This is a genomic window from Symbiobacterium ostreiconchae, assembly GCF_055396975.1.
In genome coordinates this window covers 3,416,715-3,474,385 of sequence record NZ_AP042454.1, presented here as the reverse complement: position 1 = coordinate 3,474,385, position 57,671 = coordinate 3,416,715, and the positions used below count along the sequence as shown (strand labels likewise).

The 57,671-nt window shown below is 66.7% G+C and carries 38 protein-coding genes and 1 pseudogene (1 of these 39 only partly in view); 18 read left to right on the top strand and 21 right to left on the bottom strand.

Translation table 11 applies throughout. The features are described 5' to 3' along the window. On the top strand, positions 1-113 hold the end of the coding sequence (locus tag ACZ5UM_RS16660) for a MaoC family dehydratase (RefSeq protein ID WP_464845563.1). 289 nt of this gene lie to the left of the window's left edge; 113 of the gene's 402 nt are visible here — the last part of the coding sequence; its start codon lies beyond the left edge, outside the window; its stop codon occupies positions 111-113. A 1,024-nt stretch (positions 114-1,137) separates the two neighbouring features. Here the strand turns inward: ACZ5UM_RS16660 and ACZ5UM_RS16655 are convergent. Next, entirely contained in the window at positions 1,138-2,283 is a 1,146-nt protein-coding gene (locus tag ACZ5UM_RS16655) for a DUF2087 domain-containing protein (RefSeq protein ID WP_464845561.1), read from the bottom strand. A gap of 236 nt (positions 2,284-2,519) precedes the next feature. Between ACZ5UM_RS16655 and ACZ5UM_RS16650 the strand changes: the two genes are divergently transcribed. Together ACZ5UM_RS16650 and ACZ5UM_RS16645 are read left to right on the top strand one after the other, a co-directional pair. Continuing rightward, a complete protein-coding gene (locus ACZ5UM_RS16650) occupies positions 2,520-4,031 on the top strand; it encodes a winged helix-turn-helix domain-containing protein (protein ID WP_464845558.1) in 1,512 nt (503 codons plus the stop codon). A 52-nt stretch (positions 4,032-4,083) separates the two neighbouring features. Next, positions 4,084-5,328, top strand: a complete 1,245-nt coding sequence (locus ACZ5UM_RS16645; protein ID WP_464845556.1) for a vWA domain-containing protein — start codon at positions 4,084-4,086, stop codon at positions 5,326-5,328. A 364-nt stretch (positions 5,329-5,692) separates the two neighbouring features. On the opposite strand, the gene ACZ5UM_RS16640 is transcribed toward ACZ5UM_RS16645, so the two are convergent. Beyond that, positions 5,693-5,905 (bottom strand): hypothetical protein, encoded by a 213-nt coding sequence (locus tag ACZ5UM_RS16640; RefSeq protein WP_464845555.1) that lies wholly within the window; start codon positions 5,903-5,905, stop codon positions 5,693-5,695. Positions 5,906-6,025: 120 nt separating this feature from the next. Here ACZ5UM_RS16640 and ACZ5UM_RS16635 point away from each other — a divergent pair, with 120 nt between their 5' ends. The 7 genes from ACZ5UM_RS16635 to ACZ5UM_RS16605 all read left to right on the top strand — a co-directional run bounded on the left by ACZ5UM_RS16635 (position 6,026) and on the right by ACZ5UM_RS16605 (position 17,940). Then, the gene (locus ACZ5UM_RS16635; RefSeq protein WP_464845554.1) at positions 6,026-6,994 is read left to right on the top strand and encodes a helix-turn-helix transcriptional regulator; all 969 of its coding nucleotides are present in this window, start codon (positions 6,026-6,028) and stop codon (positions 6,992-6,994) included. A 160-nt stretch (positions 6,995-7,154) separates the two neighbouring features. Next, a complete protein-coding gene (locus ACZ5UM_RS16630; RefSeq protein WP_464845552.1) occupies positions 7,155-8,357 on the top strand; it encodes a trypsin-like peptidase domain-containing protein in 1,203 nt (400 codons plus the stop codon). A gap of 537 nt (positions 8,358-8,894) precedes the next feature. Further along, positions 8,895-10,595, top strand: coding sequence for an ABC transporter substrate-binding protein (locus ACZ5UM_RS16625; RefSeq protein WP_464845549.1), 1,701 nt, complete (start codon positions 8,895-8,897; stop codon positions 10,593-10,595). A gap of 110 nt (positions 10,596-10,705) precedes the next feature. Further along, positions 10,706-11,710 carry an ABC transporter permease gene (locus ACZ5UM_RS16620; RefSeq protein ID WP_464848406.1) on the top strand — a complete coding sequence of 335 codons (1,005 nt, stop codon included), beginning with the start codon at positions 10,706-10,708 and terminating at the stop codon, positions 11,708-11,710. A 15-nt stretch (positions 11,711-11,725) separates the two neighbouring features. Further along, complete coding sequence (gene nikC, locus ACZ5UM_RS16615; RefSeq protein ID WP_464845547.1) at positions 11,726-12,694, top strand: nickel transporter permease; 969 nt, start codon at positions 11,726-11,728, stop codon at positions 12,692-12,694. Positions 12,695-12,930: 236 nt separating this feature from the next. Next, positions 12,931-14,106 carry a metallophosphoesterase family protein gene (locus tag ACZ5UM_RS16610; RefSeq protein ID WP_464845545.1) on the top strand — a complete coding sequence of 392 codons (1,176 nt, stop codon included), beginning with the start codon at positions 12,931-12,933 and terminating at the stop codon, positions 14,104-14,106. 15 nt (positions 14,107-14,121) lie between these two features. After that, a complete protein-coding gene (locus ACZ5UM_RS16605) occupies positions 14,122-17,940 on the top strand; it encodes an AAA family ATPase (RefSeq protein ID WP_464848405.1) in 3,819 nt (1,272 codons plus the stop codon). A gap of 14 nt (positions 17,941-17,954) precedes the next feature. Here the strand turns inward: ACZ5UM_RS16605 and ACZ5UM_RS16600 are convergent, their stop codons facing one another. After that, positions 17,955-18,185, bottom strand: coding sequence for an AAA family ATPase (locus tag ACZ5UM_RS16600; protein WP_464845542.1), 231 nt, complete (start codon positions 18,183-18,185; stop codon positions 17,955-17,957). Between the two features lie 398 nt (positions 18,186-18,583). On the opposite strand from ACZ5UM_RS16600, the gene ACZ5UM_RS16595 reads away from it, so the two are divergent. Next, positions 18,584-19,342, top strand: coding sequence for an SDR family NAD(P)-dependent oxidoreductase (locus ACZ5UM_RS16595; RefSeq protein WP_464848404.1), 759 nt, complete (start codon positions 18,584-18,586; stop codon positions 19,340-19,342). A gap of 178 nt (positions 19,343-19,520) precedes the next feature. Further along, on the top strand, positions 19,521-20,051 hold the full coding sequence (locus ACZ5UM_RS16590; protein ID WP_464845540.1) for an N-acetyltransferase family protein: 531 nt from the start codon (positions 19,521-19,523) through the stop codon (positions 20,049-20,051). 173 nt (positions 20,052-20,224) lie between these two features. On the opposite strand, the pseudogene ACZ5UM_RS16585 reads toward ACZ5UM_RS16590, so the two are convergent. The 6 genes and pseudogenes from ACZ5UM_RS16585 to ACZ5UM_RS16560 all read right to left on the bottom strand — a co-directional run bounded on the left by ACZ5UM_RS16585 (position 20,225) and on the right by ACZ5UM_RS16560 (position 26,200). Next, positions 20,225-21,595, bottom strand: a pseudogene (locus ACZ5UM_RS16585) (GntP family permease). A 63-nt stretch (positions 21,596-21,658) separates the two neighbouring features. Next, entirely contained in the window at positions 21,659-22,666 is a 1,008-nt protein-coding gene (gene pdxA, locus ACZ5UM_RS16580; protein WP_464845537.1) for a 4-hydroxythreonine-4-phosphate dehydrogenase PdxA, read from the bottom strand. 44 nt (positions 22,667-22,710) lie between these two features. Then, a complete protein-coding gene (locus ACZ5UM_RS16575; protein WP_464845533.1) occupies positions 22,711-23,964 on the bottom strand; it encodes a four-carbon acid sugar kinase family protein in 1,254 nt (417 codons plus the stop codon). Then, entirely contained in the window at positions 23,951-24,712 is a 762-nt protein-coding gene (locus ACZ5UM_RS16570) for a DeoR/GlpR family DNA-binding transcription regulator (RefSeq protein ID WP_464845530.1), read from the bottom strand. The genes ACZ5UM_RS16575 and ACZ5UM_RS16570 overlap by 14 nt, the downstream gene beginning before the upstream one ends. A 441-nt stretch (positions 24,713-25,153) precedes the next feature. After that, positions 25,154-25,723 (bottom strand): YeeE/YedE thiosulfate transporter family protein, encoded by a 570-nt coding sequence (locus tag ACZ5UM_RS16565; protein ID WP_464845528.1) that lies wholly within the window; start codon positions 25,721-25,723, stop codon positions 25,154-25,156. Then, positions 25,724-26,200 carry a YeeE/YedE thiosulfate transporter family protein gene (locus ACZ5UM_RS16560; RefSeq protein ID WP_464845526.1) on the bottom strand — a complete coding sequence of 159 codons (477 nt, stop codon included), beginning with the start codon at positions 26,198-26,200 and terminating at the stop codon, positions 25,724-25,726. A 207-nt stretch (positions 26,201-26,407) separates the two neighbouring features. Here ACZ5UM_RS16560 and ACZ5UM_RS16555 point away from each other — a divergent pair, with 207 nt between their 5' ends. Both ACZ5UM_RS16555 and ACZ5UM_RS16550 read left to right on the top strand, forming a co-directional pair. Continuing rightward, positions 26,408-27,571 carry a copper amine oxidase N-terminal domain-containing protein gene (locus ACZ5UM_RS16555; protein WP_464845524.1) on the top strand — a complete coding sequence of 388 codons (1,164 nt, stop codon included), beginning with the start codon at positions 26,408-26,410 and terminating at the stop codon, positions 27,569-27,571. 14 nt (positions 27,572-27,585) lie between these two features. Further along, on the top strand, positions 27,586-30,108 hold the full coding sequence (locus tag ACZ5UM_RS16550; protein ID WP_464845522.1) for a hypothetical protein: 2,523 nt from the start codon (positions 27,586-27,588) through the stop codon (positions 30,106-30,108). Positions 30,109-30,425: 317 nt separating this feature from the next. On the opposite strand, the gene ACZ5UM_RS16545 is transcribed toward ACZ5UM_RS16550, so the two are convergent. Then, the gene (locus tag ACZ5UM_RS16545) at positions 30,426-32,294 is read right to left on the bottom strand and encodes a tetratricopeptide repeat protein (protein WP_464845520.1); all 1,869 of its coding nucleotides are present in this window, start codon (positions 32,292-32,294) and stop codon (positions 30,426-30,428) included. Between the two features lie 780 nt (positions 32,295-33,074). On the opposite strand from ACZ5UM_RS16545, the gene ACZ5UM_RS16540 reads away from it, so the two are divergent. Continuing rightward, positions 33,075-33,692 (top strand): 50S ribosomal protein L25, encoded by a 618-nt coding sequence (locus ACZ5UM_RS16540; protein ID WP_464845517.1) that lies wholly within the window; start codon positions 33,075-33,077, stop codon positions 33,690-33,692. A 132-nt stretch (positions 33,693-33,824) separates the two neighbouring features. Here the strand turns inward: ACZ5UM_RS16540 and ACZ5UM_RS16535 are convergent, their stop codons facing one another. The 4 genes from ACZ5UM_RS16535 to ACZ5UM_RS16520 all read right to left on the bottom strand — a co-directional run bounded on the left by ACZ5UM_RS16535 (position 33,825) and on the right by ACZ5UM_RS16520 (position 39,960). Next, positions 33,825-36,287 carry a hypothetical protein gene (locus ACZ5UM_RS16535; RefSeq protein ID WP_464845515.1) on the bottom strand — a complete coding sequence of 821 codons (2,463 nt, stop codon included), beginning with the start codon at positions 36,285-36,287 and terminating at the stop codon, positions 33,825-33,827. After that, entirely contained in the window at positions 36,284-37,963 is a 1,680-nt protein-coding gene (locus tag ACZ5UM_RS16530) for a DUF2357 domain-containing protein (protein ID WP_464845512.1), read from the bottom strand. The genes ACZ5UM_RS16535 and ACZ5UM_RS16530 overlap by 4 nt, the downstream gene beginning before the upstream one ends. 759 nt (positions 37,964-38,722) lie before the next feature. After that, positions 38,723-39,496 (bottom strand): IS21-like element helper ATPase IstB, encoded by a 774-nt coding sequence (gene istB / locus ACZ5UM_RS16525; protein ID WP_011196820.1) that lies wholly within the window; start codon positions 39,494-39,496, stop codon positions 38,723-38,725. After that, positions 39,493-39,960: a hypothetical protein gene (locus ACZ5UM_RS16520; protein WP_464845510.1), complete on the bottom strand. Its 468-nt coding sequence runs from the start codon at positions 39,958-39,960 to the stop codon at positions 39,493-39,495. The genes istB and ACZ5UM_RS16520 overlap by 4 nt, the downstream gene beginning before the upstream one ends. Before the next feature lie 175 nt (positions 39,961-40,135). On the opposite strand from ACZ5UM_RS16520, the gene ACZ5UM_RS16515 reads away from it, so the two are divergent. The 3 genes from ACZ5UM_RS16515 (at position 40,136) to ACZ5UM_RS16505 (ending at position 43,056) form a co-directional block, all read left to right on the top strand. Further along, a complete protein-coding gene (locus tag ACZ5UM_RS16515) occupies positions 40,136-40,750 on the top strand; it encodes a DUF6431 domain-containing protein (protein ID WP_083765873.1) in 615 nt (204 codons plus the stop codon). An 80-nt stretch (positions 40,751-40,830) separates the two neighbouring features. Then, complete coding sequence (locus ACZ5UM_RS16510) at positions 40,831-42,219, top strand: DDE-type integrase/transposase/recombinase (protein WP_367656038.1); 1,389 nt, start codon at positions 40,831-40,833, stop codon at positions 42,217-42,219. Then, complete coding sequence (locus ACZ5UM_RS16505; RefSeq protein ID WP_464845506.1) at positions 42,220-43,056, top strand: ExeA family protein; 837 nt, start codon at positions 42,220-42,222, stop codon at positions 43,054-43,056. It begins immediately after the preceding gene. Between the two features lie 374 nt (positions 43,057-43,430). On the opposite strand, the gene istA is transcribed toward ACZ5UM_RS16505, so the two are convergent. The 7 genes from istA to brxF form a co-directional block, all read right to left on the bottom strand. Further along, a complete protein-coding gene (istA, locus tag ACZ5UM_RS16500) occupies positions 43,431-44,534 on the bottom strand; it encodes an IS21 family transposase (RefSeq protein WP_464845504.1) in 1,104 nt (367 codons plus the stop codon). A gap of 135 nt (positions 44,535-44,669) precedes the next feature. Further along, the gene (locus ACZ5UM_RS16495; RefSeq protein ID WP_464845502.1) at positions 44,670-45,389 is read right to left on the bottom strand and encodes a hypothetical protein; all 720 of its coding nucleotides are present in this window, start codon (positions 45,387-45,389) and stop codon (positions 44,670-44,672) included. Beyond that, entirely contained in the window at positions 45,386-47,425 is a 2,040-nt protein-coding gene (pglZ, locus tag ACZ5UM_RS16490) for a BREX-3 system phosphatase PglZ (protein WP_464845501.1), read from the bottom strand. The genes ACZ5UM_RS16495 and pglZ overlap by 4 nt, the downstream gene beginning before the upstream one ends. Continuing rightward, a complete protein-coding gene (locus tag ACZ5UM_RS16485; protein ID WP_464845499.1) occupies positions 47,422-50,268 on the bottom strand; it encodes a DEAD/DEAH box helicase in 2,847 nt (948 codons plus the stop codon). Before ACZ5UM_RS16485 ends, pglZ begins: the two co-directional genes overlap by 4 nt. Positions 50,269-50,270: 2 nt before the next feature. Next, positions 50,271-53,021, bottom strand: coding sequence for a DNA methyltransferase (locus ACZ5UM_RS16480; protein ID WP_464845498.1), 2,751 nt, complete (start codon positions 53,019-53,021; stop codon positions 50,271-50,273). A gap of 57 nt (positions 53,022-53,078) precedes the next feature. Further along, on the bottom strand, positions 53,079-56,774 hold the full coding sequence (locus ACZ5UM_RS16475) for a DUF6079 family protein (protein WP_464845496.1): 3,696 nt from the start codon (positions 56,772-56,774) through the stop codon (positions 53,079-53,081). Positions 56,775-56,795: 21 nt separating this feature from the next. Continuing rightward, the gene (brxF, locus tag ACZ5UM_RS16470; protein ID WP_464845494.1) at positions 56,796-57,251 is read right to left on the bottom strand and encodes a BREX-3 system P-loop-containing protein BrxF; all 456 of its coding nucleotides are present in this window, start codon (positions 57,249-57,251) and stop codon (positions 56,796-56,798) included. Positions 57,252-57,671: the final 420 nt, after the last annotated feature.

The following is a 57,671-nucleotide window of genomic DNA, read 5'->3' as shown; positions in this document are numbered from 1 at the left end:
TGGTGGAGATTATTAATGGAAAGCGGCTGCGGCTGCGCACCACCTGCGTGAACCAGCGGGGCGAGACGGTGGTGGAGGGCGAGGCCGTTGTGCTGCCGCCCAGGGAGGGTTAGGCCCTCCGGCGTGTTGCCGCCGAGGGCGGGGCAGACCCGCCCCGGCGTGGTGTGCGGTGAGATGGCGGGCAGAGCAGGCACCTGCGGGGGTGCCTGCTCTGCCCGTGTTCTGCGGGGGAGTCGCCGCAGGGGAATTCTTGGGGGCGAAGGGGGTACGCGTGATACCCCTGGGGTGCTACCCCTGGGGTAATTCCCCTGGGGGTAACCTTCCAGGCGGCTGGAGGGGATGGTTGCGCGCGAAATGTGCGCGGGTCTGGGGGAAACGGTGTACATTCTGCGCGCTCGCCGGGGCTGCCGGGTGGTGGAAGCCCGAGTGGGCCACAGCCGGTGGAGGGAAGCGCGGGGGGATAGGCCATTATCCTACCCCCGGGGGTAACCTTTCAGGCAGCAGGAGGGATGGTTGCGCGCGAAATGTGCGCGGGTCCGGGGGAGACGGGTGTAGATTCTGCGCGCTCGCCGGGGCTGCCGGGTGGTGGAAGCCCGAGTGGGCCACAGCCGGTGGAGGGAAGTGCGGGGGGATAGGCCCTTATCCTACCCCCGGGGGTAACCTTTCAGGCCGCTGGAGGGGATGGTTGCGCGCGAAATGTGCGCGGGTCTGGGGGAGACGGGTGTACATTCTGCGCGCTCGCCGGGGCTGCCGGGTGGTGGAAGCCCGAGTGGGCCACAGCCGGTGGAGGGAAGTGCGGGGGGATAGGCCGTTATCCTACCCCCGGGGGTAACCTTCCAGGCGGCAGGAGGGATGGTTGCGCGCGAAATGTGCGCGGGTCTGGGGGAAACGGGTGTACATTCTGCGCGCTCGCCGGGGCTGCCGGGTGGTGGAAGCCCGAGTGGGCCACAGCCGGTGGAGGGAAGCGCGGGGGGATAGGCCATTATCCTACCCCCGGGGGTAACCTTTCAGGCGGCTGGAGGGATGGTTGCGCGCGAAATGTGTACGGTGGCTTGGGTGTCGGGTGCACATTCTGCGCGCAACCGGCGCGACAGGGCCCCGCCACCCCGTGAAGGGGGCGGCGGGGCCGTGTCACGCCTAGTCTGCCTCTTCCTCCAGCTCCCGCGGCAGGTTGTAGCCCCGGTCGCCGAAGGGCTGCAGCTTGCGCAGCCACTTCTGCTTCAGCTTCTTGAGCGCCCCGTCCCGGTCGAAGTAGCCGGTCTCCGGTACCTCCAGGGTCTCAAGCGGCTCGAAGACGAACGCGTCAGGGCCGAACTCGTCCCAGGCCTGCTGCAGCTCCCGGCTCATGTGCGAGCCGTTCTCCAGCTGGAATCGCTGGCCGTTCAAGGTCCGAAAGTTGGGCGTGGTTCCGATCCAGATCATGCCGTTCCGGATGTTGCGAATCTGGTAGACGCCCCCCTCGGTCTTCGCCTCCCGGGCGAGGCGCTTCAGCTCTTTCCTGCGGTCCACGGGATTCCCCCTCTCCGGGTTCTCGTCGCTGCGCCAGTACTGGCTGCCGTCGGGCAGCCGGCGCAGATGGCCGAAATCGACCAGGCAGCGCCGGAGCAGCACGTAGTCTTCTGCGATCGATTCGAGCACCTCGTTGACCTCGCGCTCGCTGTACCGGCGCCCGGGCACGAACCGCTCTGCCACCGCTGCGGCGATGAGGCGCCGGTGCTTCTCCGGCGTGCGCCCGCTGAAGTGCTGCAGCGGCCCTTCCAGCCCGTGCGGGAAGTACCGGGCCAGGATCCGCTCCCGCTCAGCGGCGGGTTTTTCCACCCGGCTGCGCTGCCGTGCCGACGATGTGCCGCTTTCTCCCCCGGCGCCCTGCCGCTCCTGCAGAAGCGCCATGATCGCCAGGAACACCCGCGCCTGCCGCTCCTTCTCCTTCAGGATGAACCGGTGGTTCCGCACGGTGGAGGTGGAGCCGGCGCCGATGGCCTGGCGGATCTCCTCGTCGGTGCGCCCCTCATAGAACAGGGCCAGCAGCCGCCGCTGCAGGTCCGACAGGCCGTGCACCGACTTGTCGAGCCCGACGAGCCAGGCGAAGACGGAGCCGTGGGCCTCCTTGACGTGGTGGCCGATGTACCGGCGGGCGTCGTACAGCCGGTCGCCGACCGGGTAGATGACGCCCTTCTCTGCAGCGTGACCGCAGCAGAGGCACGTGTACGTCTCGGCGCTTTCGGTGTATCCCTGCTTGATCTCGTCCAGGGTCGCGGAGGAGAGCCGATCTGTTACGTTCACTAGACATCATCTCGATTCGTTTGATAATACGTAGGCAGTTTACTATAGCGTCTAACAACTCGTCAAGCCAGCACGGCCGGCGCGGGGGAACTCAGACCTTTCCAGCGTCGTCCCGTCCAGGTGCACAGACGGCGGGTGTTTGGCAGGAACAAGCGTTCGCTACGGCGAAGGAGTGAGGGCAGCCCGGCGGCAGGCAGACGGACGGCCGCCGGGCGTGGCCGAAGGGAGGAAGACCTGTGCGCGTTCGCGTATCCAAAGCGGCTGCCCGCCGGTTTCTGCTTTACACCCAGGGGCTGCTGGAGGTCCCCGGGGTGATTCAGCCCTGGGTGAAGGCGCTGAGGGGCCGGAGCGGCCTCCTGCGCGCCCTGGAGTGGCTCGAGGCCGTGCAGCTGGACCCCATCGCCGTGGTGGAGCGGAACCACCACCTGGTCCTGCGAAACCGCGTCGGCGGCTACCGGCCGGAGATGCTGGACGGACTGTTCGCCGCCGGGCAGGGGTTCGAGTACCTGGCGAACGCCCGGTGTGTGCTGCCCATGCGTGATCTGCCGGAATTCTGGCCGATCATGCTGGCGGCGCGAACACTGCCGGCCCGGGAGGCGCTGGCAGGCGTGATGCGCGACGTGCTGTACCGCCTGCGGGAGGCGGGCCCGCTCCGGCCCCGTGATCTGGGCAACGACGGGCCGCGGCTGATGGGCATCGGCTACAACCCGCCCGACAAGGCCTCCAAGGCCTCGGGACGGGCGATCGACCTGCTCTGGCTGGGCGGCGAGATCTTCGTCGCACGGCGGGAAGGGAACGAGAAGTGGTACGATCTGGCGGAAAACGTCCTGCCGCCGCGCGTGGCGGCGAGCCTGCCGGGGGATGTCATGGACCTGCGCTCCCCGCTGCTGCGCACCGGCGCTGGCGGAAGCGGCCCCACGGCTCCGGCCCGTGGCGCTGGTGCAAGCGGCCCCACGGCTCCGGCCCGTGGCGATGGTGCAAGCGGCCAGACGGATCCGGTCCGCGGCGCCGGTGAGTGGGGCCCGACCGCCCCGGCCCGCGCTGGCGGAAGCGGCCATACGGAGCCGGTCCGCAGCGCTGGTGGAAGCGGTCAGGCGGACCCGGCCTGCAGCCTCGGCGAGGGCGCTGACGTTTCCCGCCCCTGGTCCGCGCCGGATGTCGCCCGGGGCGAGGCCGAGTGGCAGCGATTCCTGCTGGATAAGTACATGCGGGCCTACCGGCTGGTTGACCTGGGCGACTTCCGGTTTGGCTGGCAGACCTACCCCGCGGCCAAGCGGCGGGCGCTCGCCGAGGCGAGGGTGGCGGCGGGCGAGTGGGCGGAGGTGGCCATCGAGGGCGTGCGGCGGCGCTACTACGCGCTGGCGGAGGACCTACCCCTCCTCGAGATGGCCGCGGACTGGGAGCCGCGGCGCACCGTCCGCTTCCTGGCGCCGCTGGACAATCTGCTGTGGCGCCGTGAGCGGCTGCAGGACCTGTTCGACTTCGACTACACGTGGGAGGTCTACACCCCCGCCGAGAAACGCCGGTTCGGCTACTATGCCATGCCGATTCTGTACGGGGACAGGCTGATCGGCCGCCTGGACCCCAAGCTGGACCGCCAGAACGGGGTGCTGGTGGTCAACTGCCTGCAGCTGGAACTGAACGCCGTCGACCGCCGGGGGCTGCAGAACTCCCTGGAGAAGGCGCTCCACGAGTTCGCCCGCTGGCACGGCGCGCAGGAGGTGCGGATTCTCCGGCAGGAACAGTGACACCACGCTGTCACTGCCCGGCGCGATGCTGGGGGCAGAGGAGGTCGATCGCATGACCTACAGACTCACGCTCTGCACCCGGCTGGAACGCACCTGCATCAGCCACTCGGGGGGCGAGCTCTACCTGCTCGTGACCCTGGCCGCGCCGCCGGCGCCGGCCCCCGACGGCCGCCCGCCGCTCAACCTGGCGGCCGTGGTCGACCGGTCCGGCTCCATGGCCGGGGCCGCGCTCTACTTCACCAAGCAGGCCCTCCGCTTCCTGGTGGATCAGGTGGCCGAGGCCGACCGGCTGGCCATCGTCACATACGACGACGAGGTGCGCGTGCCCCTGGCCAGCCAGCCGGTCGCGCACAAGGATGCCGTGAAGCTGCTGGTGGACGGCATTACCGCCGGCGGCACCACCAACCTCAGCGGCGGGCTGGCGGCGGGCATGCAGCAGATCCGCCCGCACGCCGGGCCCGAGCGGGTGAGCCGCGTGCTGCTGATGACCGACGGCCTGGCCAACGTCGGCGTCACCGATCCGGACGTGCTGGTGGGCTGGGCCAGGGCCTGGCGGGAGAAAGGGCTCGGCCTCAGCACGCTGGGCGTCGGTCCCCACTTCAACGAGGACCTGCTCGTGGCGCTGGCAGAAGCGGGGGGCGGCAACTTCCACTACATCGCCGACCCCGACCAGATCCCGCGGATCTTCCAGGAGGAGCTGGAGGGGCTGCTGCAGGTGGCCGCGCAGGGGCTGCAGCTCACCATCGAGGCCGAGCCCGGCGTCGCCGTGACCGGGGTGCTGGGCTACCGGCCGGAGGGGAACCCTGACCGGGCCGTGGTGATCCTGCCGGATCTCTGCGCCGCCGAGGCGAAGCACGTGCTGGTCCGTCTCGCGGTGGCCGCCCCGCCGGCGGACGGCAGGCTGGCCCGGGTGGTGCTCCACTACGTGCCGGCGACGCCGGGCGGCCAGCCGGGCACCATCGAGGCCGACGTCTCGCTGGAGATCACCGAAGACCCCGCCCGCCTCAGCGAACCGCCGGACGAGGCCGTGAGGCGCCAGGTGCGGCTCAGCCAGGCCAGCGCCGCCTGGGACGAGGCGGTGGAGCTGGCCGACGGGGGCGACCTCCAGGGCGCGGCGATCCGCCTCTTTCAGGCAGCCGAGGCGCTGGAGGCAGCGTCCGCCGGGGGAGACGGCGAGGCGCTGGAGCAGGCCGCGGCCCTGCGCGCGCAGGCCGAGGCCATCACCTCGGTCCCGTACGATACCCACACCCGCAAGCGCATGCGGGAAGAGGGCCTCCGCCGCCGCAGGGGGAGGTAAGGCCCTGGGCGCTGTAGGAGGAGGCAAGGCCCTGGATGCTGTAGGGGGCGGCAAGGCCCTGGATGCTGTAGGAGGAGGAAAGGCCCTGGGCGCTGTAGCAGGAGGCAAGGCCCCGGGCGCTGTAGGAGGAGGCAAGGCCCTGGATGCTGTAGGAGGCGGCAAGGCCCTGGACGCTGTAGGAGGCGGCAAGGCCCTGGGCGCTGTAGCAGCAGGCGAGGCCCTGGATGCTGTAGGAGGCGGCAAGGCCCTGGACGCTGCAGGGGAGGGAGGGCCCGGCGTGCCACAAGGGGAGGAAAGGCGGCGCGCGCCACAGGGGCCCGCAGCCCACGCGGGCCCCTGTGGTCGGCAGTATCGGCGGGTCAGCCTACCAGGAGCGCCGGCCCCACTTGCCCCAGGGCGACTTCCCCCAGGGCGACTTGCCCCACGGGAACTTATCGAACTTCTGGAACGGGAACTTGCCGAAGGGCGGGAAGCGCCGGCGGCGGCGACGGCGCCGCCAGGGATTGCCCCAGCTCATGCCGTCCCAGTCGTCGTCCCACCAGTCGTCGTCGCGGCCCCAGCCGTAAGGCATCGTCATGATGGATCCCTCCACCCCAGCATATGCGCCGGCGGGTGCCGGGTTACATAACGCCGCCCTGTGCGGGGCAGGCAGGAGATTCCGGCGGCGCTGGGGAAGGCTTCCGGGGAGGGATGCCCCATGGCGGCCGGATCCTCACGCGCGCTGCAGCGGCGCTTCCAGCTCCTCACCGTCCTGATGGGAGGGGGCAGGCCCCGGGCTGACGACCTGGCCCGGCGTTTCGGCGTGACGCGCCGGTCGATCTACCGCGACCTGGAGTTCCTGGAGCAGAACGGCGTGCCCGTCGTGCGGGACGGCGGGCGGTACGCGGTGCTGGAGACCTTCAAGGTGCGGCCCATCCAGTTCCAGCCGGATGAGGTCCTGGCCCTGATGGCCGCGCTGGACTTCGGCCGGCGGAAACGGCCCGTGGGCGGCGCGGCCGCCCGCAGCGCCTGGGAGAAGCTGCTGGCCGTGCTGCCGGCGCAGCAGCAGGAGCTGGCCAGCGGGCTGGGCCGGACGCTGGTGGTCGACCCCATCCAGGCGTACTCCCTGCCGCCGTCCCCGGACGTGGAGGCGGCCTGCCGCGCGGCGGTCGAGGGGCCGCACCCCCTCCGGATCCTCTACCAGGCCCTCCATGCCGAGGCGCCCGTCGAGCGGGTCGTCCGCCCGTACGGGATGGCATACCGGGGGACGGCGCTCTACCTCATCGGGTTCTGCGAGCTCCGCCAGGAGGTCCGGATCTTCCGCGCGAACCGCATCCTGGAGGCGCAGGTGCTGAGCACCACCTTCGACCGGCCCGCGGACTTCGACCTGGAGCAGTACCTCGGCGGTGTCTGGGGCATCGAGTTCGGGCCGCTCATGCGCGTGCGGATCCGGTTCGACCGGGAGGTGGCCAGGCTGGTGCGGGAGACGGTCTGGCACCCGTCGCAGCGGCTGGAGGAGGAGGCAGGCGGGTCGGTGATCCTCCGCATGGAGGCGCGGGGCATGGGCGAGCTGGCCCGCTGGCTGGCCGGTTTTGGCGGCCGCGCGGAGGTGCTGGAGCCGGCCGAGCTTCGGCAGGCGGTCCTCGAGCTGGGGCAGGGCATCGTCGCGCGATACGGCAGGATGTAGGCTGCGGGCTGTCGAGAGCGAGGTGGTTTCGGATGCGCAGGCGGTATCACCGGTGGCTGCTGCCGGTGCTGGCGCTCTCCCTGCTCCTGATCCCCCCGGGCGGAGGGGTGCGCTGGCGGCGTCGGGGCAGCGGGCGGCTGCGGCCGATGCGGGCACTTCCATGGCGGACGTGCTCATCGACCTCAACGAGTCCCTGAAGTCGGAGAATGAGACCCTCAGGACCCTCAACGCGGTGCTGAAGGCCGAAAACGAGGCGCTGAAGCAGGAGAACGAGGTGCTGCGCAGCCAGCTGGAGGCGGCCGCGCGGCGGATCCAGGAGCTGGAGGCCGCGGCAGGGCCGTCCACGGTGGAGGGGCTGTTCGCCCAGCTGCGCACGCGGGTGTTCCGCGTGGACGTGTTCGACTACGGCGGACGGCTGATCGGCACGGGCAGCGCGGTGGCGGTGACGGAGAACAGCGCCATCACCAACTATCACGTGGTGGAGAAGGCATGGTCGGCGGAGTTGGTGACCGAGTCGGGGGAGCGGATCCCGGTGGCGGGCATGACGGCCTTCAGCGAGGCGTGGGACCTGGCGGTGCTGCAGGTGCGCGGCCGGCTGCAGCCCGTGACGATCCGCACCAGCCCCGCCCGGGTCGGCGAGGACGTGGTGGCCATCGGCAGCCCGGTCGGCCTCATCAACACCGTCTCCACGGGGATCGTCAGCGCCCGGCGGACCATGGACGGGCTCGACGTGATCCAGGTGAGCGCCCCCATCTCCCAGGGCAGCAGCGGGGGCGGGCTTTTCGACCGGCAGGGCCTGCTGGTCGGGGTCACCTTCGCCTACCTGAAGGACGGACAGAACCTGAACTTCGCCATTCCCGCAGAGTACGTGCGGCAGATGCTGGCGCAGGCGGGGCCGCTCCGGGACCTGCCCGGTGTGAGCCGGTTGACCCCCGAGAACCTGGTCCCAGTGCTGTATGAGACCCACCCCGCCCTCCGGCTGGGCGAGGCGGAGATCCTGCTCGACTACCTGCTGGTTCCCGATTCGTCGGCGGGCTACGGCCAGGCCCCCGACGTGCTGTGGATGGTGATGGATGACGAGGCCTACTTCGACTTCCTGACGGCCATGCTGCTGTCGGACGACGTGGCGGCCAGCGAGGCCGCGGTGCAGGCGTTTGTGCAGGAGGTGGCCTTCCTGTTCGGCAAGGCCTACCCGGGCCTGGACGGGACCGTGTTCCTGGCGTACATCGGCGAGTACTCGTACCGGCCGTGGGGATACGACTACGTGCGCTACAATCCGAACACCGGGACATGGTTGGTGATCCGCCCGGTGCTGGTGTACTGGCGGGAGCAGGGCGTGTGGGAACCCATGTGGATCGAGTGAGCGAAGCGGAAAGCCCGGGACGGGGCCCGATCCAGCGGCGCAGGCCGCCGGATCGGGCCCGCTTCGCGCGGCAGGCCGGTTTTCACGGCAGCCCGACTCGCCTGGCCGCCCGATTCGCGTGGCGGTTCGATCGGCGTGGTGGTCCGATTCGGCCTGGCCGTTCGAGGGACATCGCGGCCCTCTCCGCATGGCCGGACCGCCCTGCATGGCCGCTGGATCCGCGTGGCGGTCCAGTTCGGTCTGCCCGTCCGATTCGGCGGGGCCGTTCGATGGACATCGCCGCTGGTTCCGGGTGGCCGCTCCATCCGCCCGGCCGCGGGGTCCGAGTGGTGGCCCGCTCTGCCCCGCCTGGCCGTTCGATCCGGCGCGGCCCCCGATCCGCATGGCGAGCTCACCCGGTTGGGTGAAGAATAACCCTTAAGACAAGATTACCTCGAGAAAGAATTATCAAAGAGGAGGTGCGAACCCCTCCGTCAAATTGCAATGACTCAACCCCGGGCGCATGACCCGGTAGACAGACAGGGAGGGATTCGGTTCATGGGGGTTCGCACCAAGCGGTTCCGGTGGGCGGTCAGCCTGCTCCTGGCGGCCCTGGTGGCGCTGTCCGCCTGCAGCGGCGGCGGCTCCACATCCGGCGGTACCGATGGCGGGACGCAAAGCGGGGACGCCGCGCCCAGCCCGCAGCAGGGCGGTACGCCGGCGCCTTCTCCCCAGCCGCCGGCCGCAGAGGAGAAGGTCCTGGTGTGGGGGCGGGGCGGCGACTCGATCTCGCTGGACCCGATTCAGGTGACCGACGGTGAGTCGCTGAAGGTGACGCACCAGATCTACGAGGGCCTCCTGGACTACGCGCCGGGCAGCACCGAGGTCGTGCCCGTGCTGGCCACCGACTGGGAGCCCAGCCCCGACGGCCTGGAGTGGACCTTCCACCTGCGCAGGGGCGTGAAGTTCCACGACGGCACCGACTTCAACGCCGAGGCCGTGAAGATCAACTTCGACCGGTGGCGCAACACCGCTGACCCGTTGCACGTCGGCGGGGAGTTCCCGTACTACAGCTACATGTTCGGCGGCTTCGACGAGGACTCGAACATCCAGGACGTGATCGTGGTCGACGAGTACACGGTCAAGTTCGTCCTGAAGAGCGTGCAGGCTTCGTTCCTGCAGGACATCGCCATGGTGCCCTTCGCGATCGCCAGCCCCAAGGCCCTCCGGGAAAACCCCGAGGGGCTGAACGACAACCCGGTGGGCACCGGCCCCTTCAAGTTCGTCTCCTGGACCAAGGGCGACCGCATCGTGCTGGAGGCCAACCCCGACTACTGGGGCGGCCGGCCGGCCATCGACCGGCTGATCTACCGCTCGATTCCCGACAACAACGCCCGCCTGGTCGCGCTGCAGGCCGGCGAGCTGGACGTGATGGACGGCGTCGAGCCGGCCTTCCTGCCCACGATTCAGGCCACGGGCCAGTTCGACATCATCGAGCGGCCGCCGATGAACATCGGCTACCTGGCCTTCAACACCCAGAAGCCGCCCTTCGACAACGTGCTCATCCGCCAGGCGATCAACCACGCCATCAACAAGGATGAGCTGAACACCGCCTTCTACGGCGGCCTGGGCATTCCGGCCGTCTCGCCGCTGCCGCCTTCGGTCTGGGGCCACAACCCCAACGTGCCCAAGTACGAGTACAACCCGGAGAAGGCCAAGGAGCTGCTGGCTCAGGCCGGCTACGGACCCGACAACCCGCTGAAGACGGAGCTCTGGGCCATGCCGGTGCCCCGGCCCTACATGCCGCAGCCCGAGCGCATCGGCGTTGCCCTCCAGAACTACCTGCGGGAAGTGGGCATCGAGGCGGAGATCGTGACCTACGAGTGGGGCACCTACCTCGAGAAGACCGGCATGGGCGAGCACACCATGGCCCTGCTGGGCTGGACGGGCGACAACGGCGACCCCGACAACTTCCTCTACGTCCTGCTGGACAAGGACAACGCCGTCACGCCTGACGCCGGCAACATCGCCTTCTACATGGACGACGAGGTCCACGACCTCCTCATCCGCGCCCGACAGACCACCGACCAGGCCGAGCGCACCCGGCTGTACGAGGAGGCCCAGGTGAAGATCATGGAGGACGCGCCGTGGGTGCCGCTCATGCACACCCGCGTGCCGATCGCCGTCCGCAAGGGCATCTCCGGCTACGTGCCCAACCCGACCGGCTCCGAGTCCCTGGGCAAGGTCACCATGCCGTAACGTGGTGGCGCTGTCGGCGAGTCCGCAGGGGGGGTGGCTCCGGCCGCCCCCCTGCGGGTGGGCCCGGGCAGCCGCAGCCCCCAATGACTGGTCCTCCGGGAGGGATTGCTATCGTCAAGTATCTGGCCAAGCGGATCGGCCTGGCCATCCCCACCGCCCTGGGTGTGCTGGTGGTGATCTTCGTGCTCATGCGGGCCATCCCCGGCGACCCGGCCCGGCTGATGCTGGGTGAGCGGGCCTCGCCGGAGCAGGTGGAGGCCCTGCGGGAGCAGATGGGGCTGAACGATCCGCTCCATGTACAGTTCGCGGTCTTCCTGGGCGACGTGCTGCGGGGCGACCTGGGCACGTCGCTGCAGAGCCGCCAGCCGGTGACGGCTGAGCTGATGGCCCGCTATCCGGCCACGGTGGAGCTGGCCATCTTCGCCATGCTGCTGGCCTCGACCCTGGGCATCCTGGCCGGGGTGGTCTCCGCCGTCTGGCGGAACTCGATCCTGGACTACGGCGTGATGGCCGCAGCCCTGGTGGGGGTCTCGATGCCGATCTTCTGGCTCGGCCTCATCCTCATGATGTTCTTCTCGGTGCGGCTGCACTGGCTGCCGGCCGGCGGCCGGCTCGACGCCCGGATGATCTGGGACGGCGCCACGCAGTTCGTCGTGCTGGAGAGCCTCGTCCGGGGACAGTGGACCACCTTCGTCACCGGACTGCGCCACCTGGTGCTGCCCGGGATCGCTTTGGCCACGATCCCGCTTTCCGTCATCGCGCGCATCACCCGCTCCTCCATGCTGGAGGTGCTGAACCTGGACTACATCCGCACCGCGCGGGCGAAGGGCCTTCCCGGCTGGCGGGTCAACTTCCGGCACGCGCTGAAGAACGCCCTGCTGCCGGTGGTCACCATCATCGGCCTCCAGGTGGGGCTGCTGCTCGGCGGCGCCGTGCTGACGGAGACCATCTTCTCCTGGCCCGGCATCGGCCGCTTCATCGTGATGGCGATCGGCGCCCGCGACTACCCGGTGGTGCAGGGGGGCATTCTCCTCATCACCCTGGGGATGATTCTGGTCAACCTGCTGGTCGACGTCATCTACACGCTGATCGACCCGCGCATCCGCTACCAGTAGGGAGGGGGCGACGAGATGGCCGTCATCGATCCGCGAACGCCGGCAGCGGGCGCACCGCCGGGCCCGCCGCAGGCCAGCCCGCAGCCGCCGGGCCGGGGCGCCGCGGCGGAGGGCGCACAGCCGCCCCCCGCGGGCGATCCGGCGGGCTACCGGCCCGCGAGCATCCTCCGCCGGCTGCTCAGGCACCGGGCCGCGGTGCTCGGCGGCAGCATCGTGCTGCTGATCGTCCTCATGGCGCTGCTGGCCGACGTCATCGCCCCCTACGATCCGATCCGGGGCCGGCTGGCCGACATGCTCCAGCCGCCCTCCCGGGCCCACTGGATGGGCACCGACGAGCAGGGGCGGGACATCCTCAGCCGCATCATCCACGGCAGCCGCATCTCGCTGACGGTGGGGCTGGTGGCGGTGGGCATCTCGCTCACCACGGGCACGGTCATCGGCGCCGTGTCCGCCTACTTCGGCGGCTGGCCCGACCTCGTGATCATGCGGGTCATCGACATCCTGCTCGCCTTCCCTTCGATCCTGCTGGCCATCGCCATCACCGCGATCCTGGGGCCGAGCCTGACCAACGCGATGGTCGCCGTGGGCATCGTGGGCATGCCGGTCTACGCCCGGCTGGTGCGGGCGTCGGTGCTTTCGCTGAAGGAGCAGGACTTCGTGCAGGCCGCCCGGGCGGCAGGCGGCGGGCACGGGCGCATCCTCTGGCGGCACATCCTGCCCAACGCCCTGGCCCCGCTCATCGTCCAGTCCACGCTCTCCGTCGGCACGGCGATGCTGGACGCCGCCGGCCTCTCCTTCCTGGGGCTGGGCGCCCAGCCGCCGGCGCCGGAGTGGGGCGCGATGCTCTCGGGGGCGCAGGTGTACATCCAGCTCGCCCCGTGGGTCGTCACCTTCCCGGGACTGGCGATCATGCTGGCGGTCCTGGGTTTCAACCTGCTGGGCGACGGGCTGCGCGACGTGCTGGATCCGCGGCTGCGGCGCTAGCGGCGCCGGGGCCGGGCGAGCTGTGGGGATCCTGCAGGCCGGTGCACGAGGGTGCGCCGGCCTGCCCGTGTGTCAGCCTGCCCGTGTGTCAGATGCCCATGAGGCGGCGGGGCCGGAGCCGCGGCCGGGACATCCACGAAGAGGAATTCCTTCGCCCCCGGCCAATTTGTGGAGCAGATGGTTTGGCGCGGCCCCGCGGCGGGCCGCGAAGCGACCGCGAAAGGGGGCTGTGTCCCGTGCTGCGCATCCTGCACCTCGCCGACCTGCACTTGGGGTGGCGGCCGTCCTTCATGCCCAGGGAGCAGGCGGAGGAGCGCCGCCGACGGCGGGACGGCCTGCTCAGCCGGGCCGTGGACCTGGCCCTGGATCCCGCCCGGCAGATCGGCCTCGTGCTGATCGTCGGCGACCTGTTCGAGACCCACTGCCCCGAAGCGTCGCTGGTGGCCGCGGCCATGGCCCAGCTGCGCCGGCTGGAGCAGGCCGGCATCCCGGTGGTGACGGTGCCCGGCAACCACGACGAGATCACCTATCCCAACTCGGTCTACCAGACGCACCGGGACGAGTGGCCGGGCATCCTGGTCACCAACCCGCATCCGGCCCACGTGGCCAGCCTTCAGGTGCAGGGCGAGGCGGTGCACCTCTACAGCCTGGCCTACACCGGCGGCATCACCCAGACCCAGCCGGCCATCAGCCAGTTCCCGCGCCTCGATGAACCCGGCATCCACCTGGCGGCCTTCCACGGCACCCTGGGCGACTCGCTGGGGGAGCGGTCGCTGCCGCTGGACCCCGCGGCGCTCGGGCAGGCGGGCTACGACTACATCGCCCTGGGCCACATCCACAAGCCCGATGCGGTGCGCATGGGGCGGGGCCTGGCCGTGTACCCCGGCGCGGTGGAGGGGAAGGGGTTCGACGATCCGGGAACCGGGCAGTTCACCATCGCCGTGCTGGAGCCGGGCGGCGTGACCCTGGAGCGGGTCCCGGCCGGGGTGCAGCCGGTGGTGGTGCACGACCTGGACGTCTCCGCCATGGCGGATGCGGCGCAGGTGGCGGAGGCCGTCGCTGCCCTGGCCGACCGGGAGGTCATCGCCGGTCTGGCCGACCGCGAGGTTATCCCCGGACTGGCCGGCGCCGATGCCGTCGTCCGGGTGCGCCTGACCGGCACCGCCCCGGAGCTGCTGGACCCGGAGGCCATCGCGGCTGCCTGCGCCCACCGGTTCTTCTACCTGGAGGTCGTCGACGAAACCGATTCCCTCTCCCCGCAGCTGCTGGACCGGTGGGCGGGGGAGCGGACCATCCTGGGCGAGTTCATCCGGCGCATGCGCCGGCGGCTGGCGGAGGCGCGGGATGAGGGCGAGCGGGCCGTCCTGGAGGAGGCGCTCCGCCGGGGCGTGCAGGCCATGCTGAGGAGGTGACCGGCCTTGGCAGGGGTGATCTGGCATTCGGTATCGCTCACGGGCTTCGGGCCCTACGCGGAAAAGACCACCTACACCTTCCCCCCCGGCCTCGGCGTGCTGGTCGCGCCCAACGAGTCCGGCAAGTCCACCCTGGTGGCCGGGCTGATGGCCACCCTCTACGGGCTGCCCACCGGCGGCTCGCCTTCGGACTTCGGGCAGACCCGCTACCGCCACCTGGGCCGGGCCCCCGGCTTTGAGGGGGAGGTGGAGTTCACCGCCGCCGACGGCCTGCGCTACCACGTCTGGCGCGACTTCGGGCGCCACCAGGTGGTCGTGACCCGGCACGGACCGGCGGGCCCCGAGCGCATCTACCAGGGCACGCACAACCCCGGCGCGCGGACCGGCAGGGAGCCGTACGAAAAGCTGATCACCGGGCTGGTGGGCCTCACCTCCCGGGAGCTGTTGGCGGCCATCTTCTGCGTGACCCAGCCGCTGCCCGAGATGGAGCAGGTGGACCACTCGGTGCAGGAACTCCTGGCCGGCGCGGGCGGCGGGCGGCCGCAGCAGGCCCTGGAGCGGCTGGCGGAGGAGGCGGCGAAGTGGACCCGCTACCCGGCCGAGTACGGCTTCCCCACAAACATGCGGAAGGACCGGGAGCTGGAGGCGCTGCAGGCGAGGATCCGGGATCTGGCGGCTCAGATCGAGCAGGCCCGGTCGGCCGTCGACCTGTACCACCGGTCCGCCGGGCACCTGCAGGCGGTGGAGGCGGAGTACGAGGAGGTGCGCCGGGAGGCGGCCCAGCGCCGGCAGGTGCTGGACGCCCTGCAGGAGTGGCAGCGGCTGGCCGAGCGGCGTCGGCAGCACCGGCGGCAGGTGGGCAGCCTGCGCCGGGCGCTGGAGAGCGCCCGCGACGCCGCGAGGCAGGTGGACGAGCTACGGGGCCGCCTGGCCCGGGAGTGGCCCGAGCTGGCGGCGCTGCCGGCCGACACGGGTGATCGCCTTCAGGCGCTGATCGGGCTGGAGGAGGACCTGGCCCGGCGGGCCCAGGAGGCCGCGGACCTGGAGCGGCAGCGCCGGGAGAGCGAGCAGGCGGCGGAGGAGGCCGAGGCCCGGCTCAGGTCCGAGTTCGGCGACGTGGCCGGGCGCGCCGCGCTGCCCCGGGACGTGCGGGAGCTGCGGGCCCGGCTGGCCGAGCTGAAGCGGCTGGAGGCGCGGCTGGCGGACCTGGCCGCCGAGGAGGCCCGGCTGACGGCCCGGCTCTCGGCAGGACCCGACTGGGGCGAGCTGGGCCGGCCGGCCGGCGAGGCGGTGCGCCGCCTCCGCACGGTGACGGACGAGGCCCTGCACCGGTGGGAGCGGTACGAGCGGCTGCGGGAGAAGGTGGCGCTGGCTGCAGCGGCCCTGGAGCGGTACGCGGTCTTCGCCGGGCAGCCCCAGGAGGTGCTGGACCTGGTGCGCCGCTTCCACGTGCTTGAGGCCGAGGCGAGGCGGCAGGCGGAGGTGGCGGCCGCCCGGGCCGGGGACCTGGACCGGCAGCTGCAGCGGCTGGATGCGGAGGCCGGGCGGCTCCGGCAGGACTACGCCGCGGTGGCCGGCCTGGATGAAGCCGTGATCGCGGCCGCCCGGGAGAAGGTGGCCCTCCTGCAGCAGCAGGACCAGGTGCGGGAGAGGCTGGCAGAGGCCCGGAAGACGGCGGACGCGGGGCGGAAGCGTGCACAGGGCCTCGCTGCGGCCGCCGGCCTGCTGCTGGGCTTCGGCCTGGGCTGGCTGGCGGGGCGCGCGCTGCTGCCCGGGTCCCCGGCGGGCGGGGCAGCGCTGCCCGGTGCGGCCATGGCGGCCACGGCGGTTCTCGCGCTGCTGGGCGGAGGCCTGGGCTACTTCCTGGGCGGCCGGATGGCGGGCGGCGCGGCGGCCGGGGAGGCCCGGGCCCTGGAGCGGCGGCAGCAGGAGCTGGCCGCGCAGATCGCGGCCCTCAACCTGGGGCCGCTCTCGGCGGAGCCGCCCCTCAGGCTGAACCTGCTGGTGCAGCAGTGGGAGGAGTGGCGCCGGCGCTGGGCGGCGCTGGAGGAGGAGCGCCGCGCCCTCACCGATTCCCCTGAGAAGGTGGCGCTGCGGGAGGCCGCCGAACAGGCCAGGCGGGAGCTGGACGCGCTGGCGGAGCGGCTCCGTCCCTTTACCGCGCGCTTCGCCGACCCGGCCGCTGCCCTGGCCGAGTGGGAGAACCTGCGGCGGGACCAGGAGCGGGATCGGGCGGATCTGGATGAGCTGTGCCAGGCGGAGTGGGGGGTGGCCCCCGAGCAGGTGGAGGAGCTGGCGCTATCCGCCCTGCGCGGCCGCTGGGCCGAGCTGGCGAAGCTGGCGCGGATTGCGGCCCGTGCGCGGCTGTCGCCGACGCAGGCCAGGGCAGGAACTTCGCCTGCGCCGGCCGGCGGGGATGGGCTTTCGCCCGAGCTGGCCGGCGGGGATGGGCCTTCGCCTGCGCTGGCCGGTGGGGATGGGCTTTCGCTTGCGCCGTCCGGCCGCGCGGGGACTGCGGACGCCGGCTCCGGCGCCCCGACGGCGGATGCGCCCGCGCGATTGGCGGAGCTGGTCCGGTGGCTCCGGGCCGCGACGCCGTCCTGGTGGGAGCGGGTCATCGCCGAAGCCGGGAAGTGGTCGGCGGACGACCAGCGGCTCGCGGAGGTGCGGGCCGAGCGCCGGCGCCTTGAGGAGGCCGGTCCGGACGGCCGCTCCTCGGTCGGGCGACTGAAGCAGGAGGTCGAGGCGCTGCGGGCGCAGGTGGCCCCCTTCGACGAGCAGGCGGACCCGGACGAGCTGGAGGCCCGGGTGGCCGCGGCCGGCGAGGTGCGCGCCCAGGCCGAGCGGGCCCGGGCGGCGGCGAAGACGCTGCAGGAGCGGGAGCGGCAGGTCGCCGGGCAGCAGTCGGCTCTGGCCGAGCAGGCCGAGGCCCTGCGCCGTCTGCTGGCGCCGGCGCTGGCTGCGGCCGGCGGCGACCCCCGGGCTGCACTGGAGCGCTGGCGGGCCCGGGAGCAGGCCCTGCGCCAGGTGCAGGAGGGGGAGAAGGAGCTGAGCGGCATTCTCACCGCTTCGGGCGCGGCCGACCTGGAGGACCTGGACGGCCGGCTGACCGACGCGGAGCTGGAGTGGCGGCGCACCGTCGAGCGGCTGGAGGCGCTGGCGCAGGCGCACCCCGGGCTGCCCTCGGCGGATGAGGCGGACGACCCGCTGGCGGTGCAGGGCCGGATTCAGGAGCTGCGGGAGGAGCAGCAGCGCACCGAGACGCGCCTCGAGCAGCTGGAGGCCCAGCGCCGCGCCCTGCGGGACCAGCTCCAGGACCTGGGCCGGGAGACCATCAACCTGGCGGAGGCCGAGATGCGGCTGGCGGAGCTGCGCCGGGAGGAGCAGAAGCTGGTGCGGAAGGTCCGGGCGCTCGGGATCGCCTACCAGGAGCTGGGGGAGGCGGTGCGGGTCTACCGGACGACCTACCGGGAGCGGCTGGAGGCCGCCGCGACGGAGTACTGGGCGGGCCTCACCGGGCGCAGCGGGCGCCGGGTGCGGCTGAGCGACGAGTTCACGGTGAGCGTGGTCGAGCCCGACGGGGTGGTGCTCACGCCGCCCCAGCTCAGCAAGGGCGCGCAGGACCAGCTCTACCTCGCCCTGCGGCTGGCGATCGGCGACCTGATCGCCGAGGAGGTCCGCCTGCCCTTCGTCTTCGACGACCCGTTCCTCAACTGCGACGAGGAGCGGCTGGCCCACATCCGGAAATCCCTGGACCGGCTGGCGGAGGAGCGGCAGGTGCTGTTGCTGAGCCACCGGGAGGAGTTTGCGGCGTGGGGGTCGCCGGTGGTGTGAGCGCCCGCGGCTGTTCATCGCCGGCCCCGAGCGAGGCCAGCCAGGCCGCCGGCTGTCGCCTGATCTACCCGGGCACGGAACTCGTTCAGCGGCGCGGCCGTCCAGTTCGGGCCCCAGTTCAGCGCGTCCGCTTCGATGTGGGGACAGCCAAAGCGCTCCGCCAACTGCCGGGCCAGGGTGGTCTTGCCGGAGCCGGTGGTGCCGACGACGACAATGCGGCGGCCGGGGATACGGGTATCGGGCATCGGGGCAACCTCCCTGCCGCTCGGCCGGCAGGGGTCGGGGTGCCCTCCCGGCGGGTGGCGGCAACGATTTCACAGCGTAGCCACACACAAGACGACGAAACAGGCGGCGTGAAAGTTCGGGGGAGGGGACCGGGCTTCGCCGCGCTGCGTTCTGTCCGGACAGGCTGGTGCCGGTGGCCGGAGCGGGAGGCGGGGGACGCCGCGTGCAGGCGACCGATGAGCACCCCGGGCTGAAGGGAGCCGCCAACGGCGAGTGCGAACGGATGATGTGGTGCGGGACAAGCGGGTGCAGCCGGACGTGGGTGCACCGGTCCGCCCCTGGCAAGGGAAGCCCCGGGCTGGCAGCGAATGGTCAGGGAGAAGACTTCCACGACGAAAGGATGGCGCAGACGGTGCAGATGTTCTCCCTGGAAGGCCGGATCGCCCTGGTGACCGGCGCGGGGCGCGGGATCGGCCGGGCCCTGGCGCTGGGGCTCGCGGATGCGGGGGCGGACGTGGTCTGCCTGGCGCGGACGGCACCCGAGGTGGAGGCCGCGGCCGAGCAGATCCGGGCGAAGGGCCGCCGGGCGATGGCGGTGACGGCGGACGTGACGAGCCGGGAGCAGGTGGCCGGCGCCGTGGAGGCGGCCCTCGGCCAGTTCGGCAAGATCGACATCCTGGTGAACAACGCGGGCATTAACATCCGCAAGCCGGCGCTGGAGGTGGCCGAGGCAGACTGGGACCGGGTGGTGCAGACCAACCTGAAGGGTCCCTTCCTGGTGGCCCAGACGGTGGGCCGGCACATGTGCGAGATGGGGTACGGGCGGATCATCAACGTCGCCTCCGTGGGCGGCGCGGTGGCCCTGCGGACGGGGGTCGCCTACGGCGCCAGCAAGGCGGGGCTCCTGCACATGACCCGCATCCTGGCCATGGAGTGGGCGAAGTACGGGGTGACGGTGAACGCCATCGGCCCGTGGTACTTCCGCACGCCGCTCACGGAACAGCTCCTGCAGGACGAGCAGTACGTGGCCGAGATCCTGGCCCGCACGCCGATGCGGCGCATCGGCGACCTCAGCGAGCTCGTGGGGCCGGTGGTGTTCCTGGCGTCGGAGGCCTCGAGCTATGTGACGGGCCAGGCGCTCATGGTCGATGGCGGTATGAGTATCTACGGGTTCTGAGCCAGGCGGCCGGACGCGGACCACGGCCGAATGGAGGGATAAGGAAGAGCCGGAAGTGTCATTGTATGCCAGGCGGCTGCCGGGATAGACTATAAGTGAAAACGGGAACAATATTGACGGGTTGCAAGTGAAACTTGTCACAATCGTCGGAGCCGGATTCGGAAAGTGGGGGCTGCCTATGCCAGCCATTCTGCAGCACAAGTCGGCCATCATCGTCACCCGGACCGGGCGCCTGGTGACCATCCGGCCCTGCACGCCCGAGGACGCGCCCCGCATCGCGGACCTGTACGCCCGCCTGTCGCCCCGGACGCTGCGGCTGCGCTACTGCTCGGCCCTGCGGATCTCCGGTGAGGTCGAGGCGGCGCGCCTCTGCGGGAGCGACCCGATGGACCGGGCGGTGCTCCTGGCCCTGAGTGAGGGGGAGGTCATCGGCATCGGCGAGCTGGGCCGCGTGAGCGAGGACTGCGGGGAGATCGCCCTCGTGGTGCGGGACGACTGCCAGGGCGAGGGCATCGGCACCGCCCTGGGCGAGGAGCTGGTGGCGGTCGCCCGGGAGCTCGGGTATACGCGCCTGCAGGCCTACATGCTCGCGGAGAACCGGGCGATGCGCCGCATCATCGCCAAGATGCCCTTCACCCGGAACTGGGAGAGCGGCTGGGGCGAGCTTGCCGTGACCGTGGAGCTCGAGAGCCCTGTAGCGGTGCCGTAAGGCATGCCGCGGGCCGCGCGGAACGCCCCGAGCCGTGAGGCCTGCCGCGAGCCATGAGGCACGCCCCGCGAAGTACATCCCGCGATGGAGGCCCGGGAGGCAGGGGAAACCCTGCTCCCGGGCCTTGACGTGCCTGGCCGCGCCGCAGCGCGACTGGAAGCTCCGCCTTCAGACTATCCGAAGATCGCGTTGACGATGACGAGGAAGATGCCCGAAGTGGCCCAGGCCAGGGTGGTGGGCACCGACCAGACCCGGATCTGCTCGCGCACGTCCTCGATACCGATGAAGCGGTTGACCACCCAGTAGAAGGAGTCGTTGAAGTAGCTGAACACGAAGGCGCCCATGGCGGCGGCCTGCGCGGCGAAGACCGGGTTGACGCCCAGCGGGCCCAGGATGGGCCCGGTGATGGAGGCAGCCGTCAGCATGGCGACGGTGCCGGAGCCCTGGATGAGCCGCAGGGCGGTGGCGATGATGAAGGGCAGCAGGATGGCGGGCAGGGCCGTGTCGGCCAGGGTCTGCGCCAGGTAGTCGCCGGCGCCGCTGGCCCGGATGACGTTGCCCAGCGCGCCGCCCGCGCCCGTCACCAGGATGATGATGCCCGCCGACTGGACGCCCTTCTCGAGCTGCTTCAGGATGTCGGGCCGGGTGATCTTCGCGCCCAGGCCGTAGATGGCGATCAGCAGTCCGAACAGCACGGCGATGATCGGCTGGCCGAGGAAGATGAGGAAGCGGGCGAAGGCGCCGCTGGCCCCGACGGCCGAGAGAGTGGTGTTCAGCAGGATCAGGATGATGGGCACCACGATCGGCGCGAAGGAGAGCGCCGTGCCGGGCAGGTCCTCCCGCTCGGCGACCCCAACCGCCTGCTCGTACTCGGCCTTCCACTCCTTGCGCTCCCAGCCGTCGCCCTCCGCGGCGGGAACCTGGTAGATCCGCCGGCCCAGCCAGGTGGCGTAGGCGATGCCGACGATCATGACGGGGATCGCGAAGACGATGCCCCAGAGGACCATCTTGCCCACGTCCGCCCCGAAGATGCCGGCGGTGCCCAGCGGGCCCGGAGTCGGCGGCACGAGGTGGTGGGTGGCCACGAGGCCCACGGCGAGGGAGATGCCCAGCGTGACCACGGACTTGCCGCTCTGCCGGGACAGCGCCTTGGCCAGGGGCGCCAGGATGACGTAGCCCGAGTCACAGAAGATGGGGATGGAGGTCACGTAGCCGGTGGCGGCCAGCGCTCACTCCGGGTGGTTCCGGCTCAGGTGCCTGAGGAAGAAGACGGCCATGCGTTCCGCCGCGCCGGATACCTCCAGGATGCGGCCCATCATCACGCCGAAGCCGATGACGATGCCGATGCTGCCGAGGGTGCTGCCGAAGCCGCCGGTGATGGCCGAACTCACGTCGACCGGATCCATGCCGCCGATCAGGCCGATGAGCGCGGCCGCGATGATCAGTGCCGGGAACGCGTGGATCTTGGTCTTCAGGATCAGGAAGACCAGGACGACGATGCCGATGACCAGGCCGATGAGCATCTGGGTACCTGAGACTGCCATACCTGAACCTCCTTCTGCACACGTGGTGGAAAGAGACGCGCGGGGCAGAGGCCCCGGCAGACCTCACCCCGCGCGGCGGAACGCCGATGCATACTTGGCCGCGACCCGGATCGCCTCTTCCAGGCTGACGGCGCTGGCCCTGCCCGTGCCGGCGATGTCGAACGCGGTCCCGTGATCCACGGAGGAGCGGAGGAAGGGCAGACCCGCGGTGATGGACACCGTGCGCTCGAAGTCGTACATCTTGGCCGCGATGTGCCCCTGGTCGTGGTAGAGGCTGAGCACCGCATCGAAGCGGCCCTGTGCGGCGTGCCAGAAGACCGAGTCCGCCGGGTAGGGGCCGCTGGCGTCGTACCCCTCCGCCTGGGCAGCGCGGACAGCCGGCTCGATCTCCCTGACCTCCTCGTCCCCGAAGAGGCCGTGCTCGCCGCCGTGGGGGTTCAGCCCGGCCACCGCGAGCCTCGGCCGTTCCAGGCCCAGCTGCCGGAGCGCGGCCGTGCACCTGCGGATGTAGTCCAGCACCCGCTCCCGGGTGATCATGCGGATGGCCTCGGCCAGCGACACGTGACGGGTGAGGAAGAAGATCCGCAGCCCCCGGGTCTCGAACATGGTGAGCGGGTCGTGGCTGCCGGTGAGCGCACCGAACATCTCGGTATGGCCGATGAAGTCGATCTGGGCGGCCTTCAGCGCTTCCTTATTAATAGGCCCGGTCGTCACGGCATCGACGGCCCCGTCCAGCGCCAGCTCGATCGCGCGCCGGATGTAGGCGAAGGCGGCCGCGCCGGCCTGGGCCTGCACCTGGCCCCACCGCAGGGTCGCCACATCCAGGGCCGGGATGTCCACCAGGTCGATGGTGCCGTGCCGGTACTGCCCCTGCGCCGGCGCCGCCACCGGGTTCAGGCCGAGCCGCACGCCCGTGGTCTCCAGGGCGCGGGCCATCACCCGGCTGTCCCCGATCAGCAGGGGCCGGCACAGGGCGTAGATCTCCGGGTTGTTCAGCGCTTTCGCGGCGATCTCCGGCCCGATTGAGGCCGGGTCGCCCATGGTGATGCCGATCAGTGGCCGTGCTTGCATCCAGGTTTGCCTCCTCGGTAGTCAGGTGGGCGGGTGCACGCCGCCTATAGGTTCAGCAGATGGCGCACACACCGCTCGGCGCCGGTCTCGTCGCCGATCAGCCCGCCCTTGGTCACGATGGCCAGGCCGGGGCGCAGGCCGCCCAGCAGGTGGCCCTGCACCGCCAGCGGCAGGACCTCGGCCTTCAGCTGGATCGCGCCGGCCTGCAGGCGGCGGCAGACCCCCAGGGTGATGTCGCCCCCGGTGGTGTAGATGCCCTTGATGCCCTCCACGCGGTCCAGGGCACGGGCGGCGATCTCGGCAAAGCCGGCGGCGATGCGCGCAGCCGCAGCCGAATCGACGGTGAGGACCTCGGAGCTGCGCACGCCGATCACCGGCTGCTGGGCGGGGATGGCGGCCAGCTCGTCCACGACGCGGCGGACCTCGGTCTCCGCGGCAGCGCCCCCCGCACCCAGGCTCCGGGCATCCACCGTGATCAGCCGGGCGCCCATCTCGGCCTCCAGGTGGTTCATCTGCCTGCGGGTCAGGTCGGTGACGCTGCCGGCGACCACCAGCACCCGCCCCCGCACGGGGGGCGCGGACGCCGCGACGAATGCCGCGGTGAGGGGGCCGGGGTCGGCGGCGACGCAGGTGACGCCGCTGCGGGCCATGCCCTGGCCCAGGGCGCGGATGTCCTCGTCGGTCTCGGCATCTGCACAGAGGATGCGCACGCCCTGCTCCGCCAGGGAGCGGATCGTCTCTGCCACCGCGTCGGCCCCGGCGCGCACACGGGCCAGCGGCAGCAGGTCCACGGGCAGGCGGGTCTGGCTGCGCACCAGTGTGGGCACGTGCGATTCGGTGACGGGGCAGAGCGGGTCGTTCCGCACCTCCGTCTCGGCGAGGGGAACGCCGTGCACGTAGTGGATGCCGTCGCGGGCCGTGCGGCCGCTGGCGGGGAAGGCCCCGGTGACCACGGCGACGGACCCCGGGCCCAGCGCCTCCAGCACGGCCTCCACCTCCGGGCCGACGTTGCCCCGCAGGGTGGAGTCGATGCGCTTGGCCATGGGCCGGTGGCCGTGGTCCAGCAGCAGCCGGGCGGCGGTCATCACGCGGCGGCGCGCCTCGTCGGCCGGCGCAGCCCGGGATTCCGTGGCGATGACGATGCAGGGGTAGTCGTCCAGCCCGCCTTCTGGCCAGCGGAGCTCGGTCAGCGAGGCGGTGGGGTAGCCGTTGCGGGTGAGCAGGACGCCGGTGGCGTTGGCGCCGGTGAGGTCGTCTGCGATGACACCGATTGCGGGACGGGGCTCAGACGAGGTCAAGGGGAATCCCTCCTTCGCGGATCGCCGCCGCCAGCTCCGCCGGCAGCCCCCGGTCGGTGATCACCCGGGAGAGGGCGGAGAGCGGGCAGATCTGGTAGGTCGCCCTGCGGTTGAACTTGGAGGAGTCGGTGACCAGCACGGCGTGCTGCGCCGCCTCAATGATGGCCCGCTTCAGCGGAACCTTGGCGAGGGTGGGGGTGGTGAGGCCGTAATCGACGTCTGCAGACGAGGTGCCGACGAAGCCGATGTTCACCGTCACGCTGCGGAGGAACTGCTCGGTCACCGGCCCCAGCAGGTTGTATACCTCGGGCATGGCGGTGCCGCCGGCGACGATGACCTCGATGCCCGGTTCGTCGCACAGCTCCAGCGCGATGCGCAGGTCGACGGTGATGACGGTCAGCCCACCGCGCCCCTTCAGGCAGCGGGCGATGGCCAGGTTGGTGGACCCGGCGTCCAGCAGTACCACGTCGCCCTCCTGCACGAGGTCCGCGGCGGCGCGGCCGATGCGCGCCTTCTCCTCGGTGTGGGAGACGGCCTTGGCCGCGAAGGGCTGCTCTCCGACGAGCCCGGCCGCCGCGGTGGCCCCGCCGTAGGTCCGGATCAGGTGGCCTTCCTTCTCCAGCCGTTCGAGATCCCGGCGGATGGTCATCTCGGATACGCCGAACTCCCGGGCCAGGTCCCGTACCTGGACCTTCCCGTGCTGCTGCAGGTTGGTCAAGATCTTGCTTAAACGGTCCTGCATGTTCATTTCGCACATCTCCGTGGGTGATAATCGGGGGCTGGGTGATCGGTCCGCACACCTAGGTGTTCTCTGCAAACATATTCAACCCCTGCCGGGCCCTTGACAGATGTGTGCAAAAGTTCCACGGGTTTTTGGGTCGTGCGCCGATCGGACTAGTTCGTTGGGGTGGCGCCCCGGGCGGACGGGGGGACTGCCGAAGGGGGCGCGGGTGGTGGCCGAAGGCGGGGGATGGCGCGTGCGAAGCGGCCGGATGTGAGGGAAACACAACGACCCCGGACCGGCTCCCGGGGTATGGGAGTCGGTCCGGGGGTGCTGAGCTTGCGGGCGTCCGAGATCTGGCGGCCGCCGTACCCCTCTGGCCGTGTGTCCCATGTTGGGGCAGCGCCGGCAGCCGCCCGGCCGCTCACAGGCGTGAACGCCCGTGGCACTGCCCGCAGGTGGCGGCGGCTAATCGTCGCCCATGCGGGCCAGGTCCGGGATCTGGGACTGCTTCGGCGCCGTCAGCCGGTCGAGCAGGATCACGCCCGCCAGAAGCAGCACGCCGACGCCCACGCCTGTCACCACGGGATCCAGCCCGAGCAGCTCGGGAAGCGTGAGCCTCCCGAAGTTGAGGGGCGTGATGAGCAGGGGCTGGAGCGGCTCGTAGAGCAGGGCGTAGGCGAAGGAGCCTGCGAGCCCGCCGGCCACGGCCCACCAGAAGCGCCGGTCGCCGCCGGGCAGGGCAGCGAGCATCGTGCCGGGGCAGAACCCGGCCACCGCCATCCCGATGCCGAAGAGCAGCCCGCCGACGGCGATGCCCAGCACATAGGTCGTCTTGATCGAGAAGTTCACGATGCCGAGGGTGCTCAGGGGGAAGACCAGGATGAGCGTGACCCCCACCGCGGTCAGCAGCAGCTTCAACATGTGGAAGTCGGTGAGGGTCAGCGCCCCCCGGATGCAGGCGTTGGAGGCCACCCGGGAGCGCCGCAGGATGAAGCCGAAAGCCGTGCCGATGAGGAGACCGAGGAACAGCTGCATTTAGCTCCACCTCCGCTTGAGAAGCAGGGCCGCCGGGATGCCGCCTGCGAAGACAGCGGCGGCGAACAGGAAGCCCGCGACCGAAAGCTGCGACATGCCGCTGAGCACGTGGCCGGTGGTGCACCCGCCCGCCATCCGGGCGCCGAAGAGCACCAGGAACCCTCCGAGGAAAGCCGTGAGCGGGCTGGTCGCGGACAGGCCGCCGGATTCTGCCGCCACCTTCTCGCCGGAGAGCTTGTAGGCGAGGAAGCCGCCGATCGGGATGCCCAGCACCAGCATGTGCTCCCAGCCGATGGACAGCGGGATCGTCTGGAAGTACGCGCTCCCCTCCACGAAGCCCGGGAACAGCGGTTTCAGCACGATGCCCAGGCTGGACGGGAAGACGGTCGAGACGCCCATCGGCTTCAGGAGCACCATGGCGAGGGTGGAGAGCAGGCCGAGGGCGATGCCGCCCTGCCACCAGGTCCAACTCCGCATACGCATCACTCCCTGCGAAATTACGGTACGGGGTATAGTATACGGAGGAGTCGGGATTTTGGCAATAGTGGCGATACGGGGCGTTTTCGCTGGCAGGTGAGATCGCGTGACGATCGTCCCGGGCAGAACCTGCTCCCGGGGCTTTTCGTATTGGGTATGTGAGAAGCATTGTGTGGGGGAGCGTTTGCGGCAATGCGAAGGGGACATGTGCGTCGTTCTTTGGCGGTGTTGGTGCTGGCGGCGCTGCTGTCGGCGGCGCCGGTGGGGGCGGGCGCCGAGGAGGAGCTGACGCCGGAGGTGGCGGAGTACCCGGCGGAGAACTACGAGCCCGGCCCGGGCTGGCCGGAGGGGTGGACGCCCCCGCCGCCTCCGGAGGGGATGTCGGAGCGGATGCGGGCAGAGGTGGAGCGGTTGCTTGCTGAGCGGCCGGAGAGATACGAACGGTATGACTGGTGGGTCTGGGACCCGCTGCCTGATTGGACCCAGGAGTATCCCTGGTTCTGGCGTGAGGACTGGATGGTCTGTGGTACAACGATGCACGTGTACGCGTACCCGGTCCCGGATACGCAGCTGATCTACCGGGCCTTCGGTCGATCCTTCGGCTGGTCACGGCTGTACTGGAAACCGTGTCGGTACGAGCCCATCCAGTCGATTACGGAGACGCGGGAGCTCAGTGAAGAAGAGAAGCTGGCTGAGGGGCGCCGTGCAGAGTACCTGTATTGGGTGGACAAGTCGCACCCCGGGCTCGGGCGGGATGACGGCAGCGAAAGCAACGGAAACCCCGATTATATCTACATCTATCTCAACCAAGGCGATGCCGCGAAACGCTTTGACGTGCCGGCGTACCTGGATACGACGGTCAACCGAGTGCGTGTACCCATCAGGTTTATTAGTGAGATGATGGGGGCCGAAGTGTCGTGGGATCCGGATGGCCGACGCGTGACGATTTACTTCCCTGCCATCACTCGGGAGGTCCCGAAGGTAGTCCCCGCACCGGGTTTCGATTATCCCGACCTGTTCGACCCCGAGGAGTACCTTCCCAACGGCCATCGCTTTGTCTTTGAGGAACGGACCGTCAGCACCCCGGAACGCACAATCATATTGACGATTGACCGCCCGATGGCGCTGGTTGACGGCCGGGAGGTACCACTGGATGCGCCGCCCGTGATCCGGAACGACCGAACCATGGTACCCGTTCGGTTTATTGCTGAGCAGATGGGCGCGAAGGTCTACTGGGTGGGCGCGGAACCGATTTTTCGCCTGGACGATGGCACCATGTCGGGCACTTACCAGGTTCACATCTTCACGCCGTTCTTCCCCTTGTACGAGTACCCCAGCTGGTACCTGGAGAATCGGGCGATGCGCTACTAGTGGGTGAACGGGACATGAGATGGCAACGCTGGCTGGCGGGTGTGCTGACCTGTGTGCTCTTTCTGGTACCCAACTCTGCGGTTCTGGCTCGCGACTGGATTACCAAGGGTGGATCTCTGCAGCGTATGTCTGCGGAGACCGATCCGCACGGGTTGATCGAACTGGCGCCTTATTGGGAGACGACGTCGTTGGGAGAAAGCGCCACGCAACCAGTCGTGATCGATGGGGTCATCTATCATCTGGCAGGAGACTATCTCTGGCGGTTGAGATTGGATAGCTCCAACCAGCCGATTGGAGAGCCCGAGAGGATACGCGATGTGGTGAAGGACGACGACATCCGGTTTAACCGGGTGCCGGATGGTCCATTTATCGCACCGCAGTCCACGCCCACATACAGTCCGGAGACAGGCATTCTCTACTTCGGCACCGGGTACGGCTGGCTCTGGGCGTATCACACTAGAGAAGGCTGGTCCCGGCCAGCGGAACTCGACCTTGGCTGCCCCATCATCGGCTCCCCGCTGGTCATCCACGATCGCGGGCGAGACATCGTGGTGGTGGCAGATCGTCCCAACTTCCCCGGAGAGGAGAACCGGCCAGAAGGGCGACCCCTGTGCCCACGAGCCCATGGGAAGGTCTGGGTGGTCCAGGGTTTGGATCAGTTAGTCGGCTCCGTTCATCGACAGGTCTACGAGGCGGCCACGACCAAGCAGGTTGAAGGAGGGTTCGGCGGCTTTGTCACCCCGTCAGCGGTGGCGGCGCCTCCCCATGGTGAGAACCCCAGTTTCGTCATCGGTACCGATGGCTTCGATGGCGGACGAGCCGTGCGACTGGCGCTCGACCGGGACAACGGCTACCGCCCCTACCTCGTCTGGACGGTTGATGGTCCCGCCGGCTTTGCCGGCAACTTCACTGCTGACGGAACCAACGCGTACTGGTTGGACACTCGCGGGTACCTGTGGGGCGCTTCGCTGGCCAAGGGCCGAGAACCCGAGGGTTGGTCCGTCTACTCCATTTCCCTCCCCGCCCTCATCGGCGCCAGGAACGCCTTCACCAACACCGAACCCGCGGTCGAGGTGCGCCAGACCCCCGACGGCGCAGAAACCCACCTCTACGTCACCCTCCGCAACTACACCGACACCGGCGCGGGCCTCCGGGACGGCCCGACCGGCAGCGACGGCGCCGTCGTTGCGCTGGGCCCCGGCGGCGAACTGAAGTGGTACCGCAAGTTCGGCCCGGCGGACCGGCTGGGCGAGCGGATGGCCTCCCTCAACACCGCACCGCTGGCCCTGACCAGCCGGGGCGCACTCATCTTCGGCGACGTGAACGGCCACATCTACAGCTACGCCCTGGACACCGGCCAGCCGATGGGCGGCGACGGGCGGCCCGCGCTCATCCAGCCGGAAGGGCGGGCGCCCACGGACCGGCTGTTCCTGCTGAAGGGCGACGAGCAGCCGAACACCGGCCCCTACAACTTCTCCCAGGTCTCGGGCGTCGGCGTCGATCCGGCCTTCGCCCACGGCCTGCTGCTCGTCGGCGTCAACTACACCGATGCTTCCGGAACGTCTGGCCGGCTGGTGGCCTACCGGGCCGGCGAGGCCTACGACCTGCGGTGGCTGGATGATCCCGGACCCCTGGAGCTGGAGCCGGGCAAGACAGTCGCCCTGCAGCCCCGGCTCCAGCTGGAGCTGACGGCCCGGACCCTGGCCGCGCTCTGCCCGGGCCCGCTGTCCGTCGAGTGGTTCCTCACCGACGAGAGCGGCAAGCCGGTGCGGTCCCTGGGGACGGCGCGGTTGCCCGGCGACCTGGCGCCGCAGCAGCCCCACCCGGTGCCGCTGACCGTCGCCCTGACAGAGACCGACCCGGCGGAGGGGCAGATCGTGGGCATCATCGACTTGCCCTCCGTGTACGCCCTCAGCGCGCCGCACACGCCCAACCCGAAGGTGGCGGCGGCCCGGAGCCTCGCGGCGGCGCTGGGGCTTCCGGCCGAGAAGAGCTGCCTCGGTGCGGTGGCCGAGGTGGTGGAGCGGGAGGGGGAGCCGGGTCCGGAGGGCGGCCTGGCCAACAACGTGCTGATCGTGCCGTACCGCAACCCGCAGCCGCCCGACGAGCCTGAGCATCCGGGCGAGGAGGGCGGAGGCGGGAAAGCGATCATCGACGACCCGTGGGTGGTGGAGCTGGCGGTGCCGGAGGTGGCCGAGGCAGGCCGGCCGTTTGAGGTCGGGATCTACCTGGGTTACCAGAACAACCTGGGTCAGGACGAGATCCGGGTGTCGCTCCGGCTGTGGGCGCGGCCTGCGGGGGGCGCATCACCGCCCCCGGACGTGTGGCAGATGGTGACGATCGACAAGGTGCCCTGCTGCAGCCTGAAGCCGGGGACGATCCCGGGGCTGAGCGTAGGCATGTGGGAGATCATCGCCGAGATCGACTACCCCGCCGATACCCGGTCGGAGAACAACCGGGTCATCCGGAGGGTGGAGGTGCTGCACGTGAAGCCCGGCGAGAGCGGCGGCGCGGAGGGCGGGGCCATCACGGACTGAACGCGGGACACCAGACCAAGGCGCCCCATCCCAGGCCTTGCCGGGCCCCACATTGGCCCTCACGTATGGATGGACACCTTGCACGCCTGGACAGAGGACCGTACGTGCATGGCTTCAGGACCTGCATGACCAGGTGCAAGGCGTACATGACCAGGTATAGGAGCTGGCCTGACCAGGTGCAGGACCTGCATACACGATTGCAGAGCCTGCACGCACGTCAGCACGGTCTCCACGCGCGCCAGACTTCTGACCGAATACAGGATGCACCTGCACGAGCAAAGGGACCCGCACTCCCTGATGGGGTGCGGGTCCTGTCCTCACTGGAGCAGCGGCCGCAGCTCGACCGGGACCACCGCGACCTTATGATTGCGCCCATCCACCTGGGCCCGGCCCACGTGCAGGATGCCGAGCGCCCGCAACCGCCCGATGGTGGAGGCGGGCGGCTTGTCTTCCCAATAGAAGCCGTCGCCGGTCTGGTCGCCGAACCGGCGGGTCAGCCGGTGCAGCTTCACCCAGCCGCCCTCCGCCAGGACGAAGTTGAGTGCTTCCCGCACCGCAGGCGGTTCGTCCGCCAGCACAGCCTGCAGCCGGTCGGCATCCAGCATCGCCGCGGCCAGGACCTTCTCCCGTTCGGGGCGGCGGCGCTGGGGCTCGATCGCGAAGCGCTGTGCGGCCGCGTTCAGCCAGGGGACCGGGATGCGCCGCAGGGCGGTGGCCAGCTTGACATCGAGGCGGATGGGACGCTCGTCCTGCTCCTCCCGCATGGCGTCCATGAATGCCGCGATGTAGGCCTGGTGGTCTTCGATGAAGCCGTGGTCGCCCTCTATTTCCGCCCGGATCGCAGCCTTCAGGCGTTCGAGGTCCCGACGGAAGTCGGGGGACAAGCGGCTGGCATCGATCTCATCGGCGAACCGGCGGGCCGTCTCGATCTCGCCCATGTCCAAGTGGATCAGGGCCAACCGGAACAGTACCGCGGGCTGCTCCGGCATGAGATCATCCAGCATCCCCAGGAGCACCAGCGCCTCATCCAGTTTCCCCTGTTCCCGGAGGAAATCCGCCTCCAGCAACACGGCGGGGGGATAGAGGACCGGCCCCTCCCGCAGTTCGACCACTCGCTTCATGGCGGCCTCCCGCTTTCCCTCCCGCCACAGGCGGCGCGCCTCGGCCACGGCGTCCTCCAGCTCCGGAATGGGCCCGTCGGGCACCTGCTTCATCTGCACGACGATCTCCGTCCGGCGGCCCTGGTGCACCACCGGGATGGGCTGGCCCGGCTCGAACACGCCCGCCTCCACCAGCGCACGGGCCGCGCCGAACTTGAGGCCGATGGGCAGGGAGGCGCTCTCCAGGATCCGCCGGCCCAGGTCCATCCCCCAGTCGCCGGTGCGGCGGATGATCTCCGCCACGAGCGTGACCTCTTCGTCCGGTTCCTCATCGGCCATGGCGAACACCGTCGCCAGCATGTACAGGCGGAGCGAGCCTTCCACCGGCAGCTTGTCGGCCTGCTCGGGCGTCAGGTTCCGCAGCAACTCGGCGTCAGGGGGGTCGCTGTCCAGCTGGAACGGCGGGATCACGCCCCTGTCCGTCCACTGCGCGACGAGGACGTACCCCGACAGAGGGCCGATCCAGGCGGGGTCGCGCACCCGCTCCCAGATGCGGATGGCCTGCCTGTACTTGCCCAGGTTGAAGGCGGCCACCCCCGCGAGGAAGGCGCCCCGGGCAAGTTCCCGCCCGGGCCAGCGGTTGTGGAGATCCAGGACGAGCCGGTAATCGCCCAGCTCCGTAGCAGCTTCCTTGATGATCGTCGTGTACTGGATCCACTCCTGCTCCGTGCCAGCGAACGCGCGGAGGCGGAACCGGCCGGCCTCGAAGTCGCGGACCGCCCGCTGCAGGCACTCCCGGGCCCGCTGCAGGTCGCCCAGGGCGGTATAACAGCGGCTGGCCAGGGCGTGGCGGTACGGGTGGATCAGCGCGGTGTCCTGCAATTGGTCCAGCACCTGGAGCGCTTCGGCCGGCTTGTCCTGGTAGTAGAGGGCGGTCGCCCAGTTGTTGAGGGCAGCCACGAGCCCCGCCTCCTGCCACGCTTGCCGGAAGCAGGCGATGGCTTCGTCAAGCTTCCCCTGCTGCATGAGTTCGCTCCCCTGTGCGGTCAACGCGATCGCCTTTTCTGCGCTGGGCGGGTTTGTCATTCGTCTGGACCTCCCGGAGGTGGATTCGCGTAACACGGTTTCCGAAGACCACTGTAACATCTGGTCACCGCTGCGGGGAAGCCCGGTCGCAGCACATCCCTGGCGTTTCCCTCCTGCGCGCGGCCGGCCAGGATGAGCCGGCCGTCGGCGAGCATGGCCTGCCACCGCCGGAAGTGCCGGTCTACCGCATCGGTTTCCGCACGCGTCGGGTCGGTGCCCATCTCCGGACGGACGGGCCGCAACAGGTAGAGCCACTGTCTCACCTGAATACCCCCAGATCCCCGGGTAAGAACGAATGGCCAATGAATGAGTCAATTACCGCACGCCTTGACCAAAGCCCTGCAATCGAGAGTGAACCTCGCCCACCTCAGGCTCGGAGCGTTCGCAAGACCCTCGACATGTTCCAACTCGGAACGGGCATTTTCGGGGGTGCGGGCGCTGCCTTCCCGGGCGTCGGCCTCGCCGGCTCGGTGGCCGTGCCGGCAGTGGGTATGGGCATCAGCTGGGCCCTGGACGACGGCTTCAACCGGCAAACGGACTTGGTAAGGAGGAGCATCCAGAACCACCGCGGGTGCGAGGCCGAGCAGGCGAAGATGAAGCCCATGAAGAGGCGGGCCCGACAGGAAGCCCGGCACCGTGGTGGCGGATTCATGGATAGGCCGTGGCTGGGGGTGGGAGAATATGCTTCCAAGAGTGTTGCGGGAAGCGGTATTTTATATATAGGGGGTGTTCCGGGTGGCCGGAGCACCTGCCAGACTTTCTTGACAGGGGGGATCGTCGATGAATGCAGTGTTGCAGTTGGAGGCCAGACCCCGGGCGACCGGTTCCCGGGCAAGCCGGCGGCTGCGGCAGGCCGGGTTCGTACCGGGAGTCATCTACGGTCCCGGTGTGGAGCCGCTGGCCATCAGCGTTCGCACCATCCAACTGGAGCGGTTGGTCGACCGGCACGGCCGCGGGCATCTCATCAACGTCCACGTGGAGGGGGAAGCCAATCCCCGGCAGGTGGTGATCAAACAGCTTCAGCGGGACGTCCTGACCGCTCAGGTGACACACGTCGATTTCCTGCAGGTCGACATCCACCGGACCATCACCCTTACGGTGCCCATCGCCGTTGTGGGGGAGGAGCAGGCGAAGCGCCGGGGTCTGATCGTGACCCACGAGCTGGCCGAGGTGGAGATCAAGTGCCGGCCCACGGAGATTCCGGAGGCGATTACGCTGGACATCTCCGGCGTGACCGAGCCCGGGCCGGTGACGGTTGCCAGCCTTGCCGCTCCTCCCGGCGTCGAGGTGCTGGAGGATCCCGACACCGTCGTCCTCTCCTGCACCCTGGGTTTCGGGGGCGTGGCGGAGACAGAAGCGGAAGGAGAAGAAGGGACTTCTTCCGGTCCCGCGGCGTGAGCGGGAGAAGCATGTACCGGGGCACCCCCTGGACGGGAGTGCCCCGGTTTTTCTTCCCATCCCGTGGCCGATCGGGGCGCTCTCACCTCGGGCGGACTCCGCTGGACCGGCGAAGAAGGCGTGTCACCGCGCTTAGGCGAAGCGCGTGTGCCCGACCTTCGCCGCCCGGTCCAGCATCTGGGCGGCCTTGGCCGCTGTGCGCTCGAACCGGTCCCCGGCCCATGCCAGGACCGCCTCCAGCGGCGGCTTCACCCGGTTGAGCGGCCCGTGGAACTTGGGCAGGACCTTCATCATCACGGCGGCGTCGAACGCCTCGTCCTCCGAGAGGGCGGTGGCGAAGGGCGACTCCCGCAGGGCGCCCATGAAGGCGAGGATCTCGTCCACGACCCGGTAGCCGAAACCGAAGTCGTGGGGGAGCAGCCTTTGGTTGAGGTCGTCCAGCAGCGCCACGTACTCCCGCCGGCTCCGGCCCCAGCCCGCCACGTCGGCCTTGGTGATCTGGGCGAACCGGCCGCTCCGGGTGAAATCGGCCAGCAGGGCCTCCTCCACGTCGCCGACCTGATCTGGCAGGACGGCGCCGTCCAACCCGGCGGCCGCGGCCGGAGGCTCCACCGCGGGCGGGTAGTCCGTCAGGTCTACGTCTCGCACCTCGATGGTGAACGCCCGGTCCAGGACCTTCGGGCTGAAAGCGAAGGTGGTCTCGTCCGTGTTCACCGTGCCGATGAAGTACACGTTCGGCGGCAGCCGGAGCCGGGGCGGCACCCGAAGCCCGCCGGAGGCCAGCACGTCCTCAGCCTGGCCGTGCAGGAGGACCTCGCCCCTGGTGAAGCCGTCTTCCCGCCGGCCGGTCTCCAGCACGCTCAGGATGTCGGCCAGGTAGTACTCGACCCGGGCCAGGTTCATCTCATCCAGCACGACGAAGTAGGGCCGGACGGCCTCCTCCGGGGGCTCGTCCTCGTCGGCCTCCGCATCGTCCTCCCACTCGCCACCTGGCCTTCGCTGGCTCCGCTCGTACTCGGCGGCCAGCTCCACGACCAGGGTGAAGGCGGCCCCGTCCGCCGGATCCAGGCCCAGCTCCCGCATCACGGGGGCGCAGAGCTGCTCCAGAACTTCCCAGGCGTTCGCCAGGTGGGTGAATTCAAGTCCTTCCGACCGGCGGCTGATCGCCACGTTCGGCCGGCCCAGCGCGCGGCAGGCGGCCCGGAGGATGCCCCGCTTGCTGACGGCGGGCACCCGGCCGGGCTCCAGGGTGGCCAGGGCCCGGATGACCCGGACGCGCAGGGGGACGTCCACCCCGGCCAGCTGCAGGATCCGCATGGCGCCCAGCGCCCGCTCCGGCAGGGGCAGGGAGCGGTCGGCCAGGTGCTCGGTGGCACGGCGGAGGGTGGCCGCGTCCACGCGCATCTGGCCCACGGGGCGGAGCCGCCCGATGCCGTTGTACCAGTCCTGCCACAGGTGGCGGAGCTGGTCGTCGGTCCAGTCCCCGTCGCCGACGGCCTCCAGAGCTTCCCGGTGCCGCTGGAGCCGGGTCCGGATCCCGGCCTCGCCCAGCCGCTGCCGGATGTAGTCGGGCAGGTCCTGGCCGCGGGCCGGGGCTTTCCCGCCCCGGTACTCCTCGGCCGCCGCCAGCAGCAGGCGCAGAAAAGGGGTAGCGGCGTACTCGCCCGTCACCGGGTTCCAGTAGCCCAGGAGCCCCGTGTTGTCCCGCCACTCGGGCTTGACCGGCTCCAGGAGGAAGTGGTCGTCGTCCAGGCCCAGGGCGGCCGCGAACTCCTGGGCCAGCTTGGTCTTGCCGGTGCCGGAGAGGCCGGAGAGGATGACGAAGCCCTTGGCCTTCAGCGCCGCGTAGAAGGTGGCCACCTGCTCCAGGGTGAACCGGTAGCCCCGGCGGTGCAGCCGCTCGTGCAGGCGCAGGGTGGGGTCGGGCTGTTCCGCTGCGAACGTTGCGCGGGCGGAGCCGGGATCCGCGGGCCGACTGAGGCTCAGCCGCTCCAGCGCGGCGAGGCCGGCCGCCAGGAGGTCGGCGATCTCCCCGACCAGCTCGGCTTCGCTGCCCATCCACTCCCCGGGGTCGAAACGGCGGCCGAGCATGGCCCGCTCGCCGCACTCCTGCCTGCCGAACCAGGCGGGTTCCCGGCCCCAGGTCTCCGCGAGGGCGGCCTGTACCGCGGCGCGGTCGGAGCCCGGGGCCTCGTTCCACCAGAGCATCCCGGCGAAAACGGGCCCCGGCCGGAAGAGGCGGTCATCCTCGCTCCCCAACGGGATCCGGATGGCCAGTCCGACCGACCCCTGGTTGCGGCGGAAGAGCATCACCCGCTCGAAACGGCTGAAGCGCTCGCTGGTGAAGGACTTGAAGTAGATGACCATGCCCTGGATCTCGACCTGCGGCGTCTCGCCGTAGTACCGGACCCGCTCCGGACTGACCAGGAACCGCCCGAGCGCCGTGCGCTCGATGGCCGGCCACTGCGCATCCGGGACGCCCAGCCGCTGCAGGAACGCCCGCACGCAGGCCAGGGTGAAGCGCCGGACCAGGGCGATCGCTTCGGGTGCCTCCAGCGCCGTGCCCAACTGCCAGACTGAGAGGAAATCGTTCACGCCTCATGACCTCCCTCCGGGCGGAGCGGGATCGCCCCGACCCCTTCGAAGTCTCCATGGATCAGATCGCGCAGCGTCAGGTCCGACCGGCGCCGCCGGGTCCGCCGGTCGCAGAACACGGCCCGGCCGCCGGGGTAGAGGGCGACCGCCGCCCGCACCCCCAGGGCGTCACGGTAGGTGTGCATCTTGTACAGGTCCGCCGCCTGGGGCGAGGCCTCCGCCCGGTCGGGATCGTCCAGGCCCGGCCCGTCCGCCTCGGCCCGGGGGGCGTCCAGCCGGAACTTGGCGTCCAGGACCAGCTCGACACCGGCAGGGCCGATGAGGGTGAAATCGGGACGGAGTCCCAGGCTGTAGCTCTGCCGGCCGCCCCGTGCCGGCCGGTTGAAAACCAGCTCCCACTTGCCGTCGCCGAAACGGGCGGCGGCGTTCCAGTCAAGACCGCCGGTCTCGTCGGTGCGCAGGTGCATGGCCGCGGGTCCCAGGTCGGCTTCCAGGGCCGCGATGAGCCGGAAGAAGCACCAGTACTCGTAGAGCGTGGCGACGTCCCGGGCGGCGATGGCCCGGTCGAGCCCGTGGCCGAAGGGCGACCGGCCGGCCAGGAACTCGGGGTAGAGCGCCCACAGCTCCCGGTAGCCGTCCTTGCCGTGAAGCACCGTGGAGGTCTCGGGCACGTGAACCAGCTCGCCCACCTGGTCCCACCAGGGCCAGGCCAGCGCCTCGCCCAGCTGGGCGGCCAGCGCGCGCAGCTCAGGTCGGAGCGCGCTCTGCCCCATGCCGGGACGGGCCAGAAGCGCGAGGGCGCCGTCCACGGCCCGGAGGAGCGAGACCAGGAAGTGGCGGACGAAGCGGTTCTCGTGGGTGTCAAAGGTCTCCTCGGCCCGATCCTGCAGCAGCCGGACAGGCAGGACTGCCCGGTCCCCGTACTGGAACCAGCCGCCGGAATGCGGGGCGGCCCATCCGTGCCCCCCGACGCCGCCCCCATGCCCGGCTTCGGCGGCTGTCGCCCAGCTCTCGGGGTGGGTGAGCACCCACCGGACCGCGGCGCCGTCCAACCGGGTGGCCCGGGCGACGGGCAGCACGACCTCGTCCCGGACGAGGACCCGGTGGGGGCTGCGCTCGATGGCCGCCAGCGCTCGGCGGATGGTCCGCCCGTGGTGGCGGAGGAGGTGAAGGGTGAAGAGCGGCGACGGCGGCCCGCCGTGGGCGCGGGTGGCGTGGGCGGTGGGGCCGGTGACGTTGAAGGGGAGGGTGAGGAGGGCGTCGGTGACCTCCTGCACCATCGCCCGGTAGAGGCGGGGGTAGTCTGCCAGGGTGGGCCCGCTCAGCTTGTGGCTGACCACCTCTACCGGCAGGTCCGGGACCGGGGCGCCGGCGAGCCGGATGCGGGAGGCGCCGAGGGCGTTTTCGTAGCGGAAGAGGTAGACGCCCGGCGCGACCGGCCGGACGGGCTGGTCGCCGATGAGGAGGGTGACCTCGTCCTGGGGAGGTGGCGCCACCGTAACGCGGTACTGGGACCACTCCCAGAGGATGAAGGGGGAGAGGCCTGGCAGGGCTTCGGCCAGGTCGGGCCGGTAGGCCGGCGAGGCGGTCGCCGGGCCGGTGTACCGGTCGAGGGTGACGGTGGCGTGGGGGGAGGAGTAGACGAAGGCGCCTGGGCGGTACTGCCAGCCGACCACGGGGGTCACCTCCTGGTTGGGCGTCATGGGGTATCTTCGCAAGACCGTGGTGGGAATTCCTTCATGGGCTGACCACAGGCGTGGGCAGTGACAGCAGGGTGTCACTACCTGGAGTTACACTCATGTGGTTAGGTTTTCATGTGCGTGTGCACTGCTAGCAGGGAGTCCGTTGTTCTTCCTCGAAGAGCGGGTGGAGACGGAGGCTGACCTGCCGGCGTGGCCCTCGGACGAGGCTAACCGAGCGCGGCTGCGGCATCTCCCGGGGATCGGGCTGAAAACAGTGGACTAGCTGCAGATTCTGGCCGGGCTGGACACCAGCGCGATTGACCGCCACCTGGCCCTCTTCCTGGAACAGGCGGGGGTGGCGGCCAACACGTACGAGGAACGGAAGACGATTACCGATGCCGCGGCCGCGGCGCTGGGTGTCGACCGAGCGGGGCTGGACTACAGCATCTGGAAGTACATGGCAGATCGATCCGGGCGGGGGAGCGGCCGTGCGGCCGGGGCAAGTGGTATGTAGCTTGAGCACATCTCACTGTACATCTGGCGTGCATCACGAATTCTGGAGTGTCCTCGAGTGGAAGCCGCCAGTTACAGTACACTGTGTTGGGGGAGGTGAAGTACCTCCCCCTGTGTTTGATCAAGAGATTGGGAGCCACTTTGATCATCCAAAAGTGAGCCACCTGACAGCCCTACAGGGCTGTTTTTGCTTCCATTGCGGTTTCCAGTTGGCGGGTTGCCAGTTGATACCTGCGGGGCTTACGGTGTTTCCGGGTGGTGCTTCAAAGCTTCCTGCCGTCGAAGGGTCTCACGGAACCGGTACGACTCCCCATTCATCTCGATGATGTGGGCCTTGTGAGTCACACGGTCTGCCAACGCTGCTGTCATCTTCTGGTCCCCGAACACCTGCGGCCATTCCGAGAATTCCAGGTTCGTCGTGATGATCAGGCTGCCCCGCTCGTACCGTGCGGCGACAAAGTGGAAGAGCAGTTCACTGGCCGGGCGGCTGAGGGACACATAGCCAAGCTCGTCCAGCACGACGAGGTCGAACCGTAGCCACTGCTTTTCGAGGCGGCTGAGGCGGTGCTCGTTCTGCGCCTCCTGCAGTTCGGCAACGAACTGGCCCACGCGCCAGAAGCGAACGCGGTAGCCCTGTCGGCACGCTGCGATGCCGAGTGCTGTAGCTAGGTGAGTCTTACCTGTCCCGCTGTTTCCAACAAGGAGGATGTTTTCCCGATCCCGGATGTATTCACTCTTGCTCAGCGCCAGGATCTTGGCCTTGTTCACGGACGGCATGACCGTGAAGTCGAAGGACTCCAGTGTTTTGGGAACAGGGAAGCCGGCGGCCTTGAGACGGCGCTGGAGTTGGTTGTCTTCCCGATGGATTACCTCCTGTTCCATGAGCGCTTGTAGGTACTCCTCAAATGTCTTGTTGTGCTCTGCTGCATCCCGCGCCAGCTCCTTGTACAGCCGCCGGACTGTGGGGAGTTTCAGGCGCTTTAGGTAGTAGTCCAGCAGGAGTTCCTGGCTCAATGCACCACACCCCCTTTCAGGAGCCGGTTGTACTCGGCCAGTGAGGGTTGCTGGACCCGAATGCCGGCCAGTTCCCCGGCGGTGGAGGTCGATGCCTCGGCTCCAAGATCCGGCTGAACAGCAAGGAGTTGCTTGACAGCCGTGTAGCAAGCCGTTCGCTGGGCCAGGGCCAGCTCCAGAGCGGTACTTACCTCTGAAACCGAATAGGCGCGGTGCAGCATAAGGATCTCGATGAACTCCCGGTCACTGCGGCCCTGCGCCTGCATCTCGGCCCGGAACTGGTGGTAAACGGGCGGAAGCTGCGCCATCCGGTAGGGCTTCGCCTGCTCCAGCGCCCCTGGCTTTACGTGAAGGAGTTCCAGGTAGTGGTCCAGATCGAGGATCTCCCGGTTGCGCTCGTAGCAACGGAGATGACTGGCAATCTTCTCCTGCCCGGTGTTGTTGCCCGGATTATTTGTCAACATGTGCTGAGCATCGTGCGCTTGTGTAGGACAGAGAATATTGAAGATAGAATTATCAGGAGAGGGGCTGTCCTCTCCGTTTTGGTACGACAGGGGACAAATATGAGAGCCTGCCCAGGCCTGTGACTTGGCGATCCACCTGGGCAGGCTCTCCCCACAGGGCGGAGTGCACCTGTGTATGTGTATCTTACTTCCCCTGGGCCAGAACGTCCAGACCTATCTTCGCAAATATGGCACTTGCGGGCCGGACCTGCCCCTGCACTGCCCAGGCTGCGGTGGTCGAATGCGGCGGCATGGGCGGTACTGGCGCTGGGTCTTTACTGCGCACCAGAAGGCGTACATCCCGATTTACCGCTGGTGGTGTCCAGGGTGCCGTAAGACGTGCGCCATCTTGCCTGACTTTCTGAAACCGTACGCCCGATTCATCACGCTGGTGCGAGAAGCCGTGGTTCGCGGGCGGGTGCGGCGGGGGCTGCCCTGGAGCACCCTGGCCCGGCGACTGAGCAGCCCGACGGTCAGCTGGCTCTCGGAAAAGACGCTCAGACGTTGGCTTGTCAGGGCGAGAGCGCTGGCCGGAGAGTGGAGCCAGTACCTTGCCGAACGGGTTCTGCGCTTCTGGCCGGACACAGACCTCGATGCCCTCACCCCCCGGCGGGAAGGTCCGGACGCCGCGCTCCACTTCCTGCTGGATGTGGGGGACTGGTACCGCCGTCAGATGGGGCGGCGGCCGGAGGAACACGGCGGAGTGTTTGCTGCGCTGAACCGGCTGGGTGAAGGCACGGCTTCCCTCTAGCACACCACAGAGTCTGTCCGTCGCCTTCCCGCAGGCTGGCGTGCCACAATGGCGCCAACCTGGCAAGGGAGGGACTCACCATGGACGAACAGCAGCGCGACGAGATTGCCGCTTTTCGGTGGCAGCTCATCGCACCGGTAGTGGCGGAGGATGTGACCCGGCTCGAACGGCGGCGGATTCTGCAGCAAATCGCCCGCCAGCACCACCAGATTCCGCACAGCGACAAGACCCGGGTCAGCGTTCGCACCTTGGAGCGTTGGATCGCCGCCTACCGGCAGGCCGGCTTCGACGGGCTGAAACCCAAGGTGCGGGACGACGCCCGCAAGGGCCGTGTCATCACACCGGAGATTCTGGAGCACGCCATCGCTGCCAGGCGGGAAGTGCCGGAGCGCAGCGTGCAGCAGATCATTGACACCCTGGAGAAGGCCGGCGTAGTTCCACCGGGGCTGCTCCGGCGATCCACCCTGTCGCAGCATCTGGTGCGGGCGGGCTACAGCCGCAAGGCTATGCTCAGCCGCAAGCGCAGGGCGACCTTCCGGCGCTTTGAAGCGGCCCACCGCAACGACTGCTGGCAGGGCGACGTGTGTCATCTCCTGAACCTGCCGCATCCGGACAGGCCCGACAAGACCCGCAAGGTCTACCTCATCGCCTTCATCGACGACTACAGCCGCATCGTCTACGGGCAGATGTACTGGGAGGAGAAACTGCCCCGCCTGGAGGACTGCCTGAAACGCACCATCCTGCGCTACGGTCTCCCCCGGCGTATCTACGTGGACAACGGGGCGATCTATTCCGCCCGGCACCTGGCGCGCATCTGCGGCCGGCTGGGCATCCGCCTCACCCATTCCCGGCCCTATCGACCGCAGGGGCGAGGGAAGATCGAGCGTTTCTTCCTTACCGTACAGAAGAGCTTTCTGCCGGAGGCACAGCAACTCATCGCCGCCGGCCAGCTTGCGACCCTGGAGCAGCTCAACGAGCTGTTCTGGGCCTGGCTGGAGGTGGCGTACCACAACCGGGTGCACGGCGTGACCAAGCAGACGCCGCGGCAGCGGTTTGAGGGCGACACGGAGCCGCTGCGGCGAATTGACCCCAGTGCACTCCGTGAGGTCTTCCTCTGGGAGGAGGAGCGCGTGGTGGACCAGACGGGCTGCTTTTCGCTCTACCGCAACCAATACGAGGTCGACCCGGCCCTGGCCCGCCGGAAGGTCACGCTTCGCTACGACCCGTACGACCTCAGCCAGATCCAGGTCTGGCACGAGGGGAAGCGCTTTGCCGACGCCGTCCCGCTAAAGCTGCACCGTACCCGGCACCGGTCGGTATCCCCCGCACCCGAACCAGCTGCAGCAGCACCCAAGACCGGCCTGAACTTCCTCACGCTGGCCAAGAAGCAGCATGACACCGAACGGCGGAGGCGGCTGGGTGAGACCGCCTACACCCGGCTGACGCAGCCGAAGGGGGGCCAGAACTGAGTGCTGGCCGAGTTCTTTGGCTTTCGCGTCCTGCCCTTCAGCAAGGAGATCCCGACCGCCGACCTGTTTCCGTGTGCACAGCACCAGGAGCTGCTGGCCAGGCTCCAGTACTGCGTGCGCCACCGGGCGTTCGGCCTCATCACCGGTGAGGTGGGATCCGGCAAGGCCACTGCGATCCGTACCCTGTACGACCTGCTGGATCGCAGCCGGAATCCGTTTGTCTACATCGCCGACTCCAAGCTCACGCCCACGGCCTTTTACCGCGACGTGCTCACCCAGCTCGGTGTCGCCGCACCCTACCACTTCCTGAGCCGAGAGGCCCGCCGGCTGTTTGAGCAGACCATCCTGGACGGCTACCGGCTGCACGGGCTGCAGCCCGTCATCGTCTTGGACGAGGCCCATCTGCTGCCGCACGCCATGCTGCAGGAAGTGCGGTTCCTGCTCAACTTCCACCTGGATTCGGCCTGTCCCATGACCTTTCTGCTGGTGGGCCAGTCCGAACTGCGCGGCATGCTCCGCCTGCGCACCTTCGAAGCCATCGCCCAGCGCGTTCAGGTGCGGTACCATCTGGGGCCGCTGAGCGAGGAAGAGAGCGTCGCCTACATTCGGCACCACCTGCGCAGGGCGGGCGTCGACCACGACATCTTCTCGGAACAGGCGCTGCAGAAGATCGCCGCCGAGTCCCGCGGGCTTCCCCGGGTCATTAACACACTCTGCACCAATTGCCTGCTGGACGCCTGCTCCCGTGAACAGCGCTTTGTGGACGAGGCCAATGTCGACCGGGTTCTCTTTGAGCTGCAGGATCTGCAGACCGCCAAGGGCAGCAGCCCGTGGTAATGGGGGGATGACTCGTGCTGGCCTCACTGCGAGTGACCGTGCTGCCTCAGTTTACGGTTGAGGTCTACTTCGATTGTGAGCCGGACTGCCGGACGCACCCACGTTACGTACTCGTGCTCCGGATGGAACGGCTGGTGCTGTCGAGCTGGAGTTCGCCAGCGCCCGAGATCTTCGTGCATTTCTCGCCAGGAGCCGCCAGGCACTCACGGAGTGCCGGAGGACGGCACGGACTCACCGCAGCCCAAGCAAACGGGTCGCATCCGGAACTGTACAAGCTACACTGTTCTAAGCTCAGCAGGGGCGGCCGGCTGGCCGGCCGCCCCCGATCCTGGCGACAAACCAACGCGTCAGTTGACGAACGACACTGTCGCCAGTCAAGTCACTGCCAAATAGCGCGGGCAACAACACCCGGCGTAAATGTCGATCCGGTCCCAGTAGGCCCGCACTTGCAGTGGCCGGTTCGCATACTGAACTGGTACGGAGTAGCGGCAGGTCTCGAACGTCACGCAGGACACCTTGTTGCTGGAAACCAGCGCCACCTTGCAGCAATCGAATGGCCGGGCAGGGAGAGGGCGCAGGTACTTCTTCTCCTCCTCCCAGCGCTCCAGGATGGACTGCGTCGAGCCCTGGGGGATACGCCTGGCATACTCCAGGCACCGCTGCCACAGAATGGCGTTGAGTTCGTCCCAGGTTCTGGCTTCCCGGTGTGGCCCGACGATGTAACGCTGGGCGAGACCGACCAGATTCTCTACCGAGCCTTTCTCGTTACCGGAAGCCGGATTGCAGAAGTTGCTGTCGATGAGGTAGTGGGTGCGGAAGCTCAGGAAGGCATCCTGCTCTTCCCGGTTGCGGCCTTCCAGGATTCGTTTCACCGCCTGCTTCAGGTTGTCCAGGGTCATACGGCGGGGAACTCCGCTCAAGCGCTCCAGCGCCCGCCGGAGGCCGTCGAACATGGCTTCCTGCCGCTGAGTCGGATACGCAATCACAACCGGCATGCCGCTCCAACGTAAGCGGACACACAGGATCTGGACTGTGACTTCTGCACCGTCGAGGACCACTACCGCCTCACCCCAATCCACCTCGATGCTCTCACCGGGGTCGTGGGCGAGGGGGATGAAGGCCGGCTGCACTCGCTTCAGCTTCCGGATCTTGGCGATGTAACGCCGGACGGTAGGTTCGCTGCCCTGGTAGCCCAGGGCAACCAGGTCCTCGTAGATAGTCCTTCCGGTCCACCGTTGTTTGCGGGGCAAAATCTCGTTTTCCGCGAGTCGCCGCTCGATCTCTGCCTGAAACTCCGGGGTCAGTACCACGGGCTGAGCCGGCTTCTGCCGCTGGTAGCGCGGCACTTTAGTCAGCTGTGCGTATTTAGCGACTGTTTTCCGAGAGATTCCGAGCGCCTTCGCCACCTGTCGCTGCGATTTCCCTTCCACATGAAGGAGCCATCTGATACGCTCAACATGAGCCATCTCGATCTTCAATCCTTTCACCCCTGCAAACTGGAAATGCGGTACATCCCAGTTTACAGGTTTGGAAGATTGAGGTGGCTCACTTTTACGTGATCAAATGGCCCCCAAATGGCTCCCTTTTAGGTTATCAAACACATCCCCCTGCGCTTACTCTCGGAGCGTAACATACTCCACATCCACGCCCTGACGAAGCACCTCGAACTGCGGACGTCGGCGAAGATCGTAAGGCCGTATGGCCACCTCAAAGGGAAAAAGAGCGGGATGGAAATGTAACTGCTGGCCTAGAAGACTCCCGTCTTTTTGACCCCGCAGCAGCCCCTCAATAAGGAGGGCCGCCAAGTCTTCGTTGACGCCGATCGACGGGGCGGGCTGGTAGACGCCGTGGCGGTTCGTGTCGAGGAGGACACCCCACTGTACCATGGAGCGTACGATCCTTTGAACAGCTCGTGGAATGGCTCCGCGCTCGCCCCACAACTCTTTCACTCGCAACTCAACCTGTTGCAGCCTGACTTCACCCTGCAGGCTCAACAGGCGACCGGTCAGCCAGGCTGTATCCAGGAACAACGGATATACAGCCAGGCAAAGCGACCAGTAGATCGCCACCCGTTCATCTGGCGTCGCGTCTTGGAGCAGCTTCAGGGCCCGGGCCTGCATGGGTGCCAGTTCCGGAGGCGCGAGCCACCACAGACGGCCTATCACGGTCAGCGTATTCTGGGCAGCCTTCACTCCCTGGCTGGTCTCAAGCAGTTTCTGCAACTGCTGCCGTACCTCCGATCCCGACAGGCCGGCCATCGTAAGCGACGCGGCTGTGTCCAGCCATTCCTTATCCAGACGGCGATCGAAGCCGATAAGGTTTCGTTCAATCATGTTCTCCGCCTCATTCGCACGAACGGAACCACCATCTCCTCGATGCTGATTCCTCCGTGGCTTAGTGTCAGTCTGCCTGAAGTGGTGAAGGCTTCAAAACCGGTTGCCAAGAGAGTATGCCAGTCATCGGGAAGGCCCGCCCCTTCCCACGGTACAGCGTTGGGAAACCTCTCAGCAACTGAATCACGGAGGGCGGGGTGCGTGAACACCAGAGCCCGCTCGCTACGTTCTTCTGTAAGGCTCCCTGTCTGCGGGTCTCCAACGCCCACAGCTTCAACATTTCCGTGGTCTGCAGTCAGGCAGATCTCGTATCCAGCATCCAATAGGTGCGAGAGTACCTGTTTCAGTGTACCGCTCTCTCCCCAAGCGGCGACGTTTTTCTGCAGTTCACGGCTGGACACGACTCCAGCGGCACCATGGGTCAGCCTGTCGACCTGTCCGAGGACTAGGCCGATGACACGCATGTTCGCCTTGCTCGTAAGGGCGGCGAGACGTGTGAGAAAATGATCCGGCCGTTCGCCTTCTCCGTACAGCAGATAACCGACTTGCGTTTTCACGGCTCCCTGACTTACCCAAAAGCGGGTCCAGAGAGCAGCTTCTTGGCTGTTGGTGCTGATGGTGGCCGCAAAGCTGCGCGGGAGGTCGCCGGCAAAGATGGCCTGACGTGAGACCTGGGTGAGGGAAGGCAGGAAGGCGAGCGTACTATCTTCCTGCAACTCGATGTCTGGTCCAAGGTTCAGATAGCGTCGCAGCACGGACCAATGCGTCCAGTTCATCCCGTCCACGACCACCAACGCCTTCTTTGGGCGCCCGTTTCCCGCCCAGCCACGGGCCATGTGCGCTGCCACTTGATGGACCACCCAGGGTTGTGGGATGGGTGGTAGACTCAGTAGCGCGCTGAAATGTTCCAACAGCCAGGCGCTGAAGCGCTGCTCTGCTTCCAGATGCAGGACCCGAGCGACTTCTTCCTCTGCTTGAGGCAGGGAGAGATTCCAGCGGTTGGACAGCCACTCGCCGAGTTTGCGGCCGTATGCCAGCCACTGGCGATGGTTAGCTGCCTCGGTGGGCAACTCCTGTCGCAACTGCTCCGTTTGTTGCCGGAAGCGCCGGACTTGGTCTTCGTGAGTGACGGGGGCGATACCGAACCGCATCCACTGGGCTTCTGTCGGCAGCGCGTCAGGATCGATATCCTTTACAGGTGACACTAGGCCCTCCAGGAAGAGCGTGTCCAGGTACACCCGAACCTCCTTGTCGGAAAAAGGCAGGGTGACCGGTCCCTCTATGAGGTATGGGGCCGTGGTACTGTGCGCCTCACCCTCGGCTACTGCAAGAGCCTCAGAGACGTACCGTTCCCACCGCTCCGCCACGAAGGCAAAGAACAACTCCCGATCGGTCCAGAGCCGTTCCAGTGGCCACTCTTGGAAGCGTCTGTGTAGTCTGGAAGCCAGCCGCTCCACAAGGCGTTTGGGGAGTGTGGTCCCTTCGTAATGATAGGCCATCAGGGCTGCCAGCACGGCGGCGTCTGTCTGCCACTGGTCGGGATAGAGTCCGAAGAGTTCGCTCAACAGGTAGTCGGCGGTGGCGTTTTCGCCACCCTGCAATGGTGGTTTCTCTTGGTAGCGCTGGTACAGACGGCCCAGCAGGTCGCGGTCGAGGGACAGTATCAGGTTGGGGTCAAGTCGGTCGAAGAAGTCAGAGAGCTTGACCTTGATGATGTGGTCGGGCAGGGCCACCTCCTCGACCAGGTCGTAAGGGAGTTGATCGCCGGGGCGGGTGCTGTGGATGACCAGTGGTCGCGTCTTCTCACCACGGTCCCAGCGTTCCCGGTACTCCCGCTCGTAGATGACCCGGAAACGAAGGGGATGATCGAAGCGCAGGACTGCGAAACCCGCCTTCTCAATAGCTGCCAGGAGTGCGGGATCCTCGTACAGGCCGTCGGGGTCGATTAAGATCGTCACGGGTGCGACGCTGGCCAGCTGCGGCGTGAACCGCGTCAGCAGGCGCCTGTGCCAGGATGAGGAAGAGGTCTCTGTCATTGGGCTACCTCCCCTTCTGCTGCGATACGGAGCAGAAGCAGCGGTTCCAGGCGGGGCCACACGGTCTGCCTTGTTGCCAACTGCTCTTGCCAGACCTGATACTCTTGCTGCAGTTTCCGCAGTCGGTGTTGGCGGACCTGGTGCAGTCCGATGCGCTCAATGTCCCGCTTGCGGGCTTCAAAGGCCTCAGCCCTGGTCTTGGCTTCGCGGGCCAACTCCTCGTCATGTTCCCTCCGCATGTCGTCATACAGTGGCGCGGCTGCCTCCTCGGCCACTGGGCGTAGTTGCTCCCAGAGCGCGCGGGCCTGGTCGCCGACCACGGCGTCGGGAATGTATGGGAGTGCCGCTGATTCCCGATCGAGGAGTAGTTCCCAGGTGCGCCATGCGGTCGGAACGAGGACGCGACCTTGGTCGCTGAGGAAGAGGGGGAGAATCCGGCGACGGCTCTGTGTCTGGCTCTGTAGTATGACCTGCCACAGTGAGAAGGTACCGGTAACGAGGTTTGAGATGCCCGGCAGAACCACTGCAGGGACAGGTTGGCCGGGAACCATCGGTCGCAGGGCCGACAGGATGGCCCAGATGCGAGGATCCTCGAGTGTGAGTAGGTCAGCTTCGTTCTCCGCTGCGTGCCGATCGAACACAACCGGACCGACCCGGTCACCGCCTGGGAACGTAAGCCAATACCCGGCCTTTACGCGTTCAATGCGAGCGCCCTCGGAGGCATGGGCCCGCAGATAGCTCAAGGTCATCTGCTCAGTCCAGAAAGGTACTTGGTGGTAGGCCACTTGTTGGGCCACCCGCGGATCGTGCTCCGTCTGCGAACCTAAGAGGCTACTGGCCGCAGCGGTCGCGGCTGCCTTGGCTCGCAGGTCGGCGGCGAAGGCCTCGACCGTCTCAGAGACGTGTTCGGGCGTCATCACGGCGGTCATATACATGCGGTCGAAGTCGATGTCAGTCCCTTCTGAGTCCAGAACGTCACTAAGCTTGTCCACACCGAACTCATCCAGGATACGGGCCAGCTTCTCTTCCAGGACCTGGCGGACACGAAGTTCAACGGAGTCCTCCAGCGCGAGGTTAACGGCACGTACTGCCCGTTTCTGTCCGATGCGGTCTACTCGACCGATGCGTTGCTCCAGCTTCATTGGATTCCAGGGTAGGTCGAAGTTGACTACCACGTGACAGAACTGCAGGTTGAGGCCCTCGCCGCCGGCGTCCGTAGAGATCAGGATCTGTGCCTCATCCCGGAAGGCATTCTGCACGGCCTTCCGCTCCTCCATTGACAGCGAGCCGTTCAGGCAGGTGACCGCAAACCCTCTGGCGCTCAGGAATTCCGCCAGCATCTCTTGGGTCGCGGTGAACTCGGTAAAGATGAGAATTTTGACCATAGGATCATTTTCGCTCCGCTGGAGATCGTAGATCACGTCCAGCAGTGCCTGCGCCTTGGCGTCAGGACCAGTGGCCTCTACACGACGCGCCAGTGAGAGTAGCCGCATCACCTGTGCCCGTTCGTCCTTCATGCCCTTCAACCTGGCCTCCACCAGCCGGTCGATGGCCTCGGGTGAATCCAGGCTCCCGAGGTCCTGCGGATCCAGTCCTGCTCCGAGGAAGGAAGGTTGGACCATACGCGTTCCTTCCACGACCTCGAGGCGCTTTTCAAGTGCGGCCTTGATGGCCCGGGTGGAGGAGGTAACGAGTCGCTGCATCAAGACCATGAGGAAAGAGGCGGTGTAGTTGCGTTCCCGGAGGGCTTGGTTGTACCCTTTGCGGACGTACTCCGTCACCCCGTCGTACAGCACCTGTTGTTCGGGGTTCTGACGGCTCCAGGGGACGGAACGCAACTGAACGTGGCGGGGCTGGAAAAGGGGTTTGCCCTCGGCGTCGATGGCATGTCGCTTTTCGGTGCGGATCACATACGGGGCTACTCTTTCCTTGCAGATGTCGCTGTCATCCACGAATGCGTCGGGATCGAGCAGGGCCATGAGCCGGCGGAACTGATCCGTCTTTCCCTGGTGAGGGGTTGCCGAAAGAAGTAGCAGGTGGGTGCTGGCGGTGGCCAAGGCCTCGCCGAGGCGGTAGCGGGCCACCGCATCGGTGGACCCACCGAGCCTGTGGCTTTCGTCAATGATGATCAGGTCCCAGCCCGCGGAGACAAGGTCCTCAAAACGTTCGCGGTTATAGCGATCCACCTGTTCGCGCGTCCAGCCCCGACGGTAATCCAGGGGCTTGACGGAGTCCAAAGGCGTTACCACTTGGTTGTGTAGCCGCCAGAGATTCGCATACTCATCGAGGCCCAGCATCTGCCGCACAGCGGCAAAGTTCCCGGGCAAGACCAGGTGAAACTTTTCGCCGAAGCGGTCGTACATCTCCTGGACCCACTGCGTGACCAGACCGGTAGGGGCGACCACGAGGGTGCGTTTCACCAGTCCTCTCAGCTTGAGCTCACGCAGAATCAGGCCAGCCTCGATGGTCTTGCCGAGGCCGACTTCGTCTGCCAGCAGATAGCGAACCTTGCTGCCACTCATGGCTCGGGAGAGAGCATAGAGCTGGTGAGGAAGGGGAATGAGCTTTCCCTGCACCGGCGCAACCAGGGCGTCTGTAGCCAGGGCCTCGGTGATGCGGGCTGCAGCTGCTGTGTAGCGCACGGCGTCGAGGCTAAGTTCCGCATCTTTGGCACTGAGGGGCCGGAGCAGGCTCGCTGGTAGGAAGCGAACCTCTTGGCTACGAGGCAACCAGACCTGATAAGTGGTTGTTCCGAAGAGCTTCTGGACCGCTATGATCTGGCACGGGTCGCGGGAGCCAGCCACAAGGGCCCAGCTCCCGCAGGGAAATGCAAGATCAGCCATGGCTAGTCCTCACCCAACCGCATTCGGGCAACGTCGTAGTACATGAGGAGCTTCTCGTCCTCTTGGATGACCTGCTGGGGTAGCTTCCTCGCTACCTCCACGATGGTGCGATAGTCTCGAGCATCGTAGGCGGCTTTGAAGCCGGCACGGACAGCCTCCGTACGGAAAAGCCTGATCTTCCGCTGTTTGCTTTTCTTGTACTCCTGAAACTCTTTCAGCAACCGCTTGGTGCGTAGTTTCTCCAGGTCAGACTGCTTGCTTGGGTCGGGTACGTACCAGCGATTGGCGGCCTTGGCCCTCAGGGCGGGGTCGTTCTTGTCAAGTCCGCGCATGTCTTTGAAGTTGCTAGACAGGTAAGCATGAATTTGAGGCGGAACGGGTCCGGTACCGTCGTACATAAGAAAGTTCTCCTCGAGAATCTCCCTCAACTCTAGGATCTTCTCGTGCCCAGCCCAGGCTTGGCTTTCGCGCATGAACACAGGCTGGAGATCTTGGAAAGACTGTGGCTTGCGTTCGAGCTCGACACGAAGCCAAAGGATGGCTGACGCTTCGTCAGTAATATCGAACGATAGTTGTCTGACAGTTTCGGTTTTACTGCGTATCTTGTCATATTCGGAAACTTGATCGTGGAGAAAGTACATACCGTCGCGCTTAGCGTAGCGTTGCTCGAGTCCGTGAAAGAAATCCGTAGAGTCTATTGGAACTGGTAATCCCTTTTGCACGTGGAAGGAGATCATGCGGTCAAGTAGCATCTGAGGTGTTCGTTCGATTACTACTTCGGCTTCCTTACCATTTACTATACACAAGGGCACTCGCTGTAAGTGTTCATCAACGAAAGCCCAGACTGATTCCGCGTGTTCCTGCTGGAGCACTCGGGCGACGAGCTTGGTTCCTGGCTTGTACGCAGAGATGATCAGGTCCTGCTTCACTGCCGAGGAAGTGACCTGACGGTACGACCCCTGCTTCTTATCTAGCGTACCTACGTCGGCTATTACGAAACCCGCTGTGCCCAGCGCTTGCTGAATAGCACGCCATACACTGTTACTAGAATTACTGAACACTACCGTTATCCAACGACCTGGTTTCAGCACGCGGTAATATTCGGAGAAGCATCTGTGCATCAACTCCTGATACTGTTGCAAACCCTTATTCTTAAACTCGTCCACAACCGCTTCATTTTCTGCAGCAGTGCATACTCCGTGCCATGACTCCAACAAGAAGTTCAGGTCGGCATAGAAGATGTTCTCTCCAAAAGGTGGGTCCGTGAAAATATAATCTATACTGTCATTTGGAATCAGCAAATGGCCGCAGTCGCCGGTCGAGACATATCCGGGCTTACGGCTACCCAAGTTGAACGTCTTGGCTAGACGCTTCAGTTTGCCCCCAAGAGCATAGCGCGGGCTGATCTCAGAGTGTTGCGACGGGATGTAATACACACCCGAAAGGTACTGGTTTACCTGGGAGTATCCAGTTGGCCTATATCTGTTTAGCAAAGACATAGTCCAGATTGCCTGCTCTACAAGGAACAGCAGTATATTCCTGAGCCGAGTGTCAGACTCATCTTTGGCTAACCGCCACATCAGTCCCAGCGCTTGAGCAGATCTGGGAAGAAATAGGTGATGGACGTGAGTGATACCTTTCGGTGCCAGCCTGGATCCGTGGTACATTTGGGCGATTGGCAACGGGTGGGTTGGCATTTCAGGGGGCAGCGGAAGGCATGCAATGCGATTGAGCACGTCCAGATCGAAAGAGTCCGGAGTCTTTTCGTAGGTAGTTCCATCCACCTCATAGTTGATGAGAACCGGACGATAATGCACACGACGCCAGGAGGAAGATGTCCCGGGATCGTGCACGGTTTCAAACACAAGATCTAGCGTGGCCTTGTTGACAGTAGCCTTGCAATGTGGACAGAGGAACTCATCCGCAACGCGTCCTGTGGTCGGGTTGTACGCCACGTCCAGGAACACGATCTCCCCTGCGCAGTTCGGACAGGAAAAAACCTCACTCCAGACAGTGTAGTTGATGCGACCTACGCGACCATCGACATGCCGGGTCTCGTACATCCACTGCAACTCGTTTTCGACGGTCTGGAGAAGCCTTTCCGCCGCTTCAATGAAGGATTTGATGTCGAAGGGGATCACATAGTTGGCTGCTATAAAGCTGGCGATCGGCGAGAGGTCATTGAGAATTACGAGTCTGCTTCCCCAATTGGGGCGACCTCGTCCTTCCTGGTTCCATTTGTGCTCTACTTCTATCCGATAATCTTCCGGTGCAATACCGCACCACTGAGCAGCCACGCCCGTCATTCCCGAACCTGCGAACCCATCGAGAACGATATCGCCGGGATCGGTATAGTGAAGAACTGACGGTGCAATGGCCAGATGGGGAACTTTCGTGTGGTACCCGTGTGCTTTGTAGAGTGGGTGCGTCTTCCCTACGCTCACATCTACCGCAAACGGCTCTCGGTGATACTCCTGTTCCGGATCGTATGGCCTTCCGTAGACTCGTACGAAGTCTTCGAGGAAAGGGTTCGGGCAAGCTGTGTAGTAAGGCGGGTCTGACATCCGAAGAATATCTTCGTCCGACCCCTTTGGGAAGCCAGGAAGCATCCTGAACTCAGGGTCCTGCAACTTCTCCCTTAGACGTTCCAAGAAGTAAACACGACGTGCTTCCTCACTCTCAAATGTCATGCCGAGGCACTCCACCGGACCTTGCTTCTGCCCATCTAACTGCCAAGTCTGCTGCTTCTCCACAACAAAACCCCCATCTAGTCGACGGTGCTGGGCTGAAAGAGCCCAGCGCCGTTGTTGTTATTCCCAAACGAACCGGATTTGGCCTAGCGGCTTTCCCCTAACTAGGTCGGAGTATACTTTGTCAAACCGCTTCTTCAGTTCTTCCGCAGTTAGGGGCCCGGCCCCTCCGAAAATTGCCTGTTCCAGGCTTCCCTTGGTGATTACTACCCGCTCCAGCCCCGACAGCACCTCGTTGGCAGCCTTCACGAACTCAGTCGACACCTCATCCGGCAGTCGCCCTGATGCCAAGAAGGACTCCAAGGCTGCCTTCCCATCTCCGCTTGTCAGCAGGGAGATGTTTTCCCTCACGGTCGGGTCTTTCAGGTTATCCAGCAGCGAGCGCGTGGCCTTCTCCAGAAGGGTATCCAGCCGCTCATCCACCCCATCCAGGATTGCAGGGACGAACCTGACGGGTTCCTCATCCACTGGCCGATATTGGCAGTGCGGGCAAACGGTTGTGTTCTCTAGTTCCTGGCCGCTCAACGGCACGCAGGCCTTCATTCCTGCCAACTCATCTTGCAGCGCTTGAAACTCTGTGCGGGGGAACAGCCGGATGGTGGAGAGCGCGCTTAGCTGTACATACCGCGTGTCCCTTAGGTAGGACTGTCGTTTGGCCTCCTGAGCCGGCGAGAGGCGAGCTCTCTGGTGCAGCTCCCGATAATCCGCCACGTAGGCGTTCTTCAACGTTCGCAGTTGCTGGACCAACGACTGTTCGAATGTCGCCTGATGGCGTGTGGCCGGATCAAGCAGATCCGACTGCAGCTTCGCACGCACCTCCCTTAGCTTCTGCCTCCAGCGGTGGCTCGATGGTAATGTGCCCTCTGCTTGGCTGAGGTAGGTCACAAGCCCCTGCGTCTTGTCTAGCAGTTCGGTGAGTGAGTGGTAGGCTTGCAGCAACTCCAGGTTTGGCTTCTGTGCCTGGATTGCAGCCAGGTCATAGCGGAAGTTCTTCAACTTTCCCGCAGTGTTGTACGTTTGTAGCCCGTCTACGAAGTCGGCTAACTCCTTCAAGCTCTTCTTCCATTCCACTTGCTCTGCCTCCGAGAGCAGCGGCTGGTTCCAGAAGGTTAGTCCCATAGCTACCTGGTTGTATGCTTTGGCCAACTGAAGCGCCAATTGCTTCACCCGTACCTGCAGTTCGTGTACTGCCTGCTCCAGGGTAGTCTCGGTGACCACGAGGCCAGGCTGGAGCCCCAACAACTCGAAGAGGGCCCTCAACTCCGTGACGGGCATGGATCTCGGTAGTTCGATGTGCGTAAATTCGGCAAGTACACTTGCCTGCATTCGGGCGATCCTGTCCATCTCGGCGCTGTCGAGTTTCTTTTGCCCCTGCGGCAAGGCGACGACGATCTCTCCAGTGTATACCAAAGCGCCCAGGACCACGGCCAGGAATTCTGGCTCGAGTTGGAACGGCTGCCACAACTCCTGCTGGTTAACTTCTGATATGATCTCGGACCGGTTGACCACTTTGCCAGGGCCTCGTTCCCTCAGCAGATTCAACAGTGCCTGCGCGTAGGGCGAGTTGGCCGTACGAACCTGGCCGTTTTCCACTAGCCGGAGCCCTTCGAGGACAGCTCCGCCGAGCGCAGACTTTGTTGGGGAGGCCAGCCACTTCAGGGCCTCGGTGCAGGCCTGGTTTCGAGTAGTCTTGCGGATGGCTTGCTTGACCGAAAACGCCGGATACTCGGGAGCCAAATTGTTGAAGTGGTCCTCAAAAGCGACTGTTGCGACTGCGTTGATCATCTCCCGGACGTCAGGGAAACTCCCGGTAATATGTCCTTTCGCCCTTTCAATGAGCAGCTGTTTCTTGCCCTGGTAGGTAACTTCGAAGGCCGTACCCATATTTTCCCGCAGCCAATCGACGATTTCCCTTCGAGCTTCCATGGCCTTGTTGGCAAAGATCTTCTGTGCCTGGCCAGTTGCCGTCAGCGCCAGTTCACGGGCACCAGCGAAGGTGCGCAGTGCTGCGGTGAACGTGTCGTCTACATGTGCGAGTCGGAAAAAGAGCTCATCAGGGCGCTTTTCATCTTTGTACTTCGTGGGCTCGTAAGGCTCCAGGAAGTAAATGTAGAAGTCCCGGTATGGCACCGTGTTCGGCCGCTCGTTGGGCGCACCAAAGAAGAGGTAACCCTGCCGGGTCACCCCTCGGCTCCGCCAGTCGATCTCATGTTCCCAGATGCGGAACCCCGGTCGGTAGGTGTTATCGGCGCACTCCATTGCCTGGACAAGGGCGTCGAAGTAATACCGATCCAGCGTGGAGGGCTCGAGTGACGCGGCCTTCTTCTGGATTAACTGGTCATAGTCAATGTCGCGGTCGACGTCCAGGTAGTACTGGCCGTTGGTCTTGTTGTAAGCAATGAACTGGCCGTCGACCACGGTCACAATGTCGTGCAGGACTTTCTCGAGCAGCGTCAGGAGGAAATCAGCATCTTCGGCCCCCGGGATCAGCAGGCAGAGCCCGTCCCGCAACTCTTGCGCCGAGAGGCCCAAAGGCACGCGCAGGTCACCCGTAGTCAGACGATGAACAGCCAGTGCTCGAATGATGCGGAGTGCTGGCTCCCGGTACAGCTTGGCATTGATCCCGTGTCTGACTTTGTCCTCCAGCACGTCAACCCTCGTCATGACTGTCCGAATGTCAGGGTCAGCCTGGAAGCTGGGGTTCGACTTGATGCGGTTCCAGTACGAGTCGAACGCGATCAGCCCCGGAACATCTGTTGGTACCTCCTTATCCATGAGAGCTGAGATCTCTTCCGAGATTGTACGGAGGATCTCCCGCTTCTCTGCCACCCGGACCTGCTCGAAAGTCTCCAGGTAGGCAGGATGAACCGGGAACAGGTCGACGTACTGGTCCATACGCTCGGTCATGTTACCGAAGTACCGGGCAAAACCGTTCAGGTATTCCTGAATCAGCACCTTCTGGGTAGATGTCTTCCTCAGCAACCGCTGGGCCACAACGAAGGAGACATCCTCGCGGGAGATGAGGACTTGGGTGTACCGCTCCTGCACGCGGCGCATCTCGCCAGAGACAAACTCGAACGTCGGGTTGTTGAACAACTGCTCCTGCACCCCGGCCATAATGCGGAACCGGGTGGTCTTGCAGACTTCGCCCATCTCCCGGAGGAAGGAGAGATCCAGACGGAGCTCCAGTTCCTTACGGGTCCGGAGGTAGTCCAGGAGTTCGTCTACCACCAACAGGAGACCCTTGTCAGGGAAGACCTCGTGAAAAACGGACATCATCTCCTGAAGTGGTTCCTTATTATTGATGATCTGGTCCTGCGGCGGGAACTCGTAGTTGATGCCGTGGTCTGCCAGCCCGCGCTCCAACTTCTTGCAGAGAATGTTCCGCAAATTATCTGTAGATGCCCCAATCTCGCACCTGATGACGATAAACTGGCCAGCGATTTGCTTGGCAGACTCCTTCACCGCAGGATGGGTAAGGTTGTCCACCTGTTCGGCATCCTCCGCGATGGCGGAAATGACCGACATCAGGTGCGACTTGCCGGTACCGTAGTTGCCTACGATGAGGAGGCCCATGTTGTCTTTGGGAGTGTGAAACTGAAGTTGGGGAAACACCTTATTGGTCAAGTTGGTGGCCATCGAATCTGAGATAACGAAGGTAGAGACGAGTTTGGTGGCTTCCTCCTTGTCAGCCGACGAGATCAGCTGTACCACGGACTCGATGGGCTCGAACTGAACAAGGTCGGTGTAGCGCATAGGACAACCTCCCAGTGCAAGTTACAGCGCAAGACAGATGGCCTCATTGGGGGCGAAAGTGCGGTACTCGCGATGACCTGGAGATGCGTAGGTCAGCTCATTGCCTTGTGAAGTACCAGGCCACGCAGCTACCACAGTCCTCGTGCGGGCTAGCCCTGTTAACAGCCTGTACGGGTCCAGTTGCAGTTCGGGATCGAACAGCACTTCCAGGTTGTCGAGCAGAAAAGGGCCTGTTCCTTGGCAGAGCTCTGCCATGGCCCTGTCCGCTTCGGTATCGCGGAAGCGGGGGAGGATGACGAGTAGTCGCTCGGCCATCAGACTGCCCACGGGGATATACGGGCAGTTGTACTCTTGGGCGTATGCTTGCAGCAACTCGGTCTTGCCCGAGCCTCTGGGGCCAACCACGAGGACCAGCTTGGTGTATCGGCTCGCGGCCTGTTGTATGGCCTGGTGCAAGGCCTCTAGCCTGGATGACATAGTCCTGCCCCCAAGTCCAGTCTAGGTAGCACCGATAGGTATGACCGTGAAGCGGCGCGAGGTCGGTTAACTAACTCTAGGTTCGGCAGCAAAAAAGCTAGTCCTTCCCCAAGTGGGTGACCCACCCCCAGCGAAAACGTTGGGCGGCAGACAAATACGCTGGGGAGGGCCTTCAGAGTGAAATGAACCTAACACAACGGAGTGACGGGGTTCTGTCACTCCGCCCCCTAGTATTCGCAGGGAAACAGCCCCTTCAAAGGATATTCCTACCCTCAGCTTACCAGCGCGGCCATCGACCCGGCGCTAGAGTACACAGTAGTGGTGTAAAAAGCGGCTGGTGTAGATGGTCATCCCGGGTGGCCATCTACCGGCTGCGGGGATCGCTTGACATAAGTGGTCACCCTTGGGTTCCATGCGAAG

Excerpts from the sequence above, each read along its gene's own strand:
- ACZ5UM_RS16645 (WP_464845556.1), top strand. The coding sequence starts at position 4,084 with ATGACCTACAGACTCACGCTCTGCACCCGGCTGGAACGCACCTGCATC.
- ACZ5UM_RS16640 (WP_464845555.1), bottom strand. The coding sequence starts at position 5,905 with ATGACGATGCCTTACGGCTGGGGCCGCGACGACGACTGGTGGGACGAC.
- ACZ5UM_RS16635 (WP_464845554.1), top strand. The coding sequence starts at position 6,026 with ATGGCGGCCGGATCCTCACGCGCGCTGCAGCGGCGCTTCCAGCTCCTC.
- ACZ5UM_RS16630 (WP_464845552.1), top strand. The coding sequence starts at position 7,155 with ATGGCGGACGTGCTCATCGACCTCAACGAGTCCCTGAAGTCGGAGAAT.
- ACZ5UM_RS16625 (WP_464845549.1), top strand. The coding sequence starts at position 8,895 with ATGGGGGTTCGCACCAAGCGGTTCCGGTGGGCGGTCAGCCTGCTCCTG.
- nikC (WP_464845547.1), top strand. The coding sequence starts at position 11,726 with ATGGCCGTCATCGATCCGCGAACGCCGGCAGCGGGCGCACCGCCGGGC.
- ACZ5UM_RS16600 (WP_464845542.1), bottom strand. The coding sequence starts at position 18,185 with ATGCCCGATACCCGTATCCCCGGCCGCCGCATTGTCGTCGTCGGCACC.
- ACZ5UM_RS16595 (WP_464848404.1), top strand. The coding sequence starts at position 18,584 with ATGTTCTCCCTGGAAGGCCGGATCGCCCTGGTGACCGGCGCGGGGCGC.
- ACZ5UM_RS16590 (WP_464845540.1), top strand. The coding sequence starts at position 19,521 with ATGCCAGCCATTCTGCAGCACAAGTCGGCCATCATCGTCACCCGGACC.
- pdxA (WP_464845537.1), bottom strand. The coding sequence starts at position 22,666 with ATGCAAGCACGGCCACTGATCGGCATCACCATGGGCGACCCGGCCTCA.
- ACZ5UM_RS16570 (WP_464845530.1), bottom strand. The coding sequence starts at position 24,712 with ATGAACATGCAGGACCGTTTAAGCAAGATCTTGACCAACCTGCAGCAG.
- ACZ5UM_RS16565 (WP_464845528.1), bottom strand. The coding sequence starts at position 25,723 with ATGCAGCTGTTCCTCGGTCTCCTCATCGGCACGGCTTTCGGCTTCATC.
- ACZ5UM_RS16560 (WP_464845526.1), bottom strand. The coding sequence starts at position 26,200 with ATGCGGAGTTGGACCTGGTGGCAGGGCGGCATCGCCCTCGGCCTGCTC.
- ACZ5UM_RS16550 (WP_464845522.1), top strand. The coding sequence starts at position 27,586 with ATGAGATGGCAACGCTGGCTGGCGGGTGTGCTGACCTGTGTGCTCTTT.
- ACZ5UM_RS16545 (WP_464845520.1), bottom strand. The coding sequence starts at position 32,294 with ATGACAAACCCGCCCAGCGCAGAAAAGGCGATCGCGTTGACCGCACAG.
- ACZ5UM_RS16540 (WP_464845517.1), top strand. The coding sequence starts at position 33,075 with ATGAATGCAGTGTTGCAGTTGGAGGCCAGACCCCGGGCGACCGGTTCC.
- ACZ5UM_RS16520 (WP_464845510.1), bottom strand. The coding sequence starts at position 39,960 with ATGTTGACAAATAATCCGGGCAACAACACCGGGCAGGAGAAGATTGCC.
- ACZ5UM_RS16515 (WP_083765873.1), top strand. The coding sequence starts at position 40,136 with ATGTGTATCTTACTTCCCCTGGGCCAGAACGTCCAGACCTATCTTCGC.
- ACZ5UM_RS16510 (WP_367656038.1), top strand. The coding sequence starts at position 40,831 with ATGGACGAACAGCAGCGCGACGAGATTGCCGCTTTTCGGTGGCAGCTC.
- ACZ5UM_RS16495 (WP_464845502.1), bottom strand. The coding sequence starts at position 45,389 with ATGATTGAACGAAACCTTATCGGCTTCGATCGCCGTCTGGATAAGGAA.
- pglZ (WP_464845501.1), bottom strand. The coding sequence starts at position 47,425 with ATGACAGAGACCTCTTCCTCATCCTGGCACAGGCGCCTGCTGACGCGG.
- ACZ5UM_RS16485 (WP_464845499.1), bottom strand. The coding sequence starts at position 50,268 with ATGGCTGATCTTGCATTTCCCTGCGGGAGCTGGGCCCTTGTGGCTGGC.
- ACZ5UM_RS16475 (WP_464845496.1), bottom strand. The coding sequence starts at position 56,774 with ATGCGCTACACCGACCTTGTTCAGTTCGAGCCCATCGAGTCCGTGGTA.
- brxF (WP_464845494.1), bottom strand. The coding sequence starts at position 57,251 with ATGTCATCCAGGCTAGAGGCCTTGCACCAGGCCATACAACAGGCCGCG.